Below are 57,539 nucleotides of genomic sequence, written 5' to 3' on the forward strand. Positions count from 1 at the left end.
CGTGCCGCCGGAAACTGCGGCAAGCCCTTCGGCCAGACCCAGCAAGCGCGGGAAATTTTCGCCGTCAATGCGCATGGAAGAACGATAGGCATTCACCGCATCCGCTGGACGGCCAAGACGCATATAAATCGGCGCCAGCACATCCCAGCCGCGCGCATCGTCGGGATTTTTCGCCAGATGCGCTTCGGCCCGCGCGATCAGTTCATCAACGGAACCGCGATCAGGATTATCGGAGAGACGGTCCGCAAGCGGCATGGATGGCACGTCCGGCTTGCCAAAAAGCGGATAGACGCCCCAGGCGATCAATGGGACCGCCAGCACGGCAACCAAGGCCAGAACGCGGCCCGACTTTGTGGCCTGCGCTGCGCTCACAGCGTCCTGACTTACCTTTTCAGCACTCAGAATGCGACGGGAAATTTCAATTCGCGCCTGTTCGGCGCTTTGCGGGTCGATCATGCCGCGCGCGGCATCGGATTCGACCTCGCGCAGTTGATCGCGATAAACTTCAAGGTCGTTCTTTTCGGCAGGCAAAAAAGCCTGCTTGCGCCGCGTTAGAGGCAACAAGACAGCCAAAGTGGCTGCTAACGTCAATAATGCTGCAATCAACCAAAATCCCATGGCTACGACTTAAGCGTAGGCATGGGAAAAACCAACCTCTACCTGCCACAACTGGCCGCCTAGGGCAATTCGCCGCAAAGGCCGCCCGTGAGTTGATCAGGTCAGCGGCGTCCAGCTGCCGTCCGTGTTGCGGCAGGCGGTGCCGCGCACGGTCTGCTGCGAACCGCCAATATCGAAGGTGTGCGAATATTGGCGGCAATTCTGCGAGCCGACCTGATAAGGCTGTGCCGCAGTGACATCACCGGAGTTCGAACCGCCGCTCCAGGAAACGGCTTTGCCGGCTGGCGAATATTCAAGCGCACGATATTCGGCTTCCAGCGCTTTTTTGCGGTCGCCCGCGCTCAGCTGGTTTGCCGCATTGCCAAGCAGGCCGTTGCCCAGCGATGCGAGCAGGCTCGATTCCGGCTTTGCAGATGACGACGATCCGCCAAGCGATGTCAGCCCTCTGCCACCACCCGATGTGCCACATGCCGCCAAGGCCAGCGACAGCGCAACCATGGTCGGAACGACCAGAACCGGAGAAGAAAACCTCAATTCCATCATCATAACAAACCGGCCCTCATGAACCAATGAGCTTGCATATTATCGCATCATGCGATCTTGTAATTTCAATTTCTTAGAGCATTTCCCGCAAAAATGTGAGCCTGTTTTGCATACGGAAATGCTAAAAAGCAAAGACGCCGTTTCAGCCTAAAAGACAACCTTAATCTTCGGCAAGCGGCAACACACTGCGAACACGCAGGCCCCCGAGCGGGCTGCGGTCGAGATGCAACTGGCCGCCATATTCACGAACGGTATCCTGCACGATGGCAAGCCCCAGACCTGTGCCCGGCTTGGTTTCGTCCACGCGGCTGCCGCGTTTCAATGCGGCCTCGATCTTGTCGTCCTCAAGTCCCGGCCCGTCATCCTCGATTACGATTTCAAACTGCCGTTGCCCGCCCATTGCTGCCCCAACGGTGATATTCACCCGACGGCTTGCCCATTTTCCGGCATTTTCAAGCAGGTTGCCGATGATTTCCTCAAGGTCTTCCTTTTCACCGGCGAAGATCGCGTGCGGGAGATCATTGCGCAAGCTGACATGCAGTGCAGGGTTAAGCTTGGCGGTCACCCGTTGCATGCGCTCCATCACCGGCGCGACAGAGGTGCGGAAAACCACACTGTCCCGTTGCGCCGCTATGCGCGCACGTTGCAGATAATGCTGGATCTGCACCTGCATGGCCTCGCTCTGCTCCTGCACGACGCGGCCCTGATCGCCGCCGATGGCGCGGCCTTCATTGACCAGCACGGACAGCGGCGTCTTGAGCGAATGAGCGAGGTTGCCGACCTGCGTTCTCGACCGCTCGACGATTCGGCGGTTGTTTTCGATCAACGCATTCATTTCGCGGGCAAGCGGCGCAATTTCCATCGGCAGTGAGGCATCGAGCTTGGATGAACGCCCCTCGCGAATATCGGTGAGTGCCTGACGCACCTTGTCGAGCGGGCGCAGGCCGAACAGGATGATGGCTGCATTGATGAGGATGCTGCCGATACCGAACACCGCAAGATAGGCGGCAAGCTTCGTCCTGAAATCGGAAATCTCGTTCATGACTTCGCTGAGATTGCCCATCACGCGGAAGCGGGCCACCCGGCCCGCATTATCCAGCACGACTTCCGTTTCGACGATGAAAAGCTCTTCGCCATTGAGTCCCGGCAAAGAATAGCTGCGCATGAAGGAACTGTCGAAAGGCGCCTGCGTGATCGGCATTTCCGGGACAATGCGCCCAATCAGCGAGGGCGATTCCAGCTTGCCGCTAACATTGGGTGCGAGCGGGTCCACCGACCAGTACCAGCCGGAAAGCGGGCTTGAATAGCGCAGTTCACCCAGTTCGGGACGTCCTTGAAGCACGCCTTCCGTCGATACACTGACAGCGCCAACAAGGCTGAATAGATGTGCTGTCAGAAGCCGTTCGAAATTGCTGCGGGCGGCATCGCTATAAAGCGAGCCGATGAGGGTCGCGACCACCACCAGCGCGGCAATCACCCACAACGTCGACAATGTGACGACGCGAACGGCGAGAGAGCGAAGCGATGGGATGACGCGAAAACGCTTCAGTTGTCGTTCCCCTTCGGTTCAGCTCCGGTATCGGAGCGCATACGATAACCCATGCCGCGCACGGTCTCGATCAGATCGACACCCATCTTCTTGCGCAGGCGTCCGACGAAGACTTCAATCGTATTGGAATCGCGATCGAAATCCTGATCGTAGAGATGCTCCACCAGTTCCGTGCGGGAAACCACTTCGTCCATATGATGCATGAGATAGGACAAAAGCCGGTATTCATGCGAGGTCAGCTTCAGCGACACGCCGTCAACACTGGCCTTGGAGGTCTTGGTGTCGAGATGCAATGGACCGCAGACGATTTCCGACGAGGCATGACCGGCAGCACGACGAATGAGCGCACGAAGCCGCGCCAAAACTTCCTCGATATGAAAAGGCTTGGCGACATAATCATCCGCACCGGCATCGATACCGGCAACCTTGTCGCTCCAGCGATCACGGGCGGTCAGCATGAGCACAGGCATGGCACGGCCGTTCCGACGCCAGCGTTCCACGACGCTGATGCCGTCAATACGCGGCAGTCCGATATCGAGAATCACTGCATCATAGGGTTCCGTATCGCCCAGAAAATGACCTTCTTCGCCGTCATAGGCGCTATCGACCACATAACCGGCGGCAACCATCGCATCGGAAAGTTGCCGGTTCAGGTCCTTGTCGTCCTCAACAATCAGGATACGCAAGCGGGCTGTCTCCCTTCAAAGGATCAGATGCAACGCAAAAGCCGGTCTGCTTCTTACAACGCAAACCGGCTCTAAAACCCATGCCGGGAATTTTATCGATTGGGCACAGCCACTTCGACGCGACGCGGACGTTCACCGTCGCGACCGGGGACCAGCACGACGACAACGCAAACCGGCGCACCGTTCTGGGTGGAAGGGGTGGCCTTGGCGAGCTGTCCGCCCTGTTTGGCCGCAACCTGTTCGCCCACGGCGGCGCAGTCGCTGGCAGCGGCGATCAGAAGATTGGAGGTCTGCGGCGCAGCAATCGGCATGGCGCCAGCATCGGCAATGCCGCCGACGGGCAACAAGCCAAAACTCACCGCGAGAAGCGCGAAAACTTTGAGTGCAGAGTTCTTTTTCATCATGCCGCCTTGTATAGCGCGCGACAGCTGAACGATGCATGAACAGCCTGTTCCCGCTATAGATCTTAAAGAATATTTTCCCTTAGCTATCACGCTTTGTGAAATTATGAAATGCGCGATGTTGCCCTGATACCGCCAAAAATCGTAACAATTCCAGCGATTGCAGCCGCCAGTTGCAGTAAAACATCTGTTAGTGCTTCGGGATCTAGATGCCGTCCGCAATCCCGATAGCGCCCGCCAGCCCCTTAATTATCGGGACCTGACCGTGCGGGGAAAATACTAGGATTTGTAGTCCGTCACGTCGTTTCTCCAGAAATTATAGGCCAGCCGCCAGATTGAGTATAGCCGTATCACCAGCGTCGATTTCGTGCTGACCATCGCTACACCGACTGGAACGCATCCGCGTCGACGTCGGCGGCGCGAATTACCTTGGCATAGGTCCAGGACGGTACAGCGACCTGTTCGCTACGAACCGAAACGCCATTTTGCCAAATCTCAACTGCGTAATGTTCGCGTTCCTCGCCGAGCGGAATGTCTTCGCCAAGCGAGTTGTCGGCATCAACCCGCCCGTGCCGCCAAATAGGTGAGAACGGATTTTAGTCGAGCGAGAGCGATTGCGAGAACGTAATGTGCATATTGCGCGTTAGCGCAGAGCTAAGCTGAAAGCGCCACGCTCACTCACCCCTCGCCGTCTAAGCCAGAAATGTTTTGTAGCCCAAAAAAGCCGCGGTCGATCTCACATCATCCAGCCTTAGCGATGAGCGTTTGGCTTCGAACATCCGGCTTCCCCATTGGAGCTCCTTGCAGAAGGTAAAATGCCCGGTAGGGCCGCATTTTTAAGTCGTTCGCTGAAACGCTTACACACCCCAAGAGCCGACCAGGAGGCAAGGCTCGCCGAAGTCGATCCTATGAGCATTAGTTCCGTTCGTCCAAGTACCGCTTCAAGCGCTAACGCTTTCGTGATCTTGACGCTTGCAGCGCCACCGAAAACTATGCCGCAGATAATGCCGACCACGAAGCGGGCCGCCGCCTCTCGTCTGCAATGCGGCGGCATATAGAAAAGAGATATAATCGCGCCTGCAATTGAACCTGCCACCTTGGAGAACCACAGCCAGGCGATGTCGGACGCAAAAAAAGTGTCGTTCAGGGTGCTCATAACGACCTCCAATCTTGTTGTGAGGCTTATAGACAACCGCGCGCCTCTTCTCGTCGAGGAAAACAGGGCACACGCAAATGGCTGCGGCGGGTCGTGCGCTGGGAGTTCTGCGATAACGTTAGGTAGTAAGGAAGGCGAGAATTCTGCCCGAAAGCACCCCTGCAGCGCTGAAAGCCTTGGCTTTATGCCCATCCAAGGCAGCACCGTCCGCCGGAACGAAGACCGACAGTCTATTCGAAATTGAGCTAGTTGTTGTCACAGGGAATTCCGAGCAGCATGTGCGGGGTTTCTTAGACCGTTACTCGGTGCATAAACCCGTACGCTTAATGCGCCTGCTGAATGCCCAGCAACGTCGTTTTCCCGTACGCCCGCAGCATTATGCGAACCAAGCGCCATCAGCGCGGCTTGCAGCGGCACGGAAGCAAAAAACGTAAAGCGGGATAAAGAGATGCCAACCACCACCAAGCAAAATCCGCCACGCCTGTCTTGTCGTGATATCCAACTGCGGCACCTGTGCTCATAAAAACCCCGGAAGCGCGAGCGCCTTCGGGGTTATGAACATGTTTGGTTCGACAAGTTAATCCCGCAGTCAGCGACTGCGGTTACACTTCTTCGACCGTACCGAATGACTACCAAAGCACCGTTACGCAGTCAAGGACTTTTTTCCTATTTAACGAATATTTTCCTGTTTTATGATATGGGCTGCAAATTCCATATTTAAGCATATACTTGAAAATAACATCTGCCCGGAACATCCGCTTCACCCTCAGCTCAAAGCGCCGAATTATAAAATAGCGGGCAACATTATGTTTCTGCTGCTTTTTCACGATTGCCATTAAAAATTTGCTCCTCCCTCCTTTGGCAACCAATCGTCAACTTCCACCCACTAGGCTCCTGGCCTATTAGTTTGCTATAATAAAAGAGCAAGTTCAGTGCATTTCCCAATTCTCTAGTGCCGAAGTCAGAGTTTATGCGTCATACGGCAGACAAAGATTCCGGAAAAAAGCAGCGGAAACCCTTCCGGGTTTCGCGCCTGATTGGACTCGACGCCTGGATTGATTCAGGCCTGTACAATCTGCATTTCCGTCTCGGCGAATGGTGGGAAAACATAACCATCTTTTCGCGCCGTTTTCGTGTGCGCGGTTTCCGGCGCTTTGTCGTCGAGGTTCTGGACGAGGGTTTTACGCTCGGCGTCGCGGGTTCTGTCGTGCTTTTGATGCTGGCGCTGCCCGCTTTTGAGGAAACCAAGAAAGACTGGCGCGCGCAGGACGATTATGCCGTCACTTTCCTTGACCGTTACGGCAATGAAATCGGCCAGCGCGGCATTCTCCACCGTCAGGCCGTGCCCATCGATGAATTGCCGGATCATGTCATCAAGGCGGTACTGGGCACCGAAGACCGGCGCTTCTTCGACCATTATGGCATCGATTTCTGGGGCCTCAGCCGTGCGCTCAGCCAGAACATGCGCGCCAATGGCGTTGTGCAGGGCGGCTCGACGATTACCCAGCAGCTTGCAAAAAACCTGTTTCTCTCCAACGAACGAACGCTGGAACGCAAGATCAAGGAAGCCTTTCTGGCGCTCTGGCTGGAAAGCAATCTGAGCAAGAAGGAAATCCTTCAGCTCTATCTCGACCGCGCCTATATGGGCGGCGGCACATTCGGTATTGCAGCCGCGTCCGAATTCTATTTCGGCAAGAACATCAAGGATGTCTCGCTCGCGGAAGCCGCCATGCTGGCGGGTCTGTTCAAGGCACCGGCCAAATTCGCGCCACATGTCAATCTGCCCGCTGCACGCGCACGCGCCAATGTCGTCTTGTCCAATATGGTGGAAAGCGGTTTTCTGAGCGAAGGTCAGGTCGCCGTCGCCCGCCGTCATCCGGCGAGTGTCATCGACCGCGCCAAGAATGAAAGCCCGGACTATTTCCTCGACTGGGCCTTCGATGAGGTGAAGCGCGTGGCAGGCCAGATGCCGCAGCACACGCTGATCGTGCGCACCACGCTGGACAGCAATATCCAGCGGGCAGCGGAGGAATCGCTCGAATATCACCTGCGCCAATATGGCAAGGACTATAATGTTGCGGAGGCCGCAACTGTGGTTCTCGCCAATGACGGCTCGGTGCGGGCGCTTGTCGGCGGGCGCGACTATGGCGAAAGCCAGTTCAACCGCGCTACCCGTGCGCTGCGTCAGGCGGGCTCGTCCTTCAAGCCTTATGTCTATGCGGCAGCAATGGAAAAGGGTCTGACGCCCAAAACCATCGTCTCCGATGCGCCCGTCAGCTGGGGCAACTGGTCGCCGCGCAATTATGGCCGCAGCTTCGCGGGTCGGGTCGACCTGACGACGGCACTCGTGCGCTCGCTGAACAGCGTGCCGGTGCGCCTCGCCAAGGATTATCTGACCACGGCACCGATTGTCGCCTTGACCAAGGCGATGGGTGTGGAATCGCCGATCTCCTCGCACAAGACGATGGTGCTTGGCACATCCGAAATGACGGTGATGGATCAGGCCACCGGCTTCAATGTGTTTCCGAATGGTGGCATGGCGGGCAATCGTCACGCCTTCACGCAGATCGTTTCTTCGGACGGTCGTGTATTGTGGGATTTCACCCGCGATGCGCCAAAGCCGCACCGCGCTCTGTCTGAAAAGGCCGCTTTCGAGATGAACTCGATGCTGGTTCAGGTGCCGGAGCGCGGGACGGGCCGTCGCGCCGCGCTGCCCATGACCCGCGTGGGCGGCAAGACCGGCACGACGCAGAACTATCGCGATGCCTGGTTTGTCGGCTTCACCGGCAATTTCACGGCGGCGGTCTGGTTCGGCAATGACAATTTCACGCCGATGAAGGATTTGACCGGCGGCATTCTGCCTGCCATGGCATGGCAGCGCATGATGTCCTATGCGCATCAAAACGTCGAACTGAAGCCGATACCCGGCGTCACGCCGCCTTTCCCCGCCCCGCCGAAAAACCCTGCGCCACAGGTGGCCAACGCCAAGCCGGAAGAAACCATGGCAGCGCCGCCACGGGTTCTTTCTCCGATGGCAACCAAGGTTCTCAAGGAGTTGCACGACCGTTTCATGGCCGCACCGCCTCTGCCGAAAATTGCCGAGCGGACCAAGATTTCGGTGCTTTGAGGATATATGCTTAAAACCATTCTCAAAGCTGCTTTTGTACTGGCGCTTGCGCTCGGCGGGGGCATATTCAGCGTCCATTTCATCCTCGACCGTTTCAACGGTTTTGGAGAATTGCAGGTTGGTGCCTGGACCGCATTTCCCGACGATGGGACGGCGAATGCCGATCCCTACTCGCGCGCCCGCGCCGCCCGCAAGGCCTATCTGGCGCTTGGCGCCGCAGAGGGGCTGCCCTTCTTTGCGCGCCGCGACAGCAGCGGACGCGACTTGCAACGCGGCTGCACCTATCGCCTGACCGGAGCCACGCCGCCAGCCCGTTTCTGGACGATCTATCCGGCCACGCCCAACCTCACTCCGATCAAGCCGCGTGACGGCCTGCAAGCAGCGCTTCATTCAAGAGAAGTCCTCTATGAAAGCGACGGCAGTGTTTCCATCACCATTGGGCCCGATGCCCGCCCCGGCAACTGGCTGCCGGTGGAAGGCCGTGGAGGCCTTATTCTCGTCATGACGCTTTACGACACGCCCGCCGCAAGCTCGTCGGGCCTGTCCGATCTCGTCATGCCTGTACTCGTGCGCACGGGGGACGACTGCCATGGGTAGGATCATCCGTCTCATCCTGCTCGGCCTCGTCGGCGCAGCCATCGTCCATATCTGTGTGCTGTTGCTGGTCCCGGTCTATTCCGACACGAATGCGTGGGCGCGTATCGAAAGCGCCACCACGCCCTATCGTTTCTTCGCTCTCGACGAGAACAAAGGCCCGGTCGGCGACAGCGACCCGCTGGTCAAGGAAGCGACCTGCCGTTTCGATCTGGCCGACGGGCCGGTTCATATGACCACGGCGGGCATTGTCCCCTACTGGTCCTTGTCGGTCTATGCGCCGAATGGCGACAATCTCTACAGCATCAACGATAACGTCTCCAATGAGCGCAAGCTTGATCTCATCATCGCGGATCCCGTCGGCATGGCGAGCCTCAAGGCGGACGGGTCGCAGATTGATGCGCAATCTCTGGCCGTCGAGCAGAACATTGGCGAAGGGGCTGCCGTGTTGCGTGTTTTCATGCCCGACGCGACCTGGAAGAAAGAGGTGCAACGCTTCTTCGATGACGCCCAGTGCGCGCCCTTCGAGGGCAGCTAAAGGCATCCAGATCTTCTGCGGCACGGTTAATGAGTTGCTAAGGCTTCATGCCTATTATCCGGTGTGCTGACCATTGCGGGGACCTTTGATGGCAGCGAGTGTATGCCTACCGGAGTATTCTGCGTGACAAATGATCAGTTCCGCGCCCTGGAGGAAATTTCAGGCAACCGGAGCCCGTCGAATTCAAAAGCGGGGAGCAAAGCGGACGACCTTCTGGCGGCCGCGATTTCTGCGTTCGCCGGTATCACGCGCCCCGGTCGTCAGGACATGCAACAGCTGGAAGATCTGGTCACGCCGCTTTTGCAGTGCGCGACCACGCGCGGCAAGCGTCACGCAGCCAATGCCCTTGCCCAGTTGGAAGAAGCCCCGCGCCGCATCATTCTCGCGCTTGCCGCCGAGCCGGTGGAAATCTCGGCCCCCATTCTCCTGCGTTCGCCGCTATTGCGTCCGGGCGACCTGATCGATCTCATCGGCCAGAACGGGCTTGCCCATGCCCGCGCCATTGCCCGCCGTCAGTCCGGCGATATTCTGCTGCAAGGCGTGTTGCGCAGCTTCGCCGATCCGGTGATCGACCGCACGCTGACGCTGCAGGACAATCTCGCGAATATCGAAGCCGAGCCGCTTGAAAAGCCGCAAATACCCGATCTGTCGGCAGCGAAAGCGCCGCTGATGAGCGGCGGCAGCTCGGAACGTCTCGCGCGCACGCTGCAACAGCCCTTCTTCAATGCGGGAACCTTGATCGGCTCTGACCGCCTGATCGAAACGGCGCTTTTGATCGACAGCCAGTTTTTCCGCAACGCGCTTGCCGATGCGCTCGACCTGTCGTTCGAGCGTGCTGACGCCGTCATCGGCAGATGGCCGGAGTCGCATCTGCCGATTGCTTTGAAGGCGCTTGGCCTCCCCGCCGCCGAATGCTTTCTGGTGATGACCGCTGTTCTGGGAACCATCGACACCGATCGCGACGGGCTGCGCGAATTCGTGCAAATCTACCGTTCCATCGATCGGGAAAAAGCCATGGCGCTGGTGCGCCGCTGGAAAGCCGAGGATATGTCGGCCATGCTGCGCAGTAAATTGCGTGAAATGGCTCATGATGATGAACCGCTGGCCGAGGCCGCCAACAGCGATGGACCGGCTGCGGATAGCAGGTTCGCCAAGTAAAGTTCAGAACGTCTCGCCGTCCTGCGCGATAGTGAAGAACAGAGACGCGTCGGTCACATCTTCCAGTTCGACCAGCCACAGGTCCGGATCAAAACGGATTTCCCGCTGCATCCTGTCGCCTGCCGCTATGTCGTCGGCATCGTGGAGAATGCGCAGAAACTTGCGCTCGCCATCATTGTCTTCTTCATAGGACGTCTGCGGCGCAGGCGAATAAAGATCGCATGTGCCGAAACGCGAACTGACCTTGATGAATATCGCGCCTGCTTCCGTCGAACCGCGCCGGGCGAGATAGGCAAAGCCACCCTCACCCTGCACTCGGCGGATCAATGCGGAAACCCAGAAATCCGATGTCAGTCGCATGGCCGCGTAACTACTTTTCTTTCGCATTATCCGACGCAAAACCGCTTCGCACTTTTGCTGGAAATGCTTCTAGCTGATGAGCCCGATTTCACGCATCTTGGCGATGAGCGTGGAATCGATTTCGCCTGTCTGGCGCATGCCGAACAGCTTCTGGAACTCGCGAATGGCTGATTCCGTCGCTTTGCCCGGCTGGCCATTGACCGGCACCATATCATTGCCGAAAGCCTTCAGCCCGGCCTGCACGCGGATGATATCCTGCGAAGAGATTTTCTCCGACGGACCTGCCGGTGCGCCAGCCGGTGCGCTCTTCTGAACTGGCTTTTGATAGGCGGCAAGATCAGGCTTCGGCTTGGCCGGCGTCTCGCCTTTCAACACAGCCGGTTGTGCGGTTAATTGCGGACGCGGTGTCGGAACAGCCACCACTTCGATGGTCTTGGCTACCTCATCCTGCTGCGCAGGCGCCGGGCTTTCGACCTGCGCCGGAACGCTGGCCTGCTGCACGCCCAGCTTCTGCTGCAAGGCGCGCCAGCGATCCACAGCCTCGCGGGTCTGCGGGCCGGTAAAGCCATCCACCGGGCCTTTATAGACGCCAAGCATGGAAAGACGCTGTTGCAGACGGGCAATCTCCAGATCGGCATTCGGCGCGAGCGCAGGCAGCATATCGTCGGTGGCCGTGACCGGCATGCGATCTGCCGAAAGGTCGGCATCGCTCACGCCCTGCGTGGTCGTCTTGCCCGTTGCCTGCGGGTCAGCCGTTGCCGTTTCTACTGGCTTTGTTTCCTGCTGACTGGCGGCGGCGGTGCCGGGCAGAACGGCGCGTGGCGTCGGCTTGAAAACGAAATCAGGTCTCGTGCGGAAGAACACGGCATTATGCGCCTCCGGCTGATACCAGAGCGCATTGGCCGACACGAAACTCATTACCACGAGAAAGGCCGTCGCCCCGCCGGTCAGAACCGGATTGCGCACGACAAAGTCACCGGCAACGATCGCCAGTGCCGAGGCCGAGTTGAAGAAGAATTGGAGGAGCCGTGTCCCCAGACTACGCTGTTTTGCGGGTCTGCGTGTGGAGCGGTTCTGCGATCCGCTCTGGGTTCTGCTCCCGGTCTTCGTCGTTCTGCCAGTCATTGCGCCTTTCTCCCTGGTGACGGTGCATATCGATCACCGTGCCAAGTTCCTGTTGTTCGTCATCTCCCGCGAGATATTGCGGACCTGTCACCGGAAGACGGACGGTCACAACCGTGCCTTCGCCGGGACAGCTCTTGAGGTTCATCGATCCCTGATGCAATTCCACGAGGCCCTTGACCACGGATAGTCCAAGGCCACTTCCTTCCTGAGCGCGCGTATAGCTGTTGTCGGCGCGCACAAAAGGCATGCCGATGCGCTGCAAATCTTCCGGCTCGATACCGATGCCGGTGTCCGAAACGCTGATTTCCAGCATAGCGCGACCGTCAGCCACCACACGGGCGGCGTCAATGGTGACGCAACCGCCGGTCTCGGTGAACTTCACGGCATTGGCCGCCAGATTGAGCAGGATCTGCTGCACCGCGCGACGGTCGGCCATCAGTTCGCCAACGCCGTTGCCGACGCGATGGCAGAAGGCAACGCCCTTCTTTTCCGCCTGCGGCAGCATGACCGAGGTGCACATTTCGGCCACGTCGCGGAAGGCAAAGTTCTGCGGCGCAATCCCGTAAGTGCCGGTTTCCAGCCGCGAATTGTCGAGAACCGCATTCACCAGTTCCAGCAGATAATGCCCCGACTGGTGTATCAGACCGGCATATTCGCGCTGCTTTTCATTGGCCAGCTGACCACCCACCCCATGCGACAGCATGTCGGAGAAACCGATGATGGAATTGAGCGGCGTGCGCAGTTCGTGGCTGACCGAGGCGAGCAGACGGCCCTTGCCGACGCGCTCCGATTCCAGCTCCGCCTTCAAGGTTGCGATTTCATCCAGAAGCTTTTGTTCGCCTTCCAGCGACCGACCGACCAGCGTGATTACGCCAGCGGCAGTCAGCCCTTCCAGACGATAGGCACGGAAAACCGGGCTTCCAGCTTCGATGGAGCGCAGACGGATATCGACACGTTTCGATGCAATCCCCGAACGCAGATCGGCCAGAAGCGAGAGATATTGCACGCGGTCGGCAACATGGACGCGGTCGACCAGAGCGGTCGTTTCCAGCATTTTTGGCTGCATGCCGAGAAGCTTTGCGGTCTTGTCGCCGACCGATGCGATGACGCCTTCTGCATCCAGTACGAACTGCACGTCGCCCTCGGCAATAGCAACCTGCGGCATGGCGGTTTCATTGTTCTGTGGCTTGACGGCCAGACCCACGCTGCGCGCGACAAGGCTTGCCGCATAAAGAACCAGCACTGTGACGGAGGCCAGCGAACCACCGGCAATCACGCCGCCGTTTGTCATCGCAAAAGCGCCGACAATGGCAAGTGCTGCAACAGCGCCAGCAATTGCGGCAGCAGGCTTGCGGCTGACAAGCCAGATTTCCAGCGGCAAGGCAGCCGCCATCAGCCACAGAGCGGCATCGCTACTGGAGACCATGCCAATGGCGGCAAGTCCCGCGCCATAGGCGACAAAATTCAATGTTCCGAGGAGAGCGGCGCTCAATCCCATCAGTGAGAGAGCGCAGAAAATCATCGCCATACCGGCGAAGCTGGCGGCGAGAATGGCAAATTCAGTCGGCCCGGATGCGAGACCGGAAGCCAGAACGGCAGCAACAAGCAGCAGCGGCACAACAACGACCGAACCGACAACACGCATAGCCGTCGCGTCGGGCGTGTTCACCCAGCGGCGGCAAAAACGTTCGTAAAAACGGCCGAGCGTCTGCACACCAGTGCGAACGGTCTTAGCTGCTTTCAAAAGAATGGCGTTCAACGTGCGCTACTCACTCAAACTCATACACATACTCATCCGCCCGAAACATTCGGAAAAGAACATTCCCGGCGATCTTCAGATTGCAGGTGAGGCTTTAAGGAAACGATAAAACGAGGCCCATGAATGCAGATAAGCATCGCGGGAGCCGTGCTTTTCGACCTATGGTAAACAGAGGGTAGCGATTGCTTGTACGAAAGCGCGAAGATTGCACAATCTTCCGCCTACCACCGCGCACATCACAGAATTGCGAATCGCGCGGTTACGGAATCTTTTCGATTTCATCGGACATTGGCGACATCGTTCGATTAGCTGAAGGCGAGCAACAGCAACAAGGCCATGATCCGTTTCCTCATCAAATCCGCTATCTGGCTGTCGCTGGCATTCATTGTAATGCCGCGCTTTTTCCCAGCGGAACAGGAAAACAAAAGTGCCGAAAAGCCCGCTGCCATCGCTGAGACGCGTGGCGAGCCGAGTACCGTGGATCAGCTTTTAGCCAATGGCAAAACGGCGATTGAGATCGGCAAACTCTGCATGAACAATCCGACTTTCTGCGAAAACGGCACGTCGATGATTTCAAGTGCTGGCAGCGGTTTGCTCAAGGGCAGCGGCCAGATGCTCGATTATCTGAGCCAGCGTTTCGGCAACAAAAGTGAAGCGCCTGCTGAACCGCAACCCGTAGCCGAAAAGCCAGAAATGACAGTCTCCGAAATCCTGTCCGAGCAAGCCGCTCCTCAAACAAGCGGTTTGATCAATATCCCGATCCCGACCTCGCGTGCGGCAGCCTTGCGGGCACTGGATCGCCGGACCACGGGCGCGATCCCGGCAAAACACTGATCTTTCCCGTGACCTTGCCGCCATTCATGACTATATAAGCGGCACAACACCGCAAAGACGGCAATTCAGGCGAGTATCATGACGACCACAATCGATAGCATCATGTCCGACTTCGAATTTCTCGACGACTGGGAAGATCGCTATCGCTATGTCATCGATCTTGGCAAGGAATTGTCGCCTTATCCCGACGACGCACGCGATGCGGAACATAAGGTTCAGGGCTGCGTCAGTCAGGTCTGGCTCAAGACCATGCCGCATAGCGGCGCAGATCCGGTGATCGAATTTCTGGGCGATTCCGATGCGCATATCGTGCGCGGTCTGATCGCCATCGTTCTGGCGCTCTATTCCGGCAAACGCGCCTCGGAAATTCTCGCCATCGAACCGGAAAGTGTGCTGAAAACGCTCGGCCTTGATGAGCATCTCACCCCGCAGCGCTCAAACGGTCTGCGCGCCATGGTCGCCCGCATCCGTCGTGAAGCGGAAGCGGCAAAGCTTTCAGCCTAGTACCTTTTCCACCGACAGAGCGGCTGCAAGCAGGTTTTTATCGGTACCGCCGCGTGCGGTCAGCATCAGGCCTGTCGGCAGCTTCATGCCCGGCATAGGCAGCGTGATGCTGCACAGATCGAACTGATTGCCGACCTGCGTATCACGTAGCGTCAGCCCTTCCACGCGATCATATTCGTCCTCGTCGTGACTGACCGAAGCAATCGTCGGCGCGACAATCGGTGTGGCGGGCGTGGCGAATGCATCGAAGCCATTCAACCGCTCATCCATCTCGCGGATCAGCTGATTTCGGGTTGCCACCATGGCTTGATAAGTCTCGTCCGGCACGTGCAGACGCACCGATAGCGGACGCTTCACGCGCAGATCGACATTGGCGTCGGGGTCGCGCAGCCATGTGTCGGCATGGACGCGGCTTGCCTCAATGCCGACGATCGATCCGGACGTGCTTGCCTCACGCCAGCGCTGGATCAGATCATCCAGCATGATATCGACAAGCGTCACGCCTGCCTTTTCAAGCACCGCCAGCGACGCCCCGAAATGCGCAGCCACATCCGGCTCCATGGCGTCCAGCAAATAGCCCCTCGGCACGGCGATCCGCAGACTGGAAAGCGGCACCGCATCCGGCAGAATCGGTGTTTCGCCCGCCATCACGGCATCGGTCAAAATGGCATCCGCCACCGTCCTGGTGAGCGGCCCAATGGAATCAAGCGAAGGCGCCAGCGGAAAAGCGCCATCCAACGGAATGCGCCGCGCCGTCGGCTTGAAACCGACAATGCCGTTCAGCGCCGCGGGAATGCGCACCGAACCGCCCGTATCCGACCCGATGGCGATTTCGCTGGTGCCTTCCGCTGCCGAGACCGCTGCGCCCGACGACGACCCACCCGGAATGCGCGTCGGATCGACGGCATTGCCCGGCTCCCCATAATGCGGGTTGAGACCGACTGGCGTGAAAGCAAATTCAGTCATATGCGTCTTGCCGACGATCACCGCTCCCGCCTCGCGCAGCCGCTGCACGATGGTCGCATCCTGGACCGCAGGTGCGGCTGTGCGCCGAACCACAGACCCGGCCAGCGTCGGTTCGCCCGCGACATCGAAGAGATCCTTGATCGAGACAATGCGGCCATCCAGCGGACCAAGGGCCTGCCCAGCCCCAAGCCGTGCATCAGCGGCATCTGCTTCCGCCCTTGCCCGCTCCACATAAACCTTGCTGAAAACACGCTCTTGCTCGCGGCGCGTCTCAAGCCGCGTCAGAATAGTTTCCAGCCGATCCCGGACTTTCGACGACATGCAAATTCTCCCCAATTTCCCCGCCCGGTCGCACCGGCTTTTCCCTTGCGATAAGATGGTGTTCGGTCACTGTCAATCGGAGGTATCTGGCCCCGCCTGAAATGACCGTGCGGCAAAACAGTCGCGGATTGCGGGCAGCGCTTCCCTCCCCGTTTGCGTGGTTGGCCCACTGGCCGGATAGGCCAGCACGAGACGCTGGCGCAGCGTTTCGTCTTCGATCGGCAGGCACGCGACTTTTCGTCCATCATGGCTGAAATCATGACCGGGCCGCGTGAAAAGCAGCGACACGCCGAGACCATTCGCCACCATGCCGCGCACCATCTCCACCGAGGTGGTCCGCAGCACGATATTCGGCGACAGACCCTGCTGCCAGAACGGCACCAGCAGAAATTCGCGGCTGAGCGGCAGATCAACAAGAATGAACGGATAGCGCGCCAGTTCCGCCAGGGTCACGCTCTTCTTCGCGGCCAATGGACTGTCCGGCGGAACGACCGCATGCGGTGCGTAAGACAGCATGGTTTCCCATGTGACCGTTTCCGGCAGGCCCACATCATAGGTAATGCCGAGATCGACAATGCCTTTTTCCAGCGCCCGCGCCATACCTTCCAGATCGAACTCCCGCAGCTTCACGCGCATATCCGGAAACACCTGTTTCAAATGGCCTAATATGCCCGGAACACAGACCGGCCCCAGCGTGCTGAAATAACCGAGCGTCAACCGTGCCGCGCCCTCGCCCTTACCCGATACAGCGAAGTCTTCAGCGCCAGCCAGAAGCAACCGCGCCTCTTGCAGCTTGCGGCTGCCGAAAGGCGTCAGCTCCAGCCCCTTGGCCTGCCGCCGCTCGAAAAGCGGTTGCCCCAGATCACGCTCCAGATCGCGGATTGCCGCCGATATGGAGGGCTGCGAAACATTGAGCTTTTCGGCAGCGCCCGTTGCGCTGCCAGCCTCGGCGGAAGTGACGAAATAATGCAGTTGGCGAAGCGATATCATTAGAGGATTTTCCTATAATGACTGCTCGATTTCAATTCTTTTTCCGATACTGAACTGCGTTTAGCCTCCCGTTAAATTAAACAATAAGGGGATACGAACATGTTCAACGAAAGGGCGCCGTGCCTCGACGGGATTCGCGTTCTGGATTTCACGCGCGTTCTGGCTGGGCCGTTTTGTACGGCCTTGCTTGGCGATCTGGGCGCGGAAGTCATCAAGATCGAAAGTCCGGAAGGCGACGATTACCGCCACATCACGCCGGGCACACCCGACGGCGGTGGGCTGTTCCTGCTGATGAACCGCAACAAGAAGAGCATCTCCATTGATCTGCGCAAGGAACGCGGGCGGGATATTGTCCGCCAACTGGCGAAGAATGCCGATATCATCGTAGAGAATTTTCGTCCTGGCGTGATGGACCGGCTGGGGCTCGGGTTTGCCGAGCTTGCCAAAAACAATCCGCGCCTCATCCATGTGGCGATTTCCGGCTTCGGCCAGCAAAGCCCGATGGGCAATCTGCCTGCATATGATCTCGTCGTGCAGGCGGTAACCGGCTTCATGGATATTTCCGGCGAACCGGATGGCCCGCCGATGATGACCGGCGAATCCGTTGCCGATCTGACCGCCGGGCTTTTTGCGTCCTGGTCGGCGCTGGCCGCACTTCTTGCCCGCGAACGAACCGGCAAGGGCCAGTTTGTCGATGTCGCCATGTATGATTGCCTGTTCAATCTTCTGCCTGCGGCGCTGACCCAGCAGCTTTATGGCAGCAAATTGCCGAAGCGGGTCGGGAATCGCCATCCTTTGAGCGCGCCATTCGGTGTCTTTGCGGCAGCGGACGGCTATCTGACGATTGCCGTTTTGAGTTCGAAGCAATTTGCCGGTCTGGCCGAAGCTTTGGGCGAACCGCAGCTTGCGACCGACGAACGCTTTGCCACGGCAACCGCCCGCAACGAAAACCATGCCGAGCTGAAGGCCATCATCGAAGCATGGAGCACGGCAATGGGTGTCGAACAGGTGATCGACGCCTTGCAGGCCCATGACGTGCCCTGCTCGCCGGTGCTTTCTGTCTCCGATGCAACCGCCAGCGAACAGGTGCGCGCGCGTGGTCTCCTGCCGGAAGTCACGTCCGCCAGCGGCCCGGTGCGCGTTCTGCGCCAGCCGGCCAAGTTTTCCGGCATGGATTGCCCCGCCCCGGCACCGCCACCCGCACTGGGCGCGCATGCCACCGACATATTGCAGGAAAAACTGGAACTTACTGCCGACGATATCGAAAGCCTTGTGCGCGACGGCGTGTTGCACGGCCTGACATTGCAACCGCAGCAGCTTCTGAAGGAAACCAACCATGACGCATGATTGCCTGCTGACCGACGAACAACGGATGATCCGTGACAGTGCACGCAGCTTCGCCCGTGAAAAACTAGCCCCGACCGCTGCCATGCGCGACCGTGAGCACCATTATTTTCCGCGCACCGAAATGCAGGAACTGGGAGAGCTGGGTTTTCTCGGCATGCTGGTTTCCGAGGAATGGGGCGGCGTTGCAACCGACCATCTGAGCTATGTTCTGGCGCTGGAAGAAATCGCCGCCGCCGATGGCAGCATCGGCGCGATGATGGCGCTGCACAATGGTCTCATTTCGACTCCCTTGCGCGTACATGGGAGCGATCGGCAGAAGGAACTTTATCTGCGTCCGCTGGCGGAAGGTCGCTTCAACGGTGCTTTTGGCCTGACCGAACCGGAAGCAGGGTCCAATGCCTTTGCGATCCGTACCAAGGCGGTCCGGGTCGATGGCGGCTTTCGCCTCACCGGCGCAAAACAGTTCATGTCGAATGGCAAATCCGCCGATATCGCCATCATATTTGCGGCAACCGAGAGCGATGACCCGCGCCGCCGCATCACCGCGTTTCTGGTCTCCCCGACCGCGCCCGGTTATGTCTGCGTTCGCATCGAAGACAAGCTCGGCCTTGCGGCCTCGGAAACCTGTCAGGTGCAGCTTGACGATTTCTTCGTTGCCGACGACCATGTGCTGGGTGAAGTCGGCGGCGGCTATGCTCTGGCGATGAGCACGCTGGAACTCGGACGCCTTGGCATCGCGGCGCAGTCGCTTGGGCTGGCGCAGGCGGCCTTCGACCATGCCCATGCCTATGCGCTGGAACGGCAGACATTCGGCAAAGCCATCATCGAACATCAGGCAGTCGGTTTCCGGCTGGCAGAAATGCACACGCAAATCGAAGTGGCGCGCAGCTATCTGCATTATGTCGCAAGGCTGCGTGATGCAGGTCAGCCCTGCAAGACGGAAGCCGCCATGGCGAAACTGTTTGCCTCCGAGATTGCTGAAAAAGTCGCCTCGGAAGCGATCCAGGTGCACGGCGGCTATGGTTATCTCAAGGATTTCGCCGTCGAACGCATTTATCGCGATGCCCGGATCTGCCGCATCTACGAGGGAACCAGCGATATTCAAAAGCTGATTATCGCTGGGTCCCTCGCAAAGAAAGGCAAGGCCGTTTGACTGCCGAGAGCGGCCTCACCTCGTATGAGGCCGCGCTGCGGGGCGGTAGTCATCCGCCCCCCAATGCAGCACCACGCCCCGGCGACGATCACTGTCACGTGGCGGATTATAGTGCCGGTGCAGCATGGCGAGGCCCGCTTTCAGCATGACCTTGGCGGAACGCACCGGCCATTGACGCTCGCGTTCAACCCGCTCCAGCCCTTTCAGGAAACAGCAAACATCGACCAGCACGCGGCTTAATTCCGGCCCGACCGCCTCCAGCGCCCGCTCCACCCGCATTCGGCTCGCAAGTGCGATGTCGGTCAGTTCCGCCATGCCGCCTGCCCCACCGCGCCCGCCGCCGCCAACGCTGATATCCCAGCGCGACGTGATCGACGGCATCAGCGAACCCCGCGTGAAATCAGCCCGCAAGCGTTCTCCCGCATGGAACTCATCCTCCGAAATGAAGGCATTGCCGTCAGGACCTTTACGGCGATAGAGCATGGCCAGCGGCGATTCCGCCAGATTGACCTCGACCTTCTCCCCCGATGCCAGTTCAATCAGCGCCGTCACCCGCCCGCCGCCATAATCTGGCTCAGGCGGCGCAATTTTGGTCGATTGCGTGCGCCTACGCCCATTACCGGAGAGCGCCAGCTTCTGACCGTCCATCCGCAGCAAACCTTTGCCGCACATGGCGGCGACTTCATCGCGGGCAACCGCAATCGTCCCCTGCTCGCCAACCAGCAGCATATGCGAATCGCGAACCGAATCCTGCATTTCGCAAGCACCTGTTTTGAGGAACCGCATCACGCGCATTTCGGACGTCGAAAACTGTGTGGTCATGCCGCCATCCTCCAGGTTGAAAAAGCCGAATTCACGATGCGCTCAAAGGCGGTCACGATGGCGTCGAAATCGACATCATCGCGCATATCTTCCACGAGATGGCAGGCATGCATCACCGTTGTGCGATCCCGCGCAAAGCCGGTGGCCACCTCCCGCATGGCCAGACCGAAGGACGTATGCGCCACATACATGCCGATCTGCCTGACCCGCGCCACATTGCGCCTGCACCGGGTTGGCGCACGCAGTTCCTTGCCATCCACACCGAACGACGCCACGAGGAGATCGATCAGCGTTTCGCACAATTGCACGCTGTATTCCTGCCGCTTTCGATCCGTTACTCCCTCAATGGGGTCGAGAAGAAGGGGCCTCCCATGTCGTGCCGCGATTAACCGCAAAGCATCAAAAGCATCTGCCCGCGTATGAATGACATCCGTTAGTTCCAAAGACATTCATCTTCCCTCATCTGAATAGGAATATCTTCTTATAATGAGGAAATTGCAAGGGAGGATAAGTTTGCGGGACAAAGTTTGGGGCGAGTGGCATGGCGTTGAAGGATGACGCTTTTGGCGCTCCGGTTTGAGCCGCCTTTCCGCCCGCGCTGCCGAATTCTCCTAACTAACTGCTATATAGAGTGTTTTTTTCCACAGCCATCCGCTAGGTGGGCACCACCGGGAGTAAACCGACCGTCCCTCCGCCCGTCAAACAGATTTCACAGATTTTAGGAATATTATCCACACCATGCAGAAATCGACGATCCTGTTTGTATCGACAAACGAGGACAAGGCTTATGAAAACAGCGCTGGAACAGGCCCGCAGAATCTTTCTCGCCGAACGAGAGCAAGACCGGATGAGCGCCATGCAGCGCGTGGCCCTGCAAATCGTGGCGGGAATCGATATCGACCGGCCGGTGCAGGCATCGGAAGTGGAAAAGCAGCAAGCAGCGCGCCGCCTCACGCGACTGATCGAACGCGAACGCCTCAAGGGCACCAGTGGTCACTGGAGTTATGATCTCAACCGCCACATCGCCTTAAAACAGGCGCTCGACAGGTTGGAAGGCAAAGCCGGTCGTGATGATGCTGCACATATACGCGGCCCGCTAAAGATTTACAGTCAACGCCGACGCATTCGAACGACCGCGCCTGTTAGCAATCACAAGCAAAAGCCCATCTCGATATAAAACAATCTTTGTCGCGTCCAAACCGAAAGCTCAAATACGAGAAGCACAGTGCTAAAACACAAAGAGCGCGCCCGGGCCTGCTCATGGCAGGTCAGGGCACGCTCCATATTTTTGCTTCAGGCACATCAATATCCGACAACCGCTTCACGGTCTTCGCGATGCGCCGTCAGGATCGCTGATTAAGCGCCCTTCGGCTTGCGACCGAGGCCCATCTTCTTTGCCAGACGCGAACGAGCGGCAGCATAGTTCGGAGCAACCATCGGGTAGTTAGGATCGAGATCCCACTTTTCGCGGTACTGTTCCGGGGTCATGTTGTAATGGGTCATCAGGTGACGCTTGAGCGACTTGAACTTCTTGCCGTCTTCGAGGCAGATGATGTAGTCGTCATGAACCGACTTCTTCGGATTGACGGCTGGCTTCGGCTTTTCAACAACAACCGGCGCTTCTTCACGTTCCACGTGACGCTTGAAAGCGGCATGAACATCGGCAATCAACAGCGGCAGCTCGCCCGCACGAATCGAATTATTGCCAACATAAGCAGCGACAACATCCGCGGTCAGGCTCAGAAGCAGTTCTGCGCTTTCGTCGTGCGTATCCAGATTTTCCATCGGTTTTCCTTTTTTTACTTCTTATGTTTTTGTTTTTCCGCAACTTTCGGCATCGATGACACATCTGAAGTCGGGATTGCGTATCTCAGAACTCTACCTAGCTCTTTTATGACCGCACTTAACAACTACCATGATCTTTTGCAACAGAATTGTTGTGCGAAACTACATTAATAATAGCCTATTATTCTTTAAGCCACAAATAAAAAGAACGAAAACAAAGCCTTTTCATGGAAATAGCACCCCGGCAATCTCACTGGCACAATCATGGCGCGCATCGTTTATTGACGATAAAGCAACCGCATATAGTTTTTCAGCACGGCTCGCATAATTTGCATGACCAAGTTTAGCAACCGTTTTTGCTTTAAGCTATGATCTGGCCTCGCGAAACAAACACATTTTGCTGATTGCAGCACTGCCTCTAAAATCGGGCGCGAAAAAGGCATAGCTTAAATATATTTCATTGAAATCAACTCGCTTTCGACCGTGCCTGAAACTATATATGCCTCAATATCCGTCTTTCCAAAGGGTCGTTAAAGCGATCCGCAACAATTTGAAACAATGTTCATCGGATTTCAGAATGCCTCATAACGCTCGCCCGCCACAGCCTCCGCACGCCCCGAAACATCCGCATAGCGATACCCGCCACGGCATCACCCGCACCGACGATTACGCCTGGCTTCGTGCGGAAAACTGGCAGGACGTCTTCAAGGACCCGTCGGTTCTTTCCCCGGAAATACGCACACATCTCGATGCCGAGAACGCCTATCAGGCAAGCCTGATGCAGAACACGGAAGCCCTGCAGAAAGAGCTTTTCGCGGAGATGCGCGGCCGCATCAAGGAAGATGATTCGTCGGTTCCGTCGAAGGATGGCCCCTATGCTTACGGCGTTTCATACCGCACTGGCGGCGAGCAGCCCTATTTCATCCGCACGCCGCGTGATGGCGGCGCGGAAACCATCCTGCTCGATGGCGACAAGGAAGGCGAAGGCAAGGCCTATTTCCGTCTTGCTTCGGCAGACCATGCCCCCAATCACAATCTGTTGATCTGGGGCTATGACGACAAGGGATCGGAATTCTATAAGCTGAAGGTTCGCGATCTCACGACCATGGCGGAACTTTCGGACATCGTCACCGATACCAATGGTGGCGGCACGTGGGATGCGGAAAGCAAAGGCTTTTTCTATACACGGCTTGATGAAAACCATCGCCCATCGAAAGTATTCTATCACCGCATCGGCACCGACCAGTCTGAAGACCGGCTGATCTTTGAAGAACAGGACGCTGGCTTCTTCCTCGGCGTCGGCGGCTCCGCGCTGGACGACTATATCTTCATCGATATTCACGACCACGAAACATCGGAATGCTGGCTGCTGCCCGCCAATGATCCGGCGGCCAAGCCGCAACTGATCATGGCGCGCAAAACCGGCACGGAATACGACATTGCGCCGGGCGGCGATGAATTCTTCATTCTGACCAATGCCGATGGCGCGAAGGATTTCAAGATCTGCAAAGCGCCAGCCAGCGCGCCGCAGCCGGAAAACTGGGTGGATGTGGTGGCGGAAAAGCCGGGCCGCCTGATCCTGTCCCACTCTGCCTACAAGCATCACCTCGTCTGGATCGAACGCGACAACGGCCTGCCGCGCATCGTCATCCGGGATCGCAAGAGCGGCGAAGAACACGCCATTGCCTTTGACGAGGAAGCCTATTCGCTCGGCCTGCATGGCAGCGCCGAATACGACACCGAGGTCATCCGCTTCTCCTATTCGTCGATGACCACGCCGGAACAGTTGTTCGACTACAATATGCACACCCGCGAGCGGATGCTTCTGAAGACGCAGGAAGTGCCGTCCGGCCATGATATCGACGATTATGTGACGCGCCGCATTCTGGCGCCCGCAGCCGATGGCGAACTCGTGCCGGTCTCGATCCTTTATCACAAGGATACCAGGCTGGACGGTTCGGCTCCGTGCCTGCTCTACGGCTATGGCTCCTATGGCATCACCATTCCGGCAAGCTTCAGCACATCGCGCCTGTCGCTGGTCGATCGCGGCTTCGTCTACGCCATTGCGCATATTCGCGGCGGCAAGGACAAGGGCTTTGCCTGGTATGAAAACGGCAAGCGCGACAAGAAGACGAACACTTTTACCGACTTCATCGCCGCCGCCAAGCATTTGGTCAGCGAAGGTTTCACCAGTCATGACCGCATCGTCGCCCATGGCGGCTCCGCTGGCGGCATGTTGATGGGCGCGGTCGCCAATCTCGCGCCGGAAGCCTTTGGCGGGATTATCGCGGAAGTGCCGTTTGTCGACGTGCTGAACACCATGCTCGACGATACGCTGCCGCTCACCCCGCCGGAATGGCCGGAATGGGGTAACCCGATTGCCTCGGAAGCGGATTATCGCACCATCGCCGCCTATTCGCCTTATGACAATGTGACGGCGCAAGCCTATCCGGCCATTCTGGCTGTTGCAGGCCTGACCGACCCGCGCGTCACCTATTGGGAACCGGCGAAATGGGTTGCCAGGCTGCGCGAGTTGAAAACCGATGACCATCCGGTGCTGTTCCGCATCAATATGGATGCCGGCCATGCGGGCGCTTCGGGCCGTTTTTCGCGGCTGGAAGAAGTCGCCTATACGCAGGCTTTCGCGCTGAAAGTCGTGGGCAAGGTTACAGGCTTCGAAGGTTGATACACGATCACGCTCCAGCGGGTTAATCTCGCTGGAGCAAATGAAAAGCAGCTACACGTTCGACAATCAACGCCCTATACTATCGCAGATTGAATATCGTCATGGAGATTGCATCATGAAACCCGGATGCGTGACTTTTCTGGCGAGCTTGGCATTGGCGCTTCCAGCCCTTGTGCCCGCCACCACGGGCGCGAATGCGCAAGTGCGGAAAGATGTGAGCGAATATGCGGGACGGCGTTGCAGCGCGCCGCCAAAGGGCAGCGGCATTATTCTCGGTCAGTTCAGCGGTGTGGACGATTCGCCCATGGTCAGCATGGACGGCATCGTTCCAGTTGATCGCATGCGCTGCTTCACCAACCTGTCCGAGTGCAAAGGCTGGCTCTATACCATGCAGAGCAAATATACCAATGCCGGTCCCGCAACGGTTGCGCGCTGCATCAGGCGCTAAATCCCGCCCAAAAAACTGCAATTTTTGGCAGCACCATAAAATGGCAATATCATTGTCGGACGACAAGCGCGGGGCCGCATAAGGGGAACGAGAAGAACACTATCGGGGGGCTGAAATCGATTTGGGAGGATCGACTATGCAGCAGGCGAGCTATGTTCATGGCGCGAGTGACCGGCTTCTGATCGGCGATACGATTGGCAATCATCTCGACCGCATCGCCCGGCAATATCCCGACCGGCCAGCAGTGGTCGTCCGTCATCAGAATATCCGCCTGACATATGCAGAATTGAACACCCGCGTTGACGCCCTTGCAGAAGGGCTCCTCGCCATCGGCCTTCGACCCGGCGAACGGGTCGGCATCTGGTCGCCGAACAATCTGGAATGGATATTGACCCAGTTTGCCACGGCGAAAGCGGGCCTGATCCTCGTCAATATCAATCCGGCCTATCGGGCGCATGAATTGGAATATGTGCTTGCCAAGGTCGAATGTTCGGCGCTGATCCTCGCGCCATCGCTCAAGACCAGCAATTATCTGGATATATTGCGCTCTATCGTGCCGGAAATCGATAGCGCGCGGCCTGGCCATCTCGTGGCGGAACGGCTGCCTGCCCTGCGCTGTGTGATCCGGCTTGGCGAAGAACAGACCGCTGGCATGATGAATTTCGATGCGGTTGCCGTCGCAGGCGATGAGGCCGCGCGCGACGAACTGCGCCGGCTGTCGGAGGAGCTGCAATTCGACGATCCGATCAATATCCAGTTTACCAGCGGCACCACGGGCAGTCCCAAGGGTGCAACCCTCTCCCACCACAATATTCTCAATAACGGCTTTTTCGTCGGCGAAGCCATGCGCCTCACCGAACAGGACCGGCTGTGCATTCCCGTACCATTCTACCACTGCTTCGGCATGGTGCTCGGCAATCTGGCCTGCATGACCCATGCCGCCTGCATGGTGATCCCGAATGACAGTTTCGATCCGCTTCTGACATTGCTGACGGTGCAGGATGAACAATGCACCGGCCTGCATGGTGTGCCGACCATGTTCATCGCCATGCTGGATCATCCCGAGTTCGCAACCTTTGATCTTCAGAGCTTGCGCACCGGCATCATGGCCGGATCGCCGTGCCCGGTCGAAATCATGCGCCGGGTGATCAGCGAAATGCACCAGAGCGAAATCACCATCGCTTACGGCATGACCGAAACGAGCCCCGTCAGTTTTCAAAGCTCGACCAACGACCCGCTGGAAAGGCGCGTTTCAACCGTTGGCCGCATCCATCCGCATCTGGAAGTCAAGATTGTCGATGCGGATGGCCGGATTGTTCCACGCGGCGAAAAGGGCGAGTTGCTGACGCGAGGCTATAGCGTCATGCGCGGTTACTGGAACGATCCGCAAAGCTCGGCGGGCGCTGTCGATGATGCGGGCTGGATGCATACCGGCGACCTCGCCACCATTGATGCGGAGGGCTATTGCAACATTGTCGGGCGCATCAAGGACCTGATCATTCGCGGCGGCGAGAACATCTATCCCCGCGAGATCGAAGAATTCCTGTTCACCCATCCGGCGATCAGCGATGTGCAGATTTTCGGTATTCCCGACCGCCGGTTTGGCGAGGTTATCTGCGCCTGGGTCAAGCTCAGTCAGGACGGACGCCTGAACGAAGCGGAACTGGTCAGCTTCTGCCAGCAGCGGATCGCCCATTATAAAATCCCGGCGCATATCCGCTTTGTCGATCAATTCCCCATGACCGTTACCGGGAAAATCCAGAAATTCGTCATGCGTCAAACCATGATCGAAGAACTCGAATTGGAAGAAATCAAAACCGCCTGAACCTGTTATTGCGTCTTATAGCCATTCGCGTGTGGGGGAATGGCTTTCAGATAGGCCGCGATTGCAGCGCGGTCGGCCTCGGTCAGATGCGCCATATTGGACACCACGTCCGTCATCGATCCCCCAAGCGAATCGAAGTCGGGCGTGAAGCCGCTTTGCAGCGCATAGGCGATATCGTTTTCGCTCCAGTCGCCAATGCCGCCCTCGCCGGTGGTGATATTCGGAACCACGCTCTTCTTACCGTCGCTGCCGGTTTCCGCCGATAGCGCGCCCGCCAGCCATTGGCTGGTTTGCAGCCCGCCAATCAGATTGCGCGGGGTGTGGCACTCGCCGCAATGACCGAGCGCTTCGGTCAGATATTGTCCGCGCGTCACGAGGTCGGATGCATCGGCAATATCCACAGCGGGCGCATCCGACAGGTAAAGATGCTTCCAGATGCCGAGGCTGCGGCGAATATTGAAGGGAAATCCAAGCTTGTGGGGTGCTGCGACATTATCCGATGGCGGCAATGTCTTCATAAACGCGTAGAGGTCGGCCACATCCTGCGGCTCCATTCGGGTGTAGGATGTGTAGGGAAAGGACGGGTAGAGATGCTCGCCCTGCTTTCCGACGCCTTTGAGCATGGCATTGGCGAAATCCTGAATGGTCCAGGTGCCGATGCCCTGTTCGGACGGCGAAATATTCGGCACGACGAAGGTGCCGAAATCCGAGACCAGCTCATACCCGCCAGCAAGCACCTTGCGCGCATCGCCTGCAGCGCCCGGCGCCGCATGGCAAGACGCGCAACCGCCCGCCCAGAAAACCTGTTCACCCCGCACCGTATCGCCGGGCTTCATGGAAGCCAGAACGGTGCTATCCACTTTTTGCGGCGTGGTCAGAATCCAGAAGGCGGCAGCGCCAATGACAAGCACAGCGCCCGCGGCATATGCCAGTTTGCGGACCATCCTACCCATTCCATTGCGGCAGTTTCGCTATCAAACGAAACTGCCGGTCTTGCAAAGCTGATCAGTTTTTCTTGACGCGATAGGCCTGATGGCAGGAACCGCAATTGGCAGCGACCTGCTGAAATGCCGTTTTCAGCGCATCGACATCCTGCGGTTTGGCAGCCAGAGCAGCGGCTGCATCGGTGCGGAATTTTTCGACATGCTTGACGAAATCGTCCTTGTTTTCCCAGATTTTCGGCGAAGCTTCGGTGTCGCCCTGATCTGACCCCGCCGGGAACAGCGTATCGACATCGAGCTTTTTGGCGTCGGCGTCGATTTTCTCAAGCGCCGCCAGAACCGCCGCTGCATCGAACGGCTTTTCGCCTTTGACCACCGGCGCGATCTGGCCAACCGAACGGCCCAGATCCTTCATGATCGCCTGACGATCAGCAATCGCATCGGCCTGTGCCAACCCGATACTGGCGACGAGCACTGCCGCAGAACCAAGTGCAGGAAAAAACAAGCGCATGTAGTCCTCCGCATTTCATTGAACAAAACCGATCTATTGGCGAAATATCCGATACAATCCCTGCCATTGCAACGATCGTTCCCAACATATCACCATCAAGAAAAGTAAAACGCGCACATTACAGAGGTTTATACAAATTAATCACGATAACGTGAAAAACATGATCGAATTAGTACTGTTTAATTTGAGCATTTTACTGACAGCTCAATAAGAAGAAAAAAGCCTCGCCATTCCGAATGCATACAAAAAAAGCCCCGCAGAAGCGGGGCTTTTCTCATAACATCAATGCCTTGGCATTATGCCTGTTCGTACATTTCCAGCACGTAATCCCAGTTGATCAGGCTGTCGACGAAAGCTTCGAGATATTTCGGACGCAGGTTGCGATAATCGACATAGTAGGAGTGTTCCCACACGTCGACGCCGAGGATTGGCTTTGCGCCATGAACCAGCGGGTTTTCGCCATTCGGCGTCTTGGAGATTTCCAGCTTGCCGTCCTTGACCGAGAGCCATGCCCAGCCCGAACCGAATTGGCCGACGCCAGCAGCGATGAAATCTTCGCGGAACTTGGCGAAGCCGCCGAGATCGGATTCGATTGCCTTTTCAAGCTTGCCTGGCAGCTTGTTGCCGCCGCCGCCCTTCTTCATCCACTTCCAGAAATGGATGTGGTTGTAATGCTGGCCGGCATTGTTGAAGAGGCCCTGATTCTTGCCGTAGCTTTCCTTGACGATGTCTTCCAGGCTCTTGCCTTCGAGGCCGGAACCTTCAAGCAGCTTGTTGCCGTTGGTGACATAAGCCTGATGGTGCTTGTCGTGGTGGAGTTCAAGCGTCTCGCGCGACATGAAAGGCGCAAGTGCTTCATAGTCATATGGAAGGGCGGGCAGTTCGAAAGCCATTGGAAACTCTCCTCTTTATCTCTCAACGCGCGGCGGGCAATGCGGTTGCCTACCCGAAAAATTGCGTGCGGACTCTACATAGGCCCCAACCGCGTGAGCGGCAATGAAATATTATTGAAATCACAGTAGGATGAACCCCATTCAGGATTTCCGCATCGCCGCATCGATAAAGGGGTAACCGTGTCCGGTACAATTAGTTCCTATGTCTTCGACGCCTATGGCACATTGTTCGATGTCCATTCGGCGGTGCGGCGGCATGCGGACAAGGCCGGGCCCGACGGGCGCGCCTTTTCGGAACTGTGGCGCGCCAAGCAGCTTGAATATTCATGGGTGCTGAGCCTGATGGGCGCTTACAGCGACTTCTGGAAGCTGACGGAAGAGTCGCTGGATTTCGCTTTTGCGCGCTATCCTTCCGTCGATCCATCGCTGCGCAACGACCTGCTCGACGCCTATTGGAAACTCGACTGCTATCCGGAAGTGCCTGCGGCGCTGAAAAATCTCAAGGATCGCGGCGCACGACTGGCCATCCTGTCGAACGGCTCGCCTGCCATGCTGGAAGCTGCCGTGAAATCAGCCGCGCTCGACGTTCTGCTCGACGATGTCATTTCGGTCGATGCGGTGCGCAAATACAAGACCTCGCCTTCGGCCTATGAGCTGATCACCATGCAATGGCGGCTTTATCCGTCCGCGATCTCCTTCCAGTCGTCCAATCGCTGGGATGTGGCGGGCGCGGTCAAGTTCGGCATGCGCGGCGTGTGGATCAATCGCTCGGGCCAACCGGACGAGTATAAGGCGTTCGCGCCTGCCCTGATTTTGCCGAGTCTCCAGCTTCTTGGCTGACACACCGAGGCGGCGAAATGAATATTTCACTAAAATTTGAATTACTGGGCTTCTTCCAAATAGGCTGATTGCCCGCAAAATTGTGTCGTGAGCGCAACACGCGTGCAACGGGGGGCTTTTCGCCACTTTTAGGCCCTATTCACACCGGCTCGGCGCCACAATTCTAGGGCGTTTTCCGGTCAGTCAAATCTTCAGGCTTCGGGAAACACTTACCCGAGTCCGTGCCTTCCACCCACGGCGCCTCTACCATATCTGGTTTGGTCGCACTTCGTTAACCCTGATTGTTGTATTCATAACCCTCCCGTCACTAGTCTGGTTTTCTTATGCAAACGACCCTCACCCGCCGCTCTTTCCTAACGGCAATGACTGCCACTGCGGCTGCCGGTCTCGCCGGTTGCGCCCAGTTGGGACAGAATGTTCCTATCATCGATGTCGATGCGTCCGGCAACCCGATCAACAGAACGCCGCAGGCCAATGTGGATTCGTCCTTTGGCGGCTGGGAGCAGATGTATGCTTCCGTCAACGATGGCGGCTTCCAGCTTCCGGCGATCCCGATCCAGAAGATGGACAAGCGCTATCTGCGTCAGGTCGTACAAGACCCTACCGGTGAAATGCCGGGCACTCTGGTCATCGATACCTCCAACCGCTTCTGCTATCTCGTGCTCGATAATGGTCAGGCGCTGCGCTATGGCGTCGGCATCGGTCGAGAAGGCTTTGCCTGGTCCGGTCGCGCTGTGATCCAGTACAAGCGCCAGTGGCCGCGCTGGACGCCACCGGATGAAATGGTCGCCCGTCAGCCGGAACTGGTCCAGTACAGCGCTGCCAATGGCGGCATGGCTCCGGGCCTCAAGAACCCGCTTGGTGCGCGTGCGCTCTACATCTTCCAGGATGGCAAGGACACGCTCTATCGCCTGCACGGCAATCCGGAATGGTGGTCCATCGGCAAGGCGGTTTCGTCGGGCTGCGTGCGCTTCCTCAACCAGGATATCATCGATCTTTATGATCGTGTGCCGCCGAAGTCTCAGATCCTGGTGATGTGAGTTAAGGGAGTAGGGGAGTAGGGGAGTAGGGGAGTAAGGGAATAGGGCAGTATGTTTTTGCCGCCTGAAAATCTTATCCCTTACTCCCTTATTCCCCTATTCCCTTACTTCTTGAAACTGCCGAGAATGCCGCGCACCAATGCGCGACCCAGCGAATTGCCGACCGTACGCACAACGGACTTCATGGCTGTTTCCGCAACGGTCTGACGACCTGAGCGCTTGCCCGTGCCCAATGCCGTGCCGAGGAGGTCGCCAAGTATTCCCCCGCCGCCTTCTTCCTCCTGCTTGGCTTTCTGTTGCTCGACCGTCGCGTTCTGCGCCTTGCGCGCCAGCATCTCGAATGCTGAATCGCGATCAACAACCGTATCGTACTGACCCGAGACCGGGCTTGCGGCGATGATCCTGGCGCGTTCTTCCGACGTCAGCGGACCGATGCGCGACGATGGCGGGCGAATGAGGGTGCGCTGCACCATGGACGGCACGCCCTTGGCCTGCAAGGTCGAGACCAGCGCCTCGCCCGTCGCCAGATTGGTGATTGCATCGAAGGTCTTGAAATCCGGATTGGGACGGAACGTATCGGCGGCGGTTTTCACCGCATTGGTCTCGCGCGGCGTATAGGCGCGCAACGCATGCTGCACGCGGTTGCCGAGCTGCGCCAGAACCGTTTCCGGCACGTCGAGCGGGTTCTGCGTCACGAAATAGACGCCGACGCCCTTGGAACGGATCAGACGCACGACCTGTTCGACACGGTCGACCAGCGCTTTCGGCGCTTCATCGAACAGAAGATGCGCTTCGTCGAAGAAAAAGACCAGCCTTGGCTTGTCCGGGTCGCCCACTTCCGGCAGCGCTTCAAACAGTTCCGACATCAGCCAGAGTAGAAACGTCGAATAAAGGCGCGGGCTCATCATCAGCTTGTCGGCGGCAAGCACGCTGACCACGCCGCGCCCGTCCGTCGTCGTGCGCATCAGGTCGGCAATGGTCAAAGCCGGTTCGCCGAAGAATTTGGCCCCGCCCTGCTGTTCAAGCACCAGCAGCGAACGCTGCACCGCGCCGACCGACGCCTTGTTGACGTTGCCATATTTGCCGGAAAGCTCGGCGGAACGATCCGCCATTTCCTTGAGGATCGCCTGAAGATCCTTGAGGTCAAGCAGCAGAAGGCCTTCTTCGTCCGAGAGGCGGAAAGCGATATTCAACACGCCTTCCTGCGCTTCCGTGAGATTCATCAGGCGCGACAGCAGCAGCGGCCCCATTTCGGAAATGGTGGCGCGAACCGGGTGTCCCTGCTCGCCGAAAATATCCCAGAAAATGACCGGCGATGCGCGCAGCTCGTAAGGCTTGAGCTTGATTTCCTCGGCCCGCTTGTTCAGGCCGTCATTGGCAACGCCGATAGCGGCAATGCCCGACAGATCGCCCTTTATATCGGCACAGAAGACCGGCACCCCGGCGGAGGAAAAGCTTTCCGCCAACACCTGCAAGGTCACGGTCTTACCCGTACCCGTCGCGCCGGTGACCAGACCGTGCCTGTTGCCATATTTCAGCGCCAGATATTCCGGCTGCTGGTAGGAATCGTCGGGCTTGCGGCTTGCGCCAAGGAAAATTGCATCGTCAGCAGTCATCAGGCGATTTGCTCCTCATTTCGACCGGCACATCCACAGCGCAGTTTTTTCAGATATAACTGCCGCATCGTCATGCGACAACGATAAAGCCCATGCTCCACAGAGAGAACCGGTTTTGCTGTCACAACAGCTGAAAAATTTCCCTATATTTTTGATCCGGACAAGCTTGCAAAGCGATAGCGAGAATGCATATTACGTAAACGTAAGATTTTTGGGAGAGTTTCCATGGAAGAACTGATCGCACGCATCACCTCGAATGTCGGCATCGATGCCGCGACGGCAGAAAAGTCTGTCGGCATGATCCTCGCATTCCTTCAGAAGGAAGGCCCGGCGGATCAGGTTCAGCAGCTTCTGGCCGCTATTCCGGGTGCGGAAGAAGCCGTTGCGGAGGTCAAGGGCGGCGGCTTTCTGTCCAACCTGATGGGTGGCGTGATGGGCCTTGGCTCGCAGCTCATGGGCGCCGGTCTCGGCATGGGTGAAATTTCCGGCGTCGCCAAGGAAACCATCCGCTTCGCCAAGGAAAAGGCCGGCGATGCACCGGTCGATGCGGTGATCGGCTCGATCCCGGGTCTCGGCCAGTTCGTCTGAGAACGAACACTCTGTAATGAAAAAACCCCGGCAATGCCGGGGTTTTTGTTTATGCCTCTTTGTTTATCGTTCTCGCCCCCACATGGCGGGCGCGTCCTGACAGCCAGCCATTGATACTGGCCCCGATCCACAGAATCACAAAGAAAAGGCCGCTTGCGGCAAAGCTTCCCGTCGCGCTGTGAATCATGCCGACGACCAGCGGCCCGATGGCTGCGAGAATGTAGCCGACGCATTGCGCCATGCCGGACAGATGCGCCGCCGTATGCGAATCCGGCGAGCGCAGCACGATCACCATCATTGCAGCGGCAATCAATCCGCCCTGCCCGATGCCCTGAATGATTGCCAGTATCCAGAAGCTCCATTGCGGCAGATAGAGAAAGCCGATCAGCGCAAGCGATGCACAGGCGCAGAGAAAGACATTGATAAAGCTCTGGCTTTTCTGACGCACCGCAATGGACGGGATCAGCAGGCATGTCACGACCTGCGCCATGATCGAAAACGACACCAGACCGCCCGCCGCAGCCGGGCTCATACCCCGCTCGCGCAGGATCGGCGCCAGCCAGCCGAACACGATATAGGCCGTCGACGATTGCAGCCCCATGAAAAGCGTCACCTGCCAGGCAAGCGGGTCTTTCCAAAGACCCACGACGCGGAAGCCCGAATGCGCGACATTGTGCTTGCTGCGCAGCGCCTGCGGCAGCCACAACACCAGAACCAGCGCCGCCGGAATGGCCCAGGACGCCAGAGCGAGATTCCACGAGCCGCCAAGCATGTTCTTGATCGGGATCGTGAAGCCCGCCGCAGAAGCTGCACCACCGCAAAGCGCCATGGTGTAAAGACCGGTCATGATCGCGGCGGTCTTCGGAAAATCGCGCTTCACCACCCCTGGCAGCAGCACATTGCCCATGGCAATCGCCGCCCCGGCGAGTGTTGCGCCCATATAGAGCGACCAGAAAGATCCGATGCCGCGCAGCCCGGTGCCGATGGTCAACACAACCAGCACGGCCAGCAGCACGCGCTCGGCACCAAAACGCTGGGCGAGACGCGGCGCGAAGGGCGCGAATGCGCCAAGGCAAACGACCGGCAAGGTGGTCAACACGCCGGCAGCCAGCGACGACATGCCGGTTCCATCGATGATTTCCGGCAAAAGCACCGAAACACTGGAAAAAACCGGACGCAAATTGGCGGCAATCAGCACGAGGCTCAGCCCCAGCAGGATGCGTGAAGCCTTGCTCGGCATTTGCGGCGCAGAGGGCGGCGGAACGCTGTCCGCTTCAGCATCAACAAGCTGTTCCGGCTGCGATGGCATGGTGTACTCCTCCCGTGCTGCGGGGGGCACGGCATTGATGCGGCTCATGATGCGAGCAACCTTTCCAGTTCTTCAATCAGGGGGGCCATAAAACGACGAACCGTCGCGCTGGCCTTGTCCGGGTCGCCGGTCGCGATCGCTTCAACGATCTGGCGATGCGCCTCATAATCCGGTTCCGGCAGTTCGCCATCCAGCGTGGCTTCTATCGATTCGCGGATCGATGCGGAAAAGAAGCCATAAACTTCGATCAGCGCATCATTGCCGGAAGCTGCGGCGATGGCTTCATGGAATGCAAAATCGCGCTCAACGAACGTCGCCCGGTCGGTCTCCTCGCGCAGACCGCGTGAAGCCAGCATAGATTCCAGATGCGCAATCGTCTGCGGCGTTATGCGTTGCGCGGCCAGGCGCGCAGCCTCCACTTCCAGCGCCGCACGCATTTCAAGCCGGTCGCGCAAGCTTGTATGGCGTATGCGGTTCAGACTGCGCGCCGTGTCGGCCTTAGAACGAACATAGGTGCCCGAGCCCTGACGTGTCTCCAGCATGCCCTGTGCCACAAGCGCCCGGACGGCCTCGCGCACCGTGCCACGACTGACACCAAGCCGCGCCGAAAGCTGGGCTTCATTCGGCAGTTGCTCGCCCACAGCCCAGCGCCCCGAGGTGATTTCGGAACGAATGGATTGCGTCGCCGCTTCCGTCAGGCTTTTGCGTGAAACCGTCTTCATAGAGCTTGCCAAATTCATCGGATGACTTGATGAATTAGCGGAGCGCGCTAAACCTGTCAACAGGCGCGATTATCTTGTCACAGTCCGGGCTAATCCCGCACTTGCGTGCGCCCGAATATTTTCATTTGGCTTCAAAATGCTCTAACAATTTTCGCGCAGATTGTATTTTCATTCGCAGCCAACAGGTGCCAGCATGATCACGCTCTACAGCCTTTCCGGAGATCACCTTGAGAAAACGGAAGTCGAACCGGGCACCCCATTACCGGACAGCGTGATCTGGATCGATCTTTCCACACCCGGCGTCAATGAAGATCATATTGTCGAAGCGTGGACCGGCATTGCCATCCCCACCCGCGAAGACATGACCGAGATCGAGGAATCGAGCCGCTTTTACATGGAAAACGGCGCACAATATCTCACCGTGCCCATCCTCCATGCCGTCGATCTCGATCATCGCGAACTCGCGCCGGTGACCTTCATATTGCACGGCTCGCGCCTGATTACCGTGCGCTATGCCGACCCCAAATCCTTCACCACCTATATTCTGCGCTCCACCAAGCCGGGTAACGGGCTGATTTCCGCCAAATGCACCGGGCTTTCGATCATGCTCGGCATCACCGAAGCCACCACCAATCGCCTGGCGGATATTCTGGAAGGTGTGGCGGGCAAGATTGACGCCGCTTCGCACTCCATCTATCGCCGCCAGCCGAAGGCGCGACCAATGACGACGCAGGATTTCCGGCACATATTGACCCAGATCGGCGGTCAGGGAACCTTTCTGTCGCGCATGCGTGAAAGTCTTGCAGGCATAAGCCGCATGCTGGTCTATCTTTCAGCAACCAGCAATCCGGCGACGGGAAAAAAGGAAACCCGCTCCTGGATCAAGTCGCTGGAACGCGACATGCAATCGCTGACTGCCTATGTGGATTTTCTGTCCAACAAAGTCACCTTCCTGCTCGACACCATCGTGGGGCTAATTTCGGTCGAGCAGAATGCCATCATCAAGATATTCTCCGTCGCCGCCGTGGGCTTCATGCCGCCAACGCTGGTCGCGTCCATCTACGGCATGAACTTTTCCTTCATGCCGGAACTAACATCGCCCTGGGGCTATCCGATGGCGCTCGGATTGATGGTCGCCTCGGCCCTGCTGCCGCTCTATTATTTCCGCCGCAAGGGCTGGCTCTGAGCTCCTTCTCGACAAGAGTGCAACTATGTTATATCATCGGTTATAACATAGGAGAAAAGTCATGAACGTCACTTTGCGCAAGATCGGCAATTCCGAAGGCGTGATCCTGCCCAAGGAAGTGCTCGAACGGCTAAATTTGAAAACCGGCGACAAGCTGCAACTCGTCGAGACGCAGAGCGGTCTTTCGCTGGAACCCGTAGACGACAGTTTCGAGCAGCAGATGGAAGCGGCTCGCAGAGTCATGGACAAATATAAGGTCGCCTTGCAGAAGCTCGCCGAATGAGCTGGCATTTTCTGTCACGTCGCGTTGTTGAAGCCATCCATGTCGAGCAGTTGCAGCGGCATGGAGGCGCGCAGGGGCTGCGCGATGAAAACGCGCTCGAATCCGCGCTGGGGCGGGCGCAGAACAAAGTTGTCTACGGCGATCCCGATCATGCCGACATCGCTGCGGCCTATGTCTTCGGACTGGGTCGCAATCATGCTTTCGTGGATGGCAACAAGCGCACGGCAATCGTTACCGCGGTCACCTTTCTGGCGATCAACGGTTATATGCTCACCGCCGATGACGGTCTGCTCTACAGTTTTACAATGGGTATAGCATCCGGTGAAATCGACGAAAACGGTGCTGCCGCTTTCTTCCGCGATCACAGCGTGGTGGTGGAAGACTAAATTTAAGCCTTGATCGACACGATTTCCCAATCCTTGCCGTTGATCTTCAGCACATCGCCAGCAGGCTTACCGTACAGCATGATGGCGACCGGCGCGACATGCGAGATCTTTCCGTTGGACGGATCGGCCTCATCTTCGCCCACGATGGTCCATGTCCGGCTGTTGCCATCGTCCAGATTTTCCAGCTCCACGGTCATGCCGAACCGCACCACATCGCTGTCGGTATCCGGCACGGACAATTCCGCCGTTTCGCGCCGCACCGTCCAATAGCGCAGGTCACGCGATATGCGCGCGATGGCCGAGCGCTCACCGGCGACATTGGCTTCTGCAAGTTCACGCTGGAGACGCGCAATCTCGTCATCCATCATCTTCAGGCCGGTCGGCGTGACAAGATTGCGATGCGGACTGATCGGACGCTCGCCGAGATCGGTCGGCGCATCATCCTGTTCTTTTGTAAAAGCTCTGCTCATTCCATGAATGTAGGCGGCGCGTAACGCCCCGGCAAGCCTTCTCCCCGCTCCGGTCCGCGCCATCCAAACCAAGGCACAGTTTTTATTGATTGATGAGTCAATCAAAGATAAAATAGCTCAACAGGTCTGAAAATCGGACAAGGATTGAGACGATGCCGAAGATCGGGATGGAACCCCTGCGGCGGCGTGAACTGATCGACGCTGCCATACGCACCATCGGACAACGCGGTTCGCTGGATGTGACCGTTGCGCAGATCGCCCATGAAGCGGGCGTCTCGCCTGCGCTCGCGCATCATTATTTCGGCGGTAAGGACAAGCTCATCCTCGCCACGATGCGCCATTTGCTGCGCGAACTGGGCCGCGATCTCAATGAGGCCGTGAAGCTGACAGAAACGCCGCGCGAGCGTATTGCAGCTATCGTCGCGGTCAATTTTTCCGCGTCGCAGTTCACGCAGGAAACCATCGCCGCCTGGCTGACATTCTACGTACATGCCCAGCAGTCGGAAGACACGCGGCGGCTTTTGCGCATTTATGCGCGCCGCCTGCACTCCAATCTGGTCTTCGCGCTGGAGCAACTCACGGGCCGCGAGCGGGCGCAACGCATTGCTGAAGGTGCGGGCGCGATGATCGACGGGCTTTACATTCGTCATGCGCTCGGCGCCGACGCGCCCGACGCCCAATCCGCCATTGCATTGGTGGAAGATTATATTGCAGTTCAGCTGTCGGTGAGAACATGAGCATGGAAGCGGATTTCGTCATCATCGGCTCCGGCTCCGCCGGTTCGGCCATGGCCTATCGCCTGTCGGAAGACGGGCGCTATTCGGTAATCGTTATTGAATATGGCGTCCCGGATGTCGGGCCTCTGATCCAGATGCCCGCCGCCCTCTCCTTTCCGATGAATATGGAAACCTATGACTGGGGTTTTTCCACCGAGCCGGAACCGCATATTGGCGGGCGCAGCCTTGTCACGCCGCGCGGCAAGGTGCTGGGCGGTTCATCCTCGATCAACGGCATGGTCTATGTGCGCGGCCATGCCCGCGATTACGACTTCTGGTCGGAAAGCGGCGCGCAGGGCTGGGCCTATGCCGATGTGCTCCCCTATTTCAAGCGCATGGAAAATGCGCATGGTGGGCAAGAGGGCTGGCGCGGAACCGACGGGCCGTTGCATGTCCAACGCGGCAAGCGCGACAATCCGTTGTTTCACGCCTTTGTCGAAGCGGGCCATCAGGCCGGGTTTGAAGTGACGGAAGATTATAACGGCCAGAAGCAGGAAGGCTTCGGCCCCATGGAGCAGACGATCTATAATGGTCGTCGCTGGTCTGCGGCCAATGCCTATCTGAAACCGGCGCTGAAGCGCCCGAATGTCAAGCTGGTCAAGGGGCTTGCGCGCAAGATCGTGCTTGAAGGCAAGCGCGCCGTTGGCGTGGAGATCGAGGCGGGACGCAGTTTTTCGACCATCCGCGCGCGCCGCGAGGTGATCATCGCTGCTTCCTCCATCAACTCGCCGAAGCTTTTGATGTTGTCTGGCATCGGTCCGGCGGCACATCTGAAAGAACACGGCATCGAGGTAGTAGCGGACCGCCCCGGCGTCGGGCAGAACCTGCAAGACCATCTGGAAGTCTATATCCAGCAGGAATGCACCCAACCCATCACGCTTTATTCCAAGCTGAACCTGTTCTCTAAAGCGAAGATCGGTGCCGAATGGCTGTTCTTCAAAACCGGTGACGGCGCGACCAACCATTTTGAATCCGCCGCCTTCGTGCGCTCCAAAGCGGGCGTGGAATATCCCGATATTCAGTATCACTTCCTGCCGGTGGCGATCCGCTATGACGGCAAGGCCGCAGCGCAATCGCACGGTTTCCAAGCCCATGTCGGGCCCATGCGCTCCAAGTCGCGCGGCAGCGTAACGTTGCGTTCCGCCAACCCGCGTGAAAAGCCTGTCATTCAATTCAATTATATGTCGCACGAAGATGACTGGGCCGATTTCCGCCACTGCGTGCGACTGACCCGCGAGATTTTCGGGCAAGCGGCCTTCGACCCCTATCGCGGCGCGGAAATCCAGCCCGGCGCGCAAGTGCAGACCGATGATGAAATCGACAATTTCATCCGCGAGCATGTCGAAAGTGCATTCCACCCGTGCGGCACGGTCAAGATGGGAGCGGTTGACGATCCGTTTGCGGTGGTCGATCCTGAATGCCGCGTGATCGGCGTTGAAGGTTTGCGCGTGGCGGATTCATCCATCTTCCCGCGCATCACCAATGGCAATCTCAACGGGCCATCGATCATGGTCGGCGAAAAAGCCTCCGATCATATCCTTGGCCGCACACCGCTGGCACGCTCCAATCAGGAACCGTGGATCAATCCGCGCTGGCAGGTTTCGGACCGCTAGTTAGGGGAGTAAGGGAATAGGGGAATAAGGGAGTATGTTGTTCGCAGCCAAAACATACTCCCTTATTCCCCTACTGCCCTATTCCCTTCGTTTTGAAGGAACACACCATGAAAGCACAACCCAAGGCCTCGCACTTCATTGGCGGGTCATACGTGGAAGACAAAAACGGCAAGCCGCTTCCCGTGATTTATCCGGCGACCGGCGAACAGATCGCCAAGCTTTATTCCGCCACGCCAAGCGTGATCGAAAGCGCCTATGCGGCGGCGATGAAAGCGCAGGAAGCATGGGCGGCGTTGAAGCCCGTCGAACGCGGTCGCATCCTGCGACGGACGGCGGAAATTCTGCGCGAGAAGAACAAGAAGCTCTCCAAGCTCGAAACGCTCGATACCGGCAAAGCGCTTCAAGAAACGCTGGTTGCGGATGCGGCCTCGGCTGCCGATGCGCTGGAGTTTTTCGGCGGCATCATTTCCGGTTTCAATGGTGAATTCGTGGAGCTCGGCGGTTCCTTCGCCTATACGCGCCGCGAAGCGCTGGGCATTTGCGTCGGTATCGGCGCGTGGAACTATCCGATCCAGATCGCCGCGTGGAAATCCGCTCCCGCACTCGCTATGGGCAACGCCTTCATCTTCAAACCATCGGAAAACACGCCCCTTTCGGCCCTTGCTTTGGCGGAAGCCTATCAGGAAGCTGGACTGCCCGATGGCCTCTTCAATGTCGTTCAGGGCTACGGCGATGTAGGCGCGGCGCTCGTCAATCATCGCCAGACGGCCAAGGTATCGTTGACCGGCTCGGTTCCGACCGGCAAACGCATCATGGCGCAGGCAGGCGAACATCTGAAACACGTCACGATGGAACTGGGCGGAAAGTCGCCCCTGATCGTGTTCGACGATGCCGATCTCGAAAGCGCCATCGGCGGTGCGATGCTCGGCAATTTCTACTCGACCGGACAGGTCTGTTCCAACGGCACCCGCGTCTTCGTGCATAAGAAGGTTCGCGAGCGTTTTGTCGAACGGCTGGTCGAGCGCACGCGCAAGATTCGCATCGGCGACCCGCTGGATGAAGCCACCCAGATGGGGCCGCTCGTCAACAGCGCCCAGCGCGACAAAGTTCTCTCCTATATCGAAAAAGGCAAAGCCGAAGGCGCAACGCTTGCCTGCGGCGGCGGCATTCCCAAGCTACAGGGCTTCGATAAGGGTTACTTCATCGAGCCGACCGTCTTTACCGACGTGACTGACACCATGACCATCGCGCGCGAAGAAATCTTCGGACCCGTCATGAGTGTTCTCGAATTTTCGGATGAGGATGAAGTTATCGCACGGGCCAATGACACCGAATTCGGTCTGGCGGCAGGTGTTTTCACCGCCGATATCGCGCGCGGTCACCGCGTGATCGGCCAGATCAAGGCAGGCACCTGCTGGATCAACGCCTATAACCTGACGCCCGTGGAAGTGCCGTTCGGCGGTTACAAGCAGTCCGGTATCGGGCGCGAAAACGGCGTTGCAGCCCTTGCCCATTACAGCCAGATCAAGACCGTCTATGTCGAGATGGGCAAAGTCGACAGCCCTTATTGAGCATTCAGGTAACGTGCGCGGCGGCTTACCCGCCGCGCAAATCGATAAAATCAGATCAGGCCACGCGATGCGAGATTACGCATCAGATGCGACGAGCCGAACCGCCACGGGCTGCATTCCGTCGACAGGCGTACGGTGTTGGTCAGCGCACCAAGCTGCGGATTGGAGATGGTCACCACATCGCCGATCTTGTGTGTAAAGCCCTGCCCCGGCGTGTCGCGGTCTTCGACCGGCGCAAACAACGTTCCCATGAACAGCACGAAACCATCGGGATACTGATGGTGCTTGCCGATGGTCTGGGCAACCAGATCCAGCGGATCACGGCTGATTTCCTTCATGGTGCTGCGGCCATTGAGAACATAGCCATCCGGTCCTTCGACCTTCAGCGCCAGTTCCGCCGAGCGCACATCGTCCATCGAATAGGTTTCGTCGAACAGGCGAATGAACGGACCAACCGCGCAAGAGGCATTGTTGTCCTTGGCCTTGCCGAGCAGCAATGCCGAGCGGCCTTCAACGTCACGCAGGTTCACGTCGTTGCCAAGCGTCGCGCCCCTAACCTGCCCCTGACTGTTGACCGCAAGTACCACTTCCGGCTCGGGATTGTTCCAGGTGGAAATCGGATGCAGGCCCACTTCCGCACCATGACCGACCGCCGACATGGGCTGGCTCTTGGTGAAGACTTCAGCATCGGGACCGATACCCACTTCAAGATATTGCGACCAGACGCCCTCTTCGATCAGCGCCGCCTTGACGCGGGCCGCTTCTTCCGAGCCCGCCTTTAGATTGCGCAGGCTATCGCCGATGATTGCGCCGACACGCTCACGGATTTTCAGCGCGAGGTCGGGATTGCCAGCCGCACGTTCCTCGATCACACGCTCGACCATGGAGCGAGCGAAGGTGACGCCGCAAGCCTTGATCGATTGCAGATCGTTCGGCGCCAGAAGGTGGAGGGTGTTTTCATCGCCGGGCTTGCTTGCAAACAATGTCTCCAGCGAACCGATATCCTGTCCGGCGGTTGCACGCACATGAGCCAGCGCATCGTCTAGTTCGAGCAGGTCACGCATTGTCGGTGCAGTTTTGGTGGTAATGTCGATGATACGGCCTTCGCGCAAAGTCACCAGAACCGGCCCTTTTGCCGTCGGGCTCCATGCACGCCCGACAAAAGTTCCCGAAGCGAAAGTTTCATTGCTGCTCACGGTATAATGCTCCTCACCGATGTTGTGCGCGGCGCTCCACACCGCATGCTTTCACTGAATCCAAACCCCACAATCACCCGAAAAGCTTTAACGTTTCGGGTGATCTTGCACTAACAGTTCAGTCAGTGCTTAAGGCATAAGACAAGGAACATATTTGCGCAAAGCAAAAAACGCGGAACGGTCATCAACCGCACCGCGTTTCTCAAACTTCGAACTGATCGCTTAAGGAAGACGCTTCAAGACCTCGGCCAGCGAAGCCTGCCAATGCGGCATGGACCAGCCAAATGTCGTCGTGAACTTCTCCGTTGAAAGGCGTGAATTGGCAGGGCGCGCCGCCTTTGTCGGATAGTCTGCGGTCGCAATATCCGTCACTTCGGCAGTCGGGCCGCTATGTTTCGCGCTTTCAACGAAAATCCCGCGCGCAAAACCGCTCCAGTTGATATCGCCCGTGCCTGCAAGGTGGTAGACGCCGTAATCGGCGAAATCCTGTTTTGCCGTCAGGTGATCCGCCACGCGAATGACCGCTTCGGCAATATCAAGCGCGGAAGTCGGGTTGCCCCACTGGTCTGACACGACTGACAGTCCATCGCGGGTTTCGGCAAGCCGCAGCATCGTCTTGACGAAGTTCTTGCCGAACGGACTGTAGACCCAGGCCGTGCGCAAAATGATATGCTGTGGATGCGCCGCGGCAACAAGCCTTTCGCCTTCAAGCTTGGAACTGCCATAGACACTCCGAGGACCAGTCGGATCGGTCTCGACATAGGGCTTATCGCTATTGCCCGCGAAAACATAATCCGTCGACAAATGAATAACCGGAGCGCCGCACGCTTTCGCCGCCTCGGCAACAGCAGCAGCGCCAGCCGCATTCACCGCCAAGGCAAGTTCTGGCTCGTCCTCAGCCTGATCGACAGCCGTATAGGCTGCAGCCGACACGACGACATCCGGCTTGGCATCGGCTATCGCCTTGCGGATTGTCGCAGGGTCGGCCAGATCGAGTTCCGGTCTTCCCAACGCAATCACTTCGAGATCCGGGCGCTGAGCAGCCTTTTCCAGAAGGCTCTGAACGACCTGCCCTTCCCGCCCGGTGACGACGATCTTCATACGGCACCTGCTTTGGCCGCACCGCCGCCGAGACGCTCACCGGCATAAGTGCCGCTGCGGATCGGCTCCCACCACCAGCCATTGTCAAGATACCACTGAATGGTCTTCTCAAGGCCGGTTTCGAAAGTTTCCTGCGGCGTCCATCCGAGGTCCCGCTCGATCTTCGAGGCATCGATGGCGTAACGGCGGTCATGCCCGGGACGATCCGTCACGAAGGTGATCAGGTCGCCATATTTCTTGCCATTGGCACGTGGGCGCTTCTTGTCGAGAATGGCGCATATCGTTTCCACGACATTGAGATTGGTGCGCTCTGAACGTCCGCCGATATTGTAGCTTTCGCCAATTTTGCCCGTCGTCGCGACCAAGGTCAGCGCGCGGGCATGGTCCTCGACATAAAGCCAGTCGCGCACATTCGCCCCTGCCCCATATACCGGCAGCGGCTTTTCATCGAGCGCGTTGAGAATCACCAGCGGAATGAGTTTTTCCGGGAAATGGAATGGCCCGTAATTGTTCGAGCAATTCGAGAGAACCACCGGCAAACCATAGGTCTCGTGCCATGCGCGGACCAGATGATCGGAGGAAGCCTTCGATGCCGAGTAGGGCGACGACGGCTTATAGGGCGTTTCTTCCGTGAAAATGCCGCTGTCGAATGGCAGATCGCCGAACACTTCATCGGTCGAGATATGGTGGAAACGGAAGTTCGACTTGCGCGGTTCCGGCAGTTCGCGCCAGTAGCTGAGCGCCGCATTGAGCAGACGGAACGTGCCAATGATATTGGTTTCGATGAAAGCCGCCGGGCCATCGATGGAACGGTCCACATGGCTTTCAGCAGCCAGATGCATGACGATATCGACATCATTCGAACGCAGCGTGTCCAGAATGAGATTGTCGTCGCAGATATCGGCCTGCAGGAAACTGTAATTCGGGTGGTTTTCGATCTGACGCAGCGAAGCGAGATTTCCCGCATAGGTCAGTTTGTCGAGATTGAGAACATTGACTTTAGGATCAGCAGCCAGATGACGGCATACAGCCGAACCGATGAATCCTGCACCGCCAGTGACGAGAATATTCATATCATTCCTCAAGCAAAAACTTCTGCATCGGCGAAAAGCGGCGCTTTCTGATCCTTGTCGGAAAGCTGGACGCCCGAAGAAGGAAGCGGCCATTCAATACCGATGGCCGGATCGTCAAAACGGATCGAGCGATCATGCTCCGGCGAATAGTAATCCGTGACCTTGTAGATGACCTCGGTGTTCTCAACGAGCGTCATGAAACCATGGGCAAAGCCCTTGGGCACCAGAATCTGATTCCACTTTTCGGCGGAAACTTCCAGCGCGACCCACTTGCCGAATGTCGACGAGCTTTTGCGGATATCGACAGCGACGTCCAGGATCGCCCCGCGAATCACACGAACGAGCTTGTCCTGCGCACGCGTCGGCAATTGGTAGTGAAGACCACGAACCACGCCCTTCGCTGCCGAAAAAGAGTGGTTGTCCTGCACAAATTGCAGATCAATCCCGGCCTCGGCAAATGACTTGGCATTGTAGGTTTCCGAGAAGAAGCCGCGATCATCACCGAATTTACGCGGGATGATTTCGAACACTCCATCAAGACCAAGCGAGCGGACTTCCATTATTGATTTCCCAGTTCGTTTACACGGCGGCGCAAATAGGCCGCATATTCGGTTTTACCCAGTTTTCCAGCGCGTTCCAACACGGCGTCGCCCGAAATCCAGCCCTTTTCCAGGCCAATTTCCTCGGGGCAGGCAATCTTGATGCCCTGGCGCTTCTCGATGGTGCGCACGAACGACGATGCTTCGTGCAGGCTGTCATGCGTGCCGGTATCGAGCCAGGCATAGCCGCGTCCGAGCTGCTGCACATTGAGTTCGCCGCGCTCGAGATAGATATTATTGACCGTCGTGATCTCCAGCTCACCGCGTTCTGACGGCTTGATCGAATGGGCGATATCGACGACCTGATTGTCGTAGAAATAAAGCCCGGTAACCGCCCAGTGCGACTTCGGCTTTGCAGGCTTTTCTTCAATCGAAAGGGCCTTGCCCGTCGCCTTATCGAAATCCACGACGCCATAGCGCTCAGGATCATCGACGTGATAAGCGAAGACGGTGCCGCCCTTGGTTGCAGTTGCCGAAATCTCGCAGAGCTTGGACAGGCCGTCACCAAAATAGATGTTGTCGCCGAGAATCATCGCGACACTGTCATTGCCGATGAACTCGCGCCCGATGATGAAGGCTTCTGCCAGACCATTGGGATGCGGCTGTTCAGCATAGGAGAAGTTCACGCCGAACTCGCTGCCGTCGCCGAGAAGCTTCTGGAAAAGCGGCAGATCCTGCGGTGTTGAGATGATCAGAATATCCTGAATCCCCGCGAGCATGAGAACGCTCAGCGGATAATAAATCATCGGCTTGTCGTAGATCGGAAGGATTTGTTTAGAAACGGCTATTGTGAGAGGATATAGCCGTGTGCCGCTTCCTCCAGCCAGGATAATGCCCTTCATGTAACTTCCCTTAACAACATTGGAATGCTGGCTATTGCCCTAGCACTTTGACCATGATTTGGCGACGGAATACGCAAAGAAGCTTGTAGGCAAGTTTTTTTTGGAATACCGAACCATTATGCTGCCTTGAATAGCGAGCGACGAACGAACAACATTCATGATTATTGATTGTCAAAAAAGCGATAATAATACAACGCGAGTGACCGGGATTATCGTCACATTCAATCCCGATGTTGAGCCGCTAAAGAAGTTAATCGGCGCTGTCACTCCTCAATTAGGCCACCTCATTGTCGTGGACAACGGATCCCCCGACAATCTCGCGCTCATTTTGAAAGATCAGCCCGATATTGAACTGATAGCACTCGGTGAGAATTTCGGCATCGCAAAGGCGCAAAATGTCGGCATCGAACGCGCCAAGGCAATCGGCGCTGACTATGTTCTTCTTCTCGATCAGGACAGCATTCCTGCCCCGAACATGGTGGCCGAGCTTGTGAACGTAGCGAAAACACTGGCTGCAAAAGGCATTCACGTGGCAGGTGTCGGCCCTTCCTATATCGACGCCCGGCAAGGAGAGGCCGCAGCCTTCGTATATCTGGAAGGGCTGAAGCTGAAGCGTCGCGAACGACAGCCCTTTGGTGAGTTTGTGGAAACCGACTTCCTCATCGCCTCTGGCTGTCTGACGCCGATAGAAAGTTTCGATGCCGTCGGCTACATGAATGAGGGCATGTTCATCGATTACGTCGATATCGAATGGGGTTTGCGCGCACGCGAAAAAGGATATTATTGCTTCGGCGTTTTTGGTGCCAAAATGGAACACACTCTTGGAGACCAGTGGATAAAGTTCCGTGGTCATCGTATTCCGGTCCATAGCCCCCTCAGACATTACTATCACTTCCGCAACGCTATCTGGCTTTGCCGTCGCCCATGGCTGTCCTTTTCGTGGAAAATTGTACTTCTGTGGCGCCTCATTCGCCAGTATCTCTTTTTCACCTTTTTTGTCCCGCATGGAATGCGCCACGCGAAAATGATGACCCTGGGCCTATGGCACGGAATCATCAATCGAATGGGTCGAAAGTAACACCTTGAAAAAAAACGCTGGCCAGTCAGACTTAGAACCGACCCAGATGCTCACGATTTCAATCGTGACATTCAACCCGGATAAAAACGAGTTTCGCGCCACGCTTTCAGCGCTTGCAGCCGCTTTGACCTCTTTTGATCCAGCATCCGTGGCGATAACTGCCATCGACAATTCGAGCCGGAACAGCGTCTCTGCAGTTGTTGAAGAGCAGCTCCCAGGCTGGCAGACGCGCATTATTCATGGGCAAGGCAATGTTGGCTTCGGTCGGGCGCACAACCTGGCTTTGTCGGATATGGGTAAGTTTCATCTCATCCTTAATCCAGACATTCAGATGGATCACCTCGCTTTGCGCAACGCCATCGATTTCATGCAAAAGCGCCCCGATTGCGGATTGCTGTCACCGCGAGCCTTCTGGCCAGACGGCAAACGCCAATATTTGTGCAAGCGCTATCCAGCGATTTTTGACCTCCTGCTCCGCGGCTTTGCCCCGAAACGAATCCAGCGATTTTTCAACGATCGGTTGAAACGATACGAAATGCGTGTCGAAACCCAGAATGATATATTCTGGAATCCACCTATTGTAAGCGGGTGCTTTATGCTGTTTCGTCGTGATGTTCTCATGAAGACGGGCGGTTTCGATCCCGGTTATTTCCTCTATTTTGAGGACTTCGATTTGTCTGTGAGAACAAGCCGCATCACAAAGATAGCCTATGTTCCCAGCGTCGAAATCGTTCATATGGGTGGACACGCTGCAAAAAAAGGCCATTGGCACATATGGCAATTTTTGCGATCGAGCGTAAAATTCTATAGTGATCATGGCGTTCGTTTGATCTAAGAACTGAGAAATAACAGAACTAACATCGCTCAATATTGTATTTTCAGATTATGTCGCTGACACACAGAGGAATTGATGTTCTTTAACTCCAAATCGCTCATGCCCTCTAATCATATTCGAATCTCAGCATGGCTTGAGCACGCACCATTTGCGTTTTGGCTTATGGACGTTCTGAAGCCGAGGACAGTCGTTGAGCTAGGTACTCATAACGGCTTCTCTTTTCTTTCAATGTGCCAAGCGGCAAAATCAGCAGAATTGAACACAACAATCTATGCCGTCGACACCTGGCGAGGTGATGAACATGCCGGATTTTACGCTTCTGACGTCTATGACGCACTTGAAACAGAACTGCGCACTCAATATCCCGGCATTGGTGTTTTGATACGTTCAACGTTTAGCGAAGCCCGGTCTCAATTTGCAGACGGTTCTGTTGATCTATTGCATATTGACGGGCGACACAGATACGAAGACGTCGTCGAAGATTTCGAAAACTGGAAAACTGTACTTTCTGATCGCAGCATCGTGCTTTTTCACGATACATGCGTCCAGCATACTGATTTTGGCGTTTGGAAATTCTGGAAAGAAATCCAATCACAATACCCTACTTTTGAGTTTTACCATGGCAATGGTCTAGGCGTCCTGATGTGGGGTAAGAATGCCCCTCAGGCTCTATTAAAATTGCACGATTCCGGTTTCGAAGAAATGCAGCTCACACGTGAGACTTACGCGCGTCTCGGGCACTTAAATTCCATTCTCTATCAACTCGGTGTGGCTAACTCTCACAACCATTCGGTCCTTCAAGAATGCGGTCTGACTGCCAGCGACCTGGAGAAATTCCATTCCAATACATCTGAACTCGGCCGCATTATCAAAGACAAGTATGAAGCAGAGAAGGTAGCGATTTCTGAGCATTGGCAAAATCAGCAATCAGGCATCACTCGACATTATGAGAATAGAATATCCGAATTAGAGAAAAATATAGAGCGGAACAGTTCTGCGAATGCACAGATTCTTGATGAACTCACTGCAGAACGAGAGAAGAATAACGCCATATTGACGTCGAAGAGTTGGCGGATGACGAAACCTTATCGACATCTCGGTCGGCAGGGTCGTCGTGCTGTGCACATCACAAAAGCAATGCCCAGCATTGTCCATCGTGCTGGCGGCCTGAAAGCATTCAGTTCTAAAGCATATGAGACGCTCAGGGACGAAGGTATTTCCGGTCTCAAACGTCGGTGGATTCGCGCCAATACTCCGGGGAATCAAGTGCAGGTTTCCGCGGGCGGGAAAATCGTAGACAGAAACGACTACTCGGAATGGGTGCGCCTCTACAGTTCCGTTGATGGAACAAGCCGTAAGAAAATTCGGAAATCCATAAAGGCCATGGCTGTCAAGCCGAAAATTTCGATAGTGATGCCTGCCTACAATCCTAATCTGAATTGGCTGCATGAGGCTGTCAATTCTGTTAGCAGCCAGCTTTACGACAATTGGGAACTCTGCATTGCAGACGACTGTTCTTCCAATCCCGAAGTCAAAAATGAACTCGAAGCACTCCAAAAACGCGATGCGCGCATACGCGTTGTTTTTCGCCCGCAAAACGGTCACATCTCTGCGGCGTCAAACAGCGCGATAGAACTTGCTACCGGCGACTGGCTGGCACTTATGGATCAGGACGATCTTCTCACCGAGGACGCCCTTTATCATGTTGCACAAATCATCGTGTCGAATCCGGAAGCACGATTGATCTACTCCGATGAGGACAAAATCAACGAAGACGGAAAGCGCTTCGATCCATATTTCAAACCCGACTGGAACCCAGATTTATTTCTGTCGCATAATATGATCTGCCATCTGGGTGCTTATCATCGTGAAACTGTTCAGCAACTAGGTGGTTTTCGTGAGGGGTATGAAGGCGCCCAAGATTATGATTTGGCTCTGCGTATAACTGAGACGCTCAACACCAATCAGATCGTCCATATTCCACGGGTACTTTATCACTGGCGGAGCCACGCAGAGAGCACAGCCCAAGCTGGAAGCAATAAAAACTATGCTCTCCTTGCTGGACAAAAAACGTTGGACGATCATTTCCAACGTACCGGTATCGAAGCAAGAACCGAACTGCTTGATTTCGGTATGTATCGGGTACACTACGCCCTACCCGAAGACGCTCCTCTTGTCAGTCTAATCATCCCGACAAGAAACGGCCTCGCGCTCACCAAGCAGTGCATCGACAGTATCTTAGAAAAGACGACATACCCCAACTATGAGATCGTTCTCGTTGACAATAATTCCGATGAGCCTGAGGCGCTCGCATACTTCGAGACACTCAAAGAGCATGGTCGAATAAAAGTTTTGCGTGACGAACGGCCATTCAACTATTCTGCACTCAATAACAATGCCGTTGAGCACGCGAATGGCGATTATGTGGCCCTTATAAATAATGATATTGAAGTGATATCGCCGGATTGGCTTTCGGAAATGATGAGCATCGCGTTGCAGCCAGGAGTCGGTGCTGTTGGTGCCCGGCTGTGGTATCCCAACGACACTCTGCAACACGGTGGTGTTATAATTGGTCTGGGTGGCGTCGCAGGCCATTCTCATAAAAGCTTCCAGCGCGATGCACTCGGTTACTTCGGTCGCGCTCAATTGATCCAATCGCTTAGTGCAGTAACCGCAGCCTGCCTTGTCGTCAGCAAAGAAATATACAGTGCGGTCGGCGGTCTGAATGAAAAGGAACTCACAGTCGCTTTCAATGATGTAGACTTCTGTCTTAAAGTTCGCGCCGCTGGATATCGCAACGTTTGGACACCCTATGCGGAGCTATACCATCATGAATCTGCTACACGTGGGTTTGAGAATACTCCCGAAAAATTAAAGCGATTTCAGGAGGAAATAAAGTATATGGAACGCGTATGGGATACTGGCAATTGGAGTGATCCGGCATACAGTCCAAACCTTACTTTGGATCGAGAGGACTTTTCTTTTGCCTGGCCACCCCGGCTTCGAGGGTAATCCCCCCGTTTTTAACGGGGCTCTGCAGTAGAATTCGCGCAGCCGCTTTTAGTTTCTGTGCGGGTGTGATGCCGTCGATGCCCATATTGGGCCGTTCATTGTTGTAGGTCCAGAGCCATTGCGTGGCGAACTCCTGTGCCTCCTCGATACTTTCGATGGTGTGTTGGTCAAGCCATTCATGTCGCACGGTGCGATTGTAGCGCTCGACATAGGCATTCTGTTGCGGTTTTCCGTGTTGGATGTGGCATAAAGCAATTCCTTGCGTTTCGGCCCATTCCATCAGTTTGCCACTGACATATTCAGGCCCATTATCCACGCGAATGGCGAATGATCAATGAGCGTTGGTATAAGATGGTTAACATCCATTATAATCTCCGGTTTCGATCACTTCGAGATCCAAGCCGGAGGTTTCTTTTATACAGCGTTAAACTCTTCCAATCCTCCGCCAGAGGCGAAGGTTTTCTTCGAATAAAAAATGCTGGCGCTTTTGGCTGAGCGCGCCTGCAACAAGCAAACCACATTAGCCAGTCGTTCTTAAATTGACAATTTTACAGGAGTTAGCGCGCTCGGTTGAAATAACCCTGAGCTCCACATTGCGGCGCTGAGAAGAGTTCATATTTACGGGCAAGATCATCCCCTTAAAACCTGCCTCTGCACCTACAGCCGCAGTAATATCAGGACGATCCTCCAGCGGCTTGGTAAAGCCCAGCAAGTTGCCTTGTTCGTCGAAAGCCAACACCCAAACTGGTGTGTTTTTTTGCCCGTCGGCTATCCAGCCAACAAGTTGCAGCTGACCTGACGATGTTTGCATGATACTTTCAATTGCATAGTTCTGGCAGATACGGTCGTCGCCCAGATTTTGGACACTCAACAATTCGGTTGACGTTGGAGTATGGATCCCGCTGTTTCGGGCAAAAATATTGAGGTTGTTTTGACGCAACCATCCCAGCTCCGCACTCACGGCCTTCGCATCCGGGTATAGCTTTAGAAGCTGTTCATCTGAGTCCACTTGAGACAAGGCAAAATATGCGGCGCGCGTTTGCGCTTTGGAAAAGTTGGCCGCATTTTTCTCGCTCAGCGTCGATGCCCCTACAATTGCTACCATGACAATCAATATAGCGATCGAAGCGAAATTTTTATCGCCCTTCCGAACAAGAATTTCGCGTAGCCAGATACAGAACCACGTCATAATCAATAGAAGCATGGGAGTACTGTAGCGCGATGCCAACGCAGCACCATCACCCAGGGGGCTTCTAGTCCAAGCTGTGGCAAGTGCTGCCGCAAAAAAGAAACTTGCGAGGGCTAGGAGTGCAGCAACACCTCGATCAATACTCCGGCGCTTAAACCAAGGCACCGCGATCAGTTGAATGAATGTGAAACCATAGAGCAGAAATATGCCGATCCCAACTTTGTAGGCAGCGTCAAGGCTTCGAGTAAGGGCACCACCAATCATTGTGAAAAAGAAAAAAAGTACATTCAGTGGCGTTCTCTGGCTCAGACCTCCAATCGGCAAAGTGTGGCGAGTCAAATATAAATCGATACAAACAAGAAGCACCGAGATCGCCACATATCCTGCGAGCATCGGCCAATGACGCCATCTAACAAAAATCAGGAATAGAACAATAGATACGGGCAATGCGATACCATTTCCCATCGAGAAGATACATAGGAACGTGAAGACACATAAAGCAACAAACCAGAGCAATTGTCTGGAGCTGACCCGACTCTCAACCAGTTTCAATGCAGCGAAAACAGCCCAAACTGCCGTCAAGCTAACAAGATAGAACTGTGGCTGGAAACCCCATAAGAGATTCTCATACTGAGCAAGCGAAACACTGGAAGCAAAAAGCACAAAAACGAGGGCAAAATAGAGGGTGCCTTTAACTCTTCCCGTAAACACCACAAGAGGGATAGAACTAGCTATGACGAATGCGAGGAAAAAAATAAGTGAGACTAGAGGTCCGTTTGTCAATTTAAAAAATAGATAATCCAATATAAAGAAAATTTTAGTCGTCGCAATAATATGCTCGTTATGCGCAAGGAATAAATAATTAATTGAAAATATATTACTTCCTTTAATATCCTTAATAAACTCCCATTGATCCCAATAAATTGGAGAAATATAATAGTTATATACAAATATTGCCGATCTTATTATAAAATAAGAACATAGACCAAAGATAGAAAATATAGATGCTTTTCTTGCAAGATTGCGAATAAACAAGTTTTCGTCCTTATTTAGAAATCGTAAAAGTATCGCCCCCTTTGGGGCTTATACTCCTACTCACACGCACTGCCTTTTTTGCGCGCAAGATATGCTTTACCCTGCAAATGCATATCTGACCCACATTACACCAAGACTCCAAATCTGCACCAAAGCGATCGCATCGATCTACCCAAACGGAGACATTCCCGTACTCGGCGCTGCGGCTGACCTATCAATCTGCTCACCAGCGAAAAAACACTAGGGTCCCGGCACCGCCATTGCCCAATAGCTCCAATCCCATGCGCAGTCGTCGATGCAAGATGTTTCCAAGGAAATTTCTTCGGTACCGGTCGGCAATTCGACCCTCGCATGCTGCTCTAGGCGGTCGGCTTCGTTTTCCACAGGCCTGAGGCAGCGCTCGAAGAACTTTGAAGACGCGGCTTGCGCACTGAAACAAACACCGTTCGTTTTGCCTCCGTCCCGCCACGCGCCTTCCCGTATACCGAAGCGTATATCGAGATTGCGTGCACCGCTCACAGGTAGATTCAAAATCGTCGGAGCATGGGCCAGCAATCCCTCTGGTACCTTTATGACTGTTGGGTCGTGTATTGGATTGTTCTCTAGGAGTAGGCTCAGATTCTTCTGTTGTTCGAAATAAAAATCAGCAAGCTTGCCTTTATAGCCATCACGGAGAGCTTTATTATCCAGAATCGAAAACCGGATATCAATATCTGAGCGGTATGCGAGTACTCCACCAAAGCCCGCACGGACCATTACACTCTTGGCCTTCTGTAACGCGCCAGCTTCTAAATGCCCTGTAGATACCAATAAGTAATCTGACGGCGACTTCACCAATGGCGATACCATCAAGCCTTCACTCATCATTCCTGGAATGACGCGATAGGTTTCTACCGACCCGTCATGGTACGAAACCACGAGCTCCGTCAACGGCGGACGATAGAAAACATTCAGCAGTTTTCCAATGATCGTTGGCTTTATCCTTATCGAGGCCATGACCGGTCCAGCCATATCCGGGAGGCGCACTTCTTCATTCAGGCGTGCGTGAATTGGCCCGCCATTCGTTTCTATGTTGTCCAGCGCAAGAGCGCGTTTTTGTAAGACAAGATAGTCCGCCTCAATAAGATAAGGTTGATACTTTGAGAAGAATAATGGCCACAAAGCCCCTTCGACCGAGGCGGGATGCCGCCGGTCAATAGATCCCGGCGCCATGAATAAAAAGTCTGGCGCTTGATCGCTCTCAAAAAAAGAACGATTCCGAGCGATCAAAGATGGCGAATAGGTTGTATATTCTTGCAGTGTTGGGCGCGGTCGATAGTCAAGCCCGTTGGCGATGATCGAAGATTGATCGTTCAGAATCGTATCTACCGAACCGGACAGGTGTGGTAACGGCCGCTGCTCCTTGATTGAAGCCAAAGAAGCCACATTTTGCTCAACCAGCCTCTTCTTCCAGTTCGACGGTGACAGAGCAAAGCTTGATAGTTCCGACGCTTCTCGCCTTAACGTGTCAGGCAACTGGACAACGGCAGTGAAAGGAAGAATTCGGTAAACTTTGTATAAGGCCAACTGCCCTGGAATTAGACAGGCAAATGCAAGGCCAGCCAAAAGCCAACGGCTGCTTTGTTTCCGAGGCTGGGCTGCAATGACAGCCAGTATTACTATGATCAAAGCAGTCCAAGCGATCAGCATATGGAGATCATGACGGACAAACCCCGCCTTGAACGCTACAAACAAATAGCCCGATATGACAAGAACTTGCGCGACAAGTTTGTAACGGCTCTCGGTATGCCAGTGACGAGAACTTTCGTAAAGAAGGGTTCCCACAAACAGAGTTGCGACTGCTAGCCAGACAAAAGGGTCCGGTAGTTGGATTGGCAAGCTCATTGCCGACGAATATCCGCTAGACACCTCCAGACTGCTTTTGATGAAACTCGGCAACTGTTCCAGAGGCTGGCCAGCCAGCACAAATGCCAGAATCAAACCACCGGCAAAAACAACCAGATGCAAAGGTATTCTTCTGCGTAATAGATCCAAAACATCCAAAGCAAGCATAGAAAGTATAGCGATTGGGAATACAGAGAACTTTGCTAATACGATAATTCCAGACAGAAATGCTCCGGAACCGCCTACTAATCTCTTGCTGTTTTCTTCGCCCCAGATGCCATACAACGCCGCTAGAAGCGGCACAATCATCAGCATTACGTCCGACGTCATAAAAAAAGATAAGCTTAGAATTAGGAGAACTGCAAGACCAAAAAGAATACTACTTACACGCGTTAGGAAAATCGAGAAACACAAGCTAATATAAAAAGCTACCAATAACGATGCGGCAGCCAATATATATGAATTACTCACTTCAAACTGTCGATTATATAAACCCGACAGAGGGCCGCCGGTAAAAACAATATCCTTACCAAAAAGAAGCCTTTTCTCTGCTCCATAAGCCAGAGCCGATTGCCACGACGCATCCAACCCCGGCAGAACGGGGTGAAAATATAAAGGCTGAAACTTAACGATAATTATGATCGACGTGAGTATAAAGAACAAAATAAAACGAGTGTAAGTTGAACCCATCGCGCGCCCCTAACTCGCAAAAGTGAAATACTTATGCATGAAATAACTTGTCGCGATCGGGCTGAGAACACCGATCACATGCGCGGTCGTTTCTGCATAATAGCTATAGCCCAGCGCCGGAAACGCGTATTTTGCCAACACCATGCTGACAGCCCATACTTGGACGAGCGCAACAGCGTTGACCAGTCCAAACCGGAGATATTCTTGCCCTACGCTCCGGCCGGATGCGTCAAACACGAACAGCTTCATCAGAATATAAGCCGTCGTCATTCCAAGCAGATAGGCAATGACGATTGCTGTCGAGAAGTTGATCACTTCCGACAGCAATACACGCGAGCCGATATTGACCGCCGCTGCGATGCCACCCGACAACGCGAAACGAACAAAGGGGCGTTCGAGAAGAGACTTGGCAACAGCGATCATTTGCTGACAGTTTCAGCCATCATACGCCCGTATCGAACACTTTCAGCGATACCGCGGTCTTCTGGATAGTAATAACACGTGTCCGCAATTTGCAGCCCACCGATTGGCGTCTGGATCGGCGGCAGCTTGTCGAGAAAGTTCGGCTCACAGACGGGCTGGGCATAACGCAAACGCCCAACGCTCGCATCAATCAGATCATCGCGGCTGATATTGGGATTGATCTTGCGAATATAGGAGAACGCTTCCTCAATGAACTGCTCGTCGCTCCACTGCCATTTCGGCTGCGTTGTCGGCATGTAATAGGGAACGTAGATGATGTGATCATCAACAGGGCGCAGGTTTGAGAACTCGATCAGTCCCGGAATTTCGATCTTCTCATCAATGATGTTGAGCCAGAAGTTCTTGCTGACACTTTTCTTCAGTTTGAAGAGCAAGCATACGACGCCAATGTTGCGGATGGCATCATATTGTTCTTTCGATGCTGTCGGCAAATCAGGAACAAGCGATGAGATAAATGGCGTTGGGACAGTCGAAATGACCGC

53 protein-coding genes and 2 pseudogenes (2 of these 55 running past the window's edge) are annotated in these 57,539 nt (G+C 56.0%); 24 read left to right on the forward strand and 31 right to left on the reverse strand.

Translation table 11 applies throughout. The features are described 5' to 3' along the window. The 6 genes from ccmI to WIX40_RS10805 all read right to left on the reverse strand — a co-directional run. On the reverse strand, nt 1–618 hold the 5' portion of the coding sequence (ccmI, locus tag WIX40_RS10780; protein ID WP_121535513.1) for a c-type cytochrome biogenesis protein CcmI. It extends 513 nt beyond the left edge of the window; the window shows 618 of its 1,131 coding nt (coding positions 1–618); its start codon is at nt 616–618; its stop codon lies beyond the left edge, outside the window. Nucleotides 619–714: 96 nt separating this feature from the next. Then, a complete protein-coding gene (locus tag WIX40_RS10785; protein WP_121535510.1) occupies nt 715–1,164 on the reverse strand; it encodes an RT0821/Lpp0805 family surface protein in 450 nt (149 codons plus the stop codon). A gap of 157 nt (nt 1,165–1,321) precedes the next feature. Continuing rightward, nucleotides 1,322–2,653, reverse strand: a complete 1,332-nt coding sequence (locus WIX40_RS10790) for an ATP-binding protein (RefSeq protein WP_235858863.1) — start codon at nt 2,651–2,653, stop codon at nt 1,322–1,324. A gap of 53 nt (nt 2,654–2,706) precedes the next feature. Next, nucleotides 2,707–3,396 carry a response regulator transcription factor gene (locus WIX40_RS10795; protein ID WP_109368604.1) on the reverse strand — a complete coding sequence of 230 codons (690 nt, stop codon included), beginning with the start codon at nt 3,394–3,396 and terminating at the stop codon, nt 2,707–2,709. A 92-nt stretch (nt 3,397–3,488) separates the two neighbouring features. After that, the gene (locus tag WIX40_RS10800) at nt 3,489–3,797 is read right to left on the reverse strand and encodes a hypothetical protein (RefSeq protein WP_109368603.1); all 309 of its coding nucleotides are present in this window, start codon (nt 3,795–3,797) and stop codon (nt 3,489–3,491) included. Between the two features lie 751 nt (nt 3,798–4,548). Then, nucleotides 4,549–4,953, reverse strand: coding sequence for a DUF6107 family protein (locus WIX40_RS10805; RefSeq protein WP_339439869.1), 405 nt, complete (start codon nt 4,951–4,953; stop codon nt 4,549–4,551). Nucleotides 4,954–5,923: 970 nt separating this feature from the next. Between WIX40_RS10805 and WIX40_RS10810 the strand changes: the two genes are divergently transcribed. The 4 genes from WIX40_RS10810 to WIX40_RS10825 all read left to right on the forward strand — a co-directional run bounded on the left by WIX40_RS10810 (nt 5,924) and on the right by WIX40_RS10825 (nt 10,370). Next, nucleotides 5,924–8,080 (forward strand): penicillin-binding protein 1A, encoded by a 2,157-nt coding sequence (locus tag WIX40_RS10810; protein ID WP_109368600.1) that lies wholly within the window; start codon nt 5,924–5,926, stop codon nt 8,078–8,080. Nucleotides 8,081–8,086: 6 nt separating this feature from the next. After that, a complete protein-coding gene (locus tag WIX40_RS10815) occupies nt 8,087–8,677 on the forward strand; it encodes a DUF1214 domain-containing protein (RefSeq protein WP_121535507.1) in 591 nt (196 codons plus the stop codon). Next, nucleotides 8,670–9,212, forward strand: coding sequence for a DUF1254 domain-containing protein (locus WIX40_RS10820; protein WP_121535504.1), 543 nt, complete (start codon nt 8,670–8,672; stop codon nt 9,210–9,212). Before WIX40_RS10815 ends, WIX40_RS10820 begins: the two co-directional genes overlap by 8 nt. Nucleotides 9,213–9,335: 123 nt before the next feature. After that, entirely contained in the window at nt 9,336–10,370 is a 1,035-nt protein-coding gene (locus WIX40_RS10825; protein ID WP_121535501.1) for a DUF2336 domain-containing protein, read from the forward strand. Between the two features lie 3 nt (nt 10,371–10,373). On the opposite strand, the gene WIX40_RS10830 is transcribed toward WIX40_RS10825, so the two are convergent. From WIX40_RS10830 to WIX40_RS10840, 3 genes are all read right to left on the reverse strand, one after another. Continuing rightward, nucleotides 10,374–10,730: a DUF1491 family protein gene (locus tag WIX40_RS10830; protein ID WP_121535498.1), complete on the reverse strand. Its 357-nt coding sequence runs from the start codon at nt 10,728–10,730 to the stop codon at nt 10,374–10,376. Nucleotides 10,731–10,799: 69 nt separating this feature from the next. Further along, nucleotides 10,800–11,855 (reverse strand): peptidoglycan-binding domain-containing protein, encoded by a 1,056-nt coding sequence (locus WIX40_RS10835; protein ID WP_339439870.1) that lies wholly within the window; start codon nt 11,853–11,855, stop codon nt 10,800–10,802. Then, complete coding sequence (locus WIX40_RS10840) at nt 11,770–13,614, reverse strand: sensor histidine kinase (RefSeq protein ID WP_121535492.1); 1,845 nt, start codon at nt 13,612–13,614, stop codon at nt 11,770–11,772. Before WIX40_RS10840 ends, WIX40_RS10835 begins: the two co-directional genes overlap by 86 nt. A gap of 336 nt (nt 13,615–13,950) precedes the next feature. Between WIX40_RS10840 and WIX40_RS10845 the strand changes: the two genes are divergently transcribed. Both WIX40_RS10845 and WIX40_RS10850 read left to right on the forward strand, forming a co-directional pair. Next, the gene (locus WIX40_RS10845) at nt 13,951–14,448 is read left to right on the forward strand and encodes a hypothetical protein (RefSeq protein WP_339439871.1); all 498 of its coding nucleotides are present in this window, start codon (nt 13,951–13,953) and stop codon (nt 14,446–14,448) included. Nucleotides 14,449–14,526: 78 nt separating this feature from the next. Then, nucleotides 14,527–14,952, forward strand: coding sequence for a SufE family protein (locus WIX40_RS10850; RefSeq protein ID WP_339439872.1), 426 nt, complete (start codon nt 14,527–14,529; stop codon nt 14,950–14,952). Here WIX40_RS10850 and WIX40_RS10855 read toward each other — a convergent pair. Further along, nucleotides 14,944–16,239 carry an amidase gene (locus WIX40_RS10855; protein ID WP_339439873.1) on the reverse strand — a complete coding sequence of 432 codons (1,296 nt, stop codon included), beginning with the start codon at nt 16,237–16,239 and terminating at the stop codon, nt 14,944–14,946. The genes WIX40_RS10850 and WIX40_RS10855 overlap by 9 nt on opposite strands. A gap of 72 nt (nt 16,240–16,311) precedes the next feature. Beyond that, entirely contained in the window at nt 16,312–17,229 is a 918-nt protein-coding gene (locus WIX40_RS10860; RefSeq protein WP_339439874.1) for a LysR family transcriptional regulator, read from the reverse strand. A 99-nt stretch (nt 17,230–17,328) separates the two neighbouring features. Between WIX40_RS10860 and WIX40_RS10865 the strand changes: the two genes are divergently transcribed. Both WIX40_RS10865 and WIX40_RS10870 read left to right on the forward strand, forming a co-directional pair. Beyond that, the gene (locus WIX40_RS10865) at nt 17,329–18,576 is read left to right on the forward strand and encodes a CaiB/BaiF CoA transferase family protein (RefSeq protein ID WP_339439875.1); all 1,248 of its coding nucleotides are present in this window, start codon (nt 17,329–17,331) and stop codon (nt 18,574–18,576) included. After that, nucleotides 18,566–19,729, forward strand: coding sequence for an acyl-CoA dehydrogenase family protein (locus WIX40_RS10870; protein ID WP_339439876.1), 1,164 nt, complete (start codon nt 18,566–18,568; stop codon nt 19,727–19,729). The genes WIX40_RS10865 and WIX40_RS10870 overlap by 11 nt, the downstream gene beginning before the upstream one ends. A 15-nt stretch (nt 19,730–19,744) precedes the next feature. Here WIX40_RS10870 and WIX40_RS10875 read toward each other — a convergent pair whose 3' ends face one another. Together WIX40_RS10875 and WIX40_RS10880 are read right to left on the reverse strand one after the other, a co-directional pair. Continuing rightward, the gene (locus WIX40_RS10875; protein ID WP_339439877.1) at nt 19,745–20,551 is read right to left on the reverse strand and encodes a DUF6456 domain-containing protein; all 807 of its coding nucleotides are present in this window, start codon (nt 20,549–20,551) and stop codon (nt 19,745–19,747) included. Beyond that, nucleotides 20,548–20,994: a helix-turn-helix domain-containing protein gene (locus tag WIX40_RS10880; RefSeq protein ID WP_339440992.1), complete on the reverse strand. Its 447-nt coding sequence runs from the start codon at nt 20,992–20,994 to the stop codon at nt 20,548–20,550. The genes WIX40_RS10875 and WIX40_RS10880 overlap by 4 nt, the downstream gene beginning before the upstream one ends. A 344-nt stretch (nt 20,995–21,338) precedes the next feature. On the opposite strand from WIX40_RS10880, the pseudogene WIX40_RS10885 reads away from it, so the two are divergent. Continuing rightward, nucleotides 21,339–21,620, forward strand: a pseudogene (locus WIX40_RS10885) (cytoplasmic protein); the annotation flags it as partial. A gap of 287 nt (nt 21,621–21,907) precedes the next feature. Here the strand turns inward: WIX40_RS10885 and WIX40_RS10890 are convergent. After that, complete coding sequence (locus WIX40_RS10890) at nt 21,908–22,336, reverse strand: Ros/MucR family transcriptional regulator (protein WP_109368585.1); 429 nt, start codon at nt 22,334–22,336, stop codon at nt 21,908–21,910. A gap of 577 nt (nt 22,337–22,913) precedes the next feature. Between WIX40_RS10890 and WIX40_RS10895 the strand changes: the two genes are divergently transcribed. The 3 genes from WIX40_RS10895 to WIX40_RS10905 all read left to right on the forward strand — a co-directional run bounded on the left by WIX40_RS10895 (nt 22,914) and on the right by WIX40_RS10905 (nt 27,295). Next, entirely contained in the window at nt 22,914–25,022 is a 2,109-nt protein-coding gene (locus WIX40_RS10895; protein ID WP_339439878.1) for a S9 family peptidase, read from the forward strand. A 115-nt stretch (nt 25,023–25,137) separates the two neighbouring features. Beyond that, entirely contained in the window at nt 25,138–25,470 is a 333-nt protein-coding gene (locus WIX40_RS10900) for a metallophosphoesterase (RefSeq protein ID WP_339439879.1), read from the forward strand. A 136-nt stretch (nt 25,471–25,606) separates the two neighbouring features. Beyond that, complete coding sequence (locus tag WIX40_RS10905; protein ID WP_339439880.1) at nt 25,607–27,295, forward strand: AMP-binding protein; 1,689 nt, start codon at nt 25,607–25,609, stop codon at nt 27,293–27,295. 5 nt (nt 27,296–27,300) lie between these two features. On the opposite strand, the gene WIX40_RS10910 is transcribed toward WIX40_RS10905, so the two are convergent. The 3 genes from WIX40_RS10910 to WIX40_RS10920 all read right to left on the reverse strand — a co-directional run bounded on the left by WIX40_RS10910 (nt 27,301) and on the right by WIX40_RS10920 (nt 29,640). Then, the gene (locus WIX40_RS10910) at nt 27,301–28,239 is read right to left on the reverse strand and encodes a c-type cytochrome (RefSeq protein ID WP_339439881.1); all 939 of its coding nucleotides are present in this window, start codon (nt 28,237–28,239) and stop codon (nt 27,301–27,303) included. 61 nt (nt 28,240–28,300) lie between these two features. Then, nucleotides 28,301–28,747: a c-type cytochrome gene (locus WIX40_RS10915; RefSeq protein WP_109368580.1), complete on the reverse strand. Its 447-nt coding sequence runs from the start codon at nt 28,745–28,747 to the stop codon at nt 28,301–28,303. 296 nt (nt 28,748–29,043) lie between these two features. Further along, entirely contained in the window at nt 29,044–29,640 is a 597-nt protein-coding gene (locus WIX40_RS10920) for a superoxide dismutase (RefSeq protein WP_121535459.1), read from the reverse strand. Nucleotides 29,641–29,820: 180 nt separating this feature from the next. On the opposite strand from WIX40_RS10920, the gene WIX40_RS10925 reads away from it, so the two are divergent. After that, complete coding sequence (locus WIX40_RS10925; protein ID WP_235858862.1) at nt 29,821–30,480, forward strand: haloacid dehalogenase type II; 660 nt, start codon at nt 29,821–29,823, stop codon at nt 30,478–30,480. 323 nt (nt 30,481–30,803) lie between these two features. Next, nucleotides 30,804–31,520 (forward strand): L,D-transpeptidase, encoded by a 717-nt coding sequence (locus tag WIX40_RS10930; protein WP_109368578.1) that lies wholly within the window; start codon nt 30,804–30,806, stop codon nt 31,518–31,520. A gap of 104 nt (nt 31,521–31,624) precedes the next feature. Here the strand turns inward: WIX40_RS10930 and WIX40_RS10935 are convergent, their stop codons facing one another. After that, a complete protein-coding gene (locus tag WIX40_RS10935; protein WP_339439882.1) occupies nt 31,625–33,136 on the reverse strand; it encodes a helicase HerA-like C-terminal domain-containing protein in 1,512 nt (503 codons plus the stop codon). Between the two features lie 225 nt (nt 33,137–33,361). On the opposite strand from WIX40_RS10935, the gene WIX40_RS10940 reads away from it, so the two are divergent. Beyond that, nucleotides 33,362–33,724, forward strand: coding sequence for a DUF2267 domain-containing protein (locus WIX40_RS10940; RefSeq protein ID WP_339439883.1), 363 nt, complete (start codon nt 33,362–33,364; stop codon nt 33,722–33,724). Nucleotides 33,725–33,773: 49 nt separating this feature from the next. Here WIX40_RS10940 and WIX40_RS10945 read toward each other — a convergent pair whose 3' ends face one another. Further along, the gene (locus WIX40_RS10945; protein ID WP_371834127.1) at nt 33,774–35,033 is read right to left on the reverse strand and encodes a CynX/NimT family MFS transporter; all 1,260 of its coding nucleotides are present in this window, start codon (nt 35,031–35,033) and stop codon (nt 33,774–33,776) included. A gap of 44 nt (nt 35,034–35,077) precedes the next feature. Continuing rightward, entirely contained in the window at nt 35,078–35,755 is a 678-nt protein-coding gene (locus WIX40_RS10950; RefSeq protein WP_124915558.1) for a FadR/GntR family transcriptional regulator, read from the reverse strand. Between the two features lie 193 nt (nt 35,756–35,948). Here WIX40_RS10950 and WIX40_RS10955 point away from each other — a divergent pair, with 193 nt between their 5' ends. The 3 genes from WIX40_RS10955 to WIX40_RS10965 all read left to right on the forward strand — a co-directional run bounded on the left by WIX40_RS10955 (nt 35,949) and on the right by WIX40_RS10965 (nt 37,610). After that, nucleotides 35,949–36,941 (forward strand): magnesium transporter CorA family protein, encoded by a 993-nt coding sequence (locus tag WIX40_RS10955; protein ID WP_109370193.1) that lies wholly within the window; start codon nt 35,949–35,951, stop codon nt 36,939–36,941. Nucleotides 36,942–37,002: 61 nt separating this feature from the next. Further along, on the forward strand, nt 37,003–37,224 hold the full coding sequence (locus WIX40_RS10960; RefSeq protein WP_109368573.1) for an AbrB/MazE/SpoVT family DNA-binding domain-containing protein: 222 nt from the start codon (nt 37,003–37,005) through the stop codon (nt 37,222–37,224). Further along, complete coding sequence (locus tag WIX40_RS10965; RefSeq protein WP_109368572.1) at nt 37,221–37,610, forward strand: type II toxin-antitoxin system death-on-curing family toxin; 390 nt, start codon at nt 37,221–37,223, stop codon at nt 37,608–37,610. Before WIX40_RS10960 ends, WIX40_RS10965 begins: the two co-directional genes overlap by 4 nt. 2 nt (nt 37,611–37,612) lie before the next feature. Here the strand turns inward: WIX40_RS10965 and WIX40_RS10970 are convergent, their stop codons facing one another. Then, nucleotides 37,613–38,080, reverse strand: a complete 468-nt coding sequence (locus WIX40_RS10970; RefSeq protein ID WP_339439885.1) for a GreA/GreB family elongation factor — start codon at nt 38,078–38,080, stop codon at nt 37,613–37,615. 152 nt (nt 38,081–38,232) lie between these two features. Here WIX40_RS10970 and betI point away from each other — a divergent pair, with 152 nt between their 5' ends. From betI to betB, 3 genes are all read left to right on the forward strand, one after another. Next, the gene (betI, locus tag WIX40_RS10975; protein WP_124915556.1) at nt 38,233–38,817 is read left to right on the forward strand and encodes a transcriptional regulator BetI; all 585 of its coding nucleotides are present in this window, start codon (nt 38,233–38,235) and stop codon (nt 38,815–38,817) included. A 2-nt stretch (nt 38,818–38,819) separates the two neighbouring features. Then, a complete protein-coding gene (gene betA, locus WIX40_RS10980; protein WP_339440994.1) occupies nt 38,820–40,469 on the forward strand; it encodes a choline dehydrogenase in 1,650 nt (549 codons plus the stop codon). A gap of 107 nt (nt 40,470–40,576) precedes the next feature. Beyond that, nucleotides 40,577–42,040, forward strand: coding sequence for a betaine-aldehyde dehydrogenase (betB, locus tag WIX40_RS10985; RefSeq protein WP_339439886.1), 1,464 nt, complete (start codon nt 40,577–40,579; stop codon nt 42,038–42,040). Between the two features lie 50 nt (nt 42,041–42,090). Here the strand turns inward: betB and WIX40_RS10990 are convergent, their stop codons facing one another. From WIX40_RS10990 to rfbA, 5 genes are all read right to left on the reverse strand, one after another. Further along, complete coding sequence (locus WIX40_RS10990) at nt 42,091–43,236, reverse strand: fumarylacetoacetate hydrolase family protein (RefSeq protein WP_339439887.1); 1,146 nt, start codon at nt 43,234–43,236, stop codon at nt 42,091–42,093. 222 nt (nt 43,237–43,458) lie between these two features. Beyond that, on the reverse strand, nt 43,459–44,337 hold the full coding sequence (gene rfbD, locus WIX40_RS10995) for a dTDP-4-dehydrorhamnose reductase (RefSeq protein WP_339439888.1): 879 nt from the start codon (nt 44,335–44,337) through the stop codon (nt 43,459–43,461). Further along, nucleotides 44,334–45,410: a dTDP-glucose 4,6-dehydratase gene (gene rfbB / locus WIX40_RS11000; protein WP_339439889.1), complete on the reverse strand. Its 1,077-nt coding sequence runs from the start codon at nt 45,408–45,410 to the stop codon at nt 44,334–44,336. Before rfbB ends, rfbD begins: the two co-directional genes overlap by 4 nt. A gap of 8 nt (nt 45,411–45,418) precedes the next feature. Beyond that, nucleotides 45,419–45,970 carry a dTDP-4-dehydrorhamnose 3,5-epimerase gene (gene rfbC, locus WIX40_RS11005; protein WP_339439890.1) on the reverse strand — a complete coding sequence of 184 codons (552 nt, stop codon included), beginning with the start codon at nt 45,968–45,970 and terminating at the stop codon, nt 45,419–45,421. Then, nucleotides 45,970–46,851 (reverse strand): glucose-1-phosphate thymidylyltransferase RfbA, encoded by an 882-nt coding sequence (gene rfbA / locus WIX40_RS11010; RefSeq protein ID WP_138786522.1) that lies wholly within the window; start codon nt 46,849–46,851, stop codon nt 45,970–45,972. Before rfbA ends, rfbC begins: the two co-directional genes overlap by 1 nt. Before the next feature lie 157 nt (nt 46,852–47,008). Between rfbA and WIX40_RS11015 the strand changes: the two genes are divergently transcribed. From WIX40_RS11015 to WIX40_RS11025, 3 genes are all read left to right on the forward strand, one after another. Next, the gene (locus WIX40_RS11015) at nt 47,009–47,929 is read left to right on the forward strand and encodes a glycosyltransferase family 2 protein (protein WP_339439891.1); all 921 of its coding nucleotides are present in this window, start codon (nt 47,009–47,011) and stop codon (nt 47,927–47,929) included. 4 nt (nt 47,930–47,933) lie between these two features. Continuing rightward, complete coding sequence (locus WIX40_RS11020) at nt 47,934–48,764, forward strand: glycosyltransferase (protein ID WP_339439892.1); 831 nt, start codon at nt 47,934–47,936, stop codon at nt 48,762–48,764. Between the two features lie 162 nt (nt 48,765–48,926). Then, entirely contained in the window at nt 48,927–51,776 is a 2,850-nt protein-coding gene (locus tag WIX40_RS11025; protein ID WP_339439893.1) for a glycosyltransferase, read from the forward strand. A gap of 37 nt (nt 51,777–51,813) precedes the next feature. Here the strand turns inward: WIX40_RS11025 and WIX40_RS11030 are convergent. From WIX40_RS11030 to WIX40_RS11050, 5 genes and pseudogenes are all read right to left on the reverse strand, one after another. After that, nucleotides 51,814–52,098, reverse strand: a pseudogene (locus WIX40_RS11030) (transposase); the annotation flags it as partial. A gap of 198 nt (nt 52,099–52,296) precedes the next feature. Continuing rightward, nucleotides 52,297–54,000, reverse strand: coding sequence for a hypothetical protein (locus WIX40_RS11035; RefSeq protein WP_339439894.1), 1,704 nt, complete (start codon nt 53,998–54,000; stop codon nt 52,297–52,299). A 240-nt stretch (nt 54,001–54,240) separates the two neighbouring features. Next, on the reverse strand, nt 54,241–56,574 hold the full coding sequence (locus tag WIX40_RS11040) for a hypothetical protein (protein WP_339439895.1): 2,334 nt from the start codon (nt 56,572–56,574) through the stop codon (nt 54,241–54,243). 9 nt (nt 56,575–56,583) lie between these two features. Then, the gene (locus WIX40_RS11045) at nt 56,584–56,997 is read right to left on the reverse strand and encodes a GtrA family protein (protein WP_339439896.1); all 414 of its coding nucleotides are present in this window, start codon (nt 56,995–56,997) and stop codon (nt 56,584–56,586) included. Beyond that, nucleotides 56,994–57,539 carry the 3' end of an NAD(P)/FAD-dependent oxidoreductase gene (locus WIX40_RS11050; protein ID WP_339439897.1) on the reverse strand. It continues 738 nt past the right edge of the window, so 546 of the gene's 1,284 nt are visible here — the last part of the coding sequence; the start codon falls outside the window, past its right edge; its stop codon occupies nt 56,994–56,996. The genes WIX40_RS11045 and WIX40_RS11050 overlap by 4 nt, the downstream gene beginning before the upstream one ends.

It is taken from the genome of Ochrobactrum teleogrylli (assembly GCF_037482325.1).
Taxonomy (GTDB): domain Bacteria; phylum Pseudomonadota; class Alphaproteobacteria; order Rhizobiales; family Rhizobiaceae; genus Brucella; species Brucella teleogrylli.

Bases quoted from the DNA above. Each gene is read 5' to 3' on its own strand.
- WIX40_RS10785 (WP_121535510.1), bottom strand. From the start codon at position 1,164: ATGATGATGGAATTGAGGTTTTCTTCTCCGGTTCTGGTCGTTCCGACC.
- WIX40_RS10800 (WP_109368603.1), bottom strand. From the start codon at position 3,797: ATGAAAAAGAACTCTGCACTCAAAGTTTTCGCGCTTCTCGCGGTGAGT.
- WIX40_RS10805 (WP_339439869.1), bottom strand. From the start codon at position 4,953: ATGAGCACCCTGAACGACACTTTTTTTGCGTCCGACATCGCCTGGCTG.
- WIX40_RS10810 (WP_109368600.1), top strand. From the start codon at position 5,924: ATGCGTCATACGGCAGACAAAGATTCCGGAAAAAAGCAGCGGAAACCC.
- WIX40_RS10815 (WP_121535507.1), top strand. From the start codon at position 8,087: ATGCTTAAAACCATTCTCAAAGCTGCTTTTGTACTGGCGCTTGCGCTC.
- WIX40_RS10820 (WP_121535504.1), top strand. From the start codon at position 8,670: ATGGGTAGGATCATCCGTCTCATCCTGCTCGGCCTCGTCGGCGCAGCC.
- WIX40_RS10830 (WP_121535498.1), bottom strand. From the start codon at position 10,730: ATGCGACTGACATCGGATTTCTGGGTTTCCGCATTGATCCGCCGAGTG.
- WIX40_RS10835 (WP_339439870.1), bottom strand. From the start codon at position 11,855: ATGACTGGCAGAACGACGAAGACCGGGAGCAGAACCCAGAGCGGATCG.
- WIX40_RS10845 (WP_339439871.1), top strand. From the start codon at position 13,951: ATGATCCGTTTCCTCATCAAATCCGCTATCTGGCTGTCGCTGGCATTC.
- WIX40_RS10850 (WP_339439872.1), top strand. From the start codon at position 14,527: ATGACGACCACAATCGATAGCATCATGTCCGACTTCGAATTTCTCGAC.
- WIX40_RS10855 (WP_339439873.1), bottom strand. From the start codon at position 16,239: ATGTCGTCGAAAGTCCGGGATCGGCTGGAAACTATTCTGACGCGGCTT.
- WIX40_RS10860 (WP_339439874.1), bottom strand. From the start codon at position 17,229: ATGATATCGCTTCGCCAACTGCATTATTTCGTCACTTCCGCCGAGGCT.
- WIX40_RS10865 (WP_339439875.1), top strand. From the start codon at position 17,329: ATGTTCAACGAAAGGGCGCCGTGCCTCGACGGGATTCGCGTTCTGGAT.
- WIX40_RS10870 (WP_339439876.1), top strand. From the start codon at position 18,566: ATGACGCATGATTGCCTGCTGACCGACGAACAACGGATGATCCGTGAC.
- WIX40_RS10875 (WP_339439877.1), bottom strand. From the start codon at position 20,551: ATGACCACACAGTTTTCGACGTCCGAAATGCGCGTGATGCGGTTCCTC.
- WIX40_RS10890 (WP_109368585.1), bottom strand. From the start codon at position 22,336: ATGGAAAATCTGGATACGCACGACGAAAGCGCAGAACTGCTTCTGAGC.
- WIX40_RS10895 (WP_339439878.1), top strand. From the start codon at position 22,914: ATGCCTCATAACGCTCGCCCGCCACAGCCTCCGCACGCCCCGAAACAT.
- WIX40_RS10900 (WP_339439879.1), top strand. From the start codon at position 25,138: ATGAAACCCGGATGCGTGACTTTTCTGGCGAGCTTGGCATTGGCGCTT.
- WIX40_RS10905 (WP_339439880.1), top strand. From the start codon at position 25,607: ATGCAGCAGGCGAGCTATGTTCATGGCGCGAGTGACCGGCTTCTGATC.
- WIX40_RS10910 (WP_339439881.1), bottom strand. From the start codon at position 28,239: ATGGTCCGCAAACTGGCATATGCCGCGGGCGCTGTGCTTGTCATTGGC.
- WIX40_RS10915 (WP_109368580.1), bottom strand. From the start codon at position 28,747: ATGCGCTTGTTTTTTCCTGCACTTGGTTCTGCGGCAGTGCTCGTCGCC.
- WIX40_RS10920 (WP_121535459.1), bottom strand. From the start codon at position 29,640: ATGGCTTTCGAACTGCCCGCCCTTCCATATGACTATGAAGCACTTGCG.
- WIX40_RS10930 (WP_109368578.1), top strand. From the start codon at position 30,804: ATGCAAACGACCCTCACCCGCCGCTCTTTCCTAACGGCAATGACTGCC.
- WIX40_RS10935 (WP_339439882.1), bottom strand. From the start codon at position 33,136: ATGACTGCTGACGATGCAATTTTCCTTGGCGCAAGCCGCAAGCCCGAC.
- WIX40_RS10940 (WP_339439883.1), top strand. From the start codon at position 33,362: ATGGAAGAACTGATCGCACGCATCACCTCGAATGTCGGCATCGATGCC.
- WIX40_RS10945 (WP_371834127.1), bottom strand. From the start codon at position 35,033: ATGCCATCGCAGCCGGAACAGCTTGTTGATGCTGAAGCGGACAGCGTT.
- WIX40_RS10950 (WP_124915558.1), bottom strand. From the start codon at position 35,755: ATGAAGACGGTTTCACGCAAAAGCCTGACGGAAGCGGCGACGCAATCC.
- WIX40_RS10955 (WP_109370193.1), top strand. From the start codon at position 35,949: ATGATCACGCTCTACAGCCTTTCCGGAGATCACCTTGAGAAAACGGAA.
- WIX40_RS10960 (WP_109368573.1), top strand. From the start codon at position 37,003: ATGAACGTCACTTTGCGCAAGATCGGCAATTCCGAAGGCGTGATCCTG.
- WIX40_RS10965 (WP_109368572.1), top strand. From the start codon at position 37,221: ATGAGCTGGCATTTTCTGTCACGTCGCGTTGTTGAAGCCATCCATGTC.
- WIX40_RS10970 (WP_339439885.1), bottom strand. From the start codon at position 38,080: ATGAGCAGAGCTTTTACAAAAGAACAGGATGATGCGCCGACCGATCTC.
- betI (WP_124915556.1), top strand. From the start codon at position 38,233: ATGCCGAAGATCGGGATGGAACCCCTGCGGCGGCGTGAACTGATCGAC.
- betA (WP_339440994.1), top strand. From the start codon at position 38,820: ATGGAAGCGGATTTCGTCATCATCGGCTCCGGCTCCGCCGGTTCGGCC.
- betB (WP_339439886.1), top strand. From the start codon at position 40,577: ATGAAAGCACAACCCAAGGCCTCGCACTTCATTGGCGGGTCATACGTG.
- rfbD (WP_339439888.1), bottom strand. From the start codon at position 44,337: ATGAAGATCGTCGTCACCGGGCGGGAAGGGCAGGTCGTTCAGAGCCTT.
- rfbB (WP_339439889.1), bottom strand. From the start codon at position 45,410: ATGAATATTCTCGTCACTGGCGGTGCAGGATTCATCGGTTCGGCTGTA.
- rfbC (WP_339439890.1), bottom strand. From the start codon at position 45,970: ATGGAAGTCCGCTCGCTTGGTCTTGATGGAGTGTTCGAAATCATCCCG.
- rfbA (WP_138786522.1), bottom strand. From the start codon at position 46,851: ATGAAGGGCATTATCCTGGCTGGAGGAAGCGGCACACGGCTATATCCT.
- WIX40_RS11015 (WP_339439891.1), top strand. From the start codon at position 47,009: ATGATTATTGATTGTCAAAAAAGCGATAATAATACAACGCGAGTGACC.
- WIX40_RS11025 (WP_339439893.1), top strand. From the start codon at position 48,927: ATGGACGTTCTGAAGCCGAGGACAGTCGTTGAGCTAGGTACTCATAAC.
- WIX40_RS11040 (WP_339439895.1), bottom strand. From the start codon at position 56,574: ATGGGTTCAACTTACACTCGTTTTATTTTGTTCTTTATACTCACGTCG.
- WIX40_RS11045 (WP_339439896.1), bottom strand. From the start codon at position 56,997: ATGATCGCTGTTGCCAAGTCTCTTCTCGAACGCCCCTTTGTTCGTTTC.